Origin of the sequence: Streptomyces griseocarneus (genome assembly GCF_014655595.1) — a bacterium.
Lineage (GTDB): Bacteria > Actinomycetota > Actinomycetes > Streptomycetales > Streptomycetaceae > Streptomyces > Streptomyces griseocarneus.
Genome location: NZ_BNBL01000012.1, coordinates 111,672 through 166,193 on the forward strand (window position 1 = coordinate 111,672; position 54,522 = coordinate 166,193).

Annotated in this window: 67 protein-coding genes (2 of these 67 running past the window's edge); 44 read left to right on the plus strand and 23 right to left on the minus strand. The window is 68.6% G+C overall.

Features of this window, described 5'->3' with window-relative positions; all coding sequences use genetic code 11:
* The 7 genes from nusG to IE295_RS26810 form a co-directional block, all read left to right on the plus strand.
* A protein-coding gene (nusG, locus tag IE295_RS26780) for a transcription termination/antitermination protein NusG (protein ID WP_190066350.1) crosses the window boundary here: on the plus strand, positions 1–867 show its 3' portion. 21 nt of this gene lie to the left of the window's left edge; only the last 867 of its 888 coding nucleotides appear in the window; its start codon lies beyond the left edge, outside the window; its stop codon occupies positions 865–867.
* Positions 868–1,027: 160 nt separating this feature from the next.
* Complete coding sequence (gene rplK / locus IE295_RS26785) at positions 1,028–1,462, plus strand: 50S ribosomal protein L11 (RefSeq protein WP_190066351.1); 435 nt, start codon at positions 1,028–1,030, stop codon at positions 1,460–1,462.
* Positions 1,463–1,560: 98 nt separating this feature from the next.
* The gene (gene rplA, locus IE295_RS26790) at positions 1,561–2,277 is read left to right on the plus strand and encodes a 50S ribosomal protein L1 (RefSeq protein ID WP_086567315.1); all 717 of its coding nucleotides are present in this window, start codon (positions 1,561–1,563) and stop codon (positions 2,275–2,277) included.
* 404 nt (positions 2,278–2,681) lie between these two features.
* Positions 2,682–3,212, plus strand: a complete 531-nt coding sequence (gene rplJ / locus IE295_RS26795; protein WP_086567313.1) for a 50S ribosomal protein L10 — start codon at positions 2,682–2,684, stop codon at positions 3,210–3,212.
* Between the two features lie 106 nt (positions 3,213–3,318).
* On the plus strand, positions 3,319–3,705 hold the full coding sequence (rplL, locus tag IE295_RS26800) for a 50S ribosomal protein L7/L12 (RefSeq protein WP_190066352.1): 387 nt from the start codon (positions 3,319–3,321) through the stop codon (positions 3,703–3,705).
* A 626-nt stretch (positions 3,706–4,331) separates the two neighbouring features.
* Complete coding sequence (gene rpoB, locus IE295_RS26805) at positions 4,332–7,814, plus strand: DNA-directed RNA polymerase subunit beta (RefSeq protein WP_190066353.1); 3,483 nt, start codon at positions 4,332–4,334, stop codon at positions 7,812–7,814.
* A 123-nt stretch (positions 7,815–7,937) separates the two neighbouring features.
* Complete coding sequence (locus tag IE295_RS26810; protein ID WP_190066354.1) at positions 7,938–11,837, plus strand: DNA-directed RNA polymerase subunit beta'; 3,900 nt, start codon at positions 7,938–7,940, stop codon at positions 11,835–11,837.
* A gap of 96 nt (positions 11,838–11,933) precedes the next feature.
* Here the strand turns inward: IE295_RS26810 and IE295_RS26815 are convergent, their stop codons facing one another.
* The 16 genes from IE295_RS26815 to IE295_RS26890 form a co-directional block, all read right to left on the minus strand.
* Positions 11,934–12,203 (minus strand): hypothetical protein, encoded by a 270-nt coding sequence (locus IE295_RS26815; RefSeq protein ID WP_190066355.1) that lies wholly within the window; start codon positions 12,201–12,203, stop codon positions 11,934–11,936.
* Positions 12,200–12,475, minus strand: a complete 276-nt coding sequence (locus IE295_RS26820) for a hypothetical protein (protein ID WP_190066356.1) — start codon at positions 12,473–12,475, stop codon at positions 12,200–12,202. Before IE295_RS26820 ends, IE295_RS26815 begins: the two co-directional genes overlap by 4 nt.
* Positions 12,476–12,486: 11 nt before the next feature.
* Positions 12,487–13,536, minus strand: a complete 1,050-nt coding sequence (locus tag IE295_RS33815) for a peptidoglycan-binding protein (protein ID WP_224323509.1) — start codon at positions 13,534–13,536, stop codon at positions 12,487–12,489.
* Between the two features lie 105 nt (positions 13,537–13,641).
* Complete coding sequence (locus IE295_RS26830) at positions 13,642–15,111, minus strand: phage tail protein (RefSeq protein ID WP_190066357.1); 1,470 nt, start codon at positions 15,109–15,111, stop codon at positions 13,642–13,644.
* Positions 15,112–15,148: 37 nt separating this feature from the next.
* Positions 15,149–15,871, minus strand: a complete 723-nt coding sequence (locus tag IE295_RS26835) for a hypothetical protein (RefSeq protein WP_190066358.1) — start codon at positions 15,869–15,871, stop codon at positions 15,149–15,151.
* Complete coding sequence (locus tag IE295_RS26840; RefSeq protein WP_190066359.1) at positions 15,872–17,017, minus strand: hypothetical protein; 1,146 nt, start codon at positions 17,015–17,017, stop codon at positions 15,872–15,874. It lies immediately after the preceding gene.
* Complete coding sequence (locus tag IE295_RS26845) at positions 17,014–18,174, minus strand: hypothetical protein (RefSeq protein WP_190066360.1); 1,161 nt, start codon at positions 18,172–18,174, stop codon at positions 17,014–17,016. The genes IE295_RS26840 and IE295_RS26845 overlap by 4 nt, the downstream gene beginning before the upstream one ends.
* Before the next feature lie 58 nt (positions 18,175–18,232).
* Positions 18,233–19,159: a phage distal tail protein gene (locus IE295_RS26850; protein WP_224323508.1), complete on the minus strand. Its 927-nt coding sequence runs from the start codon at positions 19,157–19,159 to the stop codon at positions 18,233–18,235.
* A 13-nt stretch (positions 19,160–19,172) separates the two neighbouring features.
* Positions 19,173–20,336 carry a hypothetical protein gene (locus IE295_RS26855; RefSeq protein ID WP_190066361.1) on the minus strand — a complete coding sequence of 388 codons (1,164 nt, stop codon included), beginning with the start codon at positions 20,334–20,336 and terminating at the stop codon, positions 19,173–19,175.
* A gap of 17 nt (positions 20,337–20,353) precedes the next feature.
* Positions 20,354–21,421 carry a phage tail protein gene (locus tag IE295_RS26860; protein WP_190066362.1) on the minus strand — a complete coding sequence of 356 codons (1,068 nt, stop codon included), beginning with the start codon at positions 21,419–21,421 and terminating at the stop codon, positions 20,354–20,356.
* A gap of 29 nt (positions 21,422–21,450) precedes the next feature.
* Positions 21,451–22,167, minus strand: a complete 717-nt coding sequence (locus IE295_RS26865; RefSeq protein ID WP_190066363.1) for a hypothetical protein — start codon at positions 22,165–22,167, stop codon at positions 21,451–21,453.
* Between the two features lie 27 nt (positions 22,168–22,194).
* Positions 22,195–22,584, minus strand: a complete 390-nt coding sequence (locus tag IE295_RS26870; protein ID WP_190066364.1) for a DUF3592 domain-containing protein — start codon at positions 22,582–22,584, stop codon at positions 22,195–22,197.
* Between the two features lie 102 nt (positions 22,585–22,686).
* Positions 22,687–23,103 carry a hypothetical protein gene (locus IE295_RS26875; RefSeq protein WP_190066365.1) on the minus strand — a complete coding sequence of 139 codons (417 nt, stop codon included), beginning with the start codon at positions 23,101–23,103 and terminating at the stop codon, positions 22,687–22,689.
* 14 nt (positions 23,104–23,117) lie between these two features.
* Complete coding sequence (locus IE295_RS26880) at positions 23,118–23,408, minus strand: hypothetical protein (protein WP_190066366.1); 291 nt, start codon at positions 23,406–23,408, stop codon at positions 23,118–23,120.
* A 99-nt stretch (positions 23,409–23,507) separates the two neighbouring features.
* Positions 23,508–24,107, minus strand: a complete 600-nt coding sequence (locus tag IE295_RS26885) for a phage tail tube protein (protein ID WP_190066367.1) — start codon at positions 24,105–24,107, stop codon at positions 23,508–23,510.
* Positions 24,108–24,233: 126 nt separating this feature from the next.
* Positions 24,234–24,641 carry a hypothetical protein gene (locus IE295_RS26890; protein ID WP_190066368.1) on the minus strand — a complete coding sequence of 136 codons (408 nt, stop codon included), beginning with the start codon at positions 24,639–24,641 and terminating at the stop codon, positions 24,234–24,236.
* Positions 24,642–25,156: 515 nt separating this feature from the next.
* Here IE295_RS26890 and IE295_RS26895 point away from each other — a divergent pair.
* Complete coding sequence (locus IE295_RS26895; protein ID WP_190066369.1) at positions 25,157–25,450, plus strand: hypothetical protein; 294 nt, start codon at positions 25,157–25,159, stop codon at positions 25,448–25,450.
* 184 nt (positions 25,451–25,634) lie between these two features.
* Here the strand turns inward: IE295_RS26895 and IE295_RS26900 are convergent, their stop codons facing one another.
* From IE295_RS26900 to IE295_RS26910, 3 genes are read right to left on the minus strand one after another with little or no spacing between them, the layout of a single operon-like run.
* Positions 25,635–25,838: a hypothetical protein gene (locus IE295_RS26900; protein ID WP_190066370.1), complete on the minus strand. Its 204-nt coding sequence runs from the start codon at positions 25,836–25,838 to the stop codon at positions 25,635–25,637.
* A complete protein-coding gene (locus tag IE295_RS26905) occupies positions 25,835–26,479 on the minus strand; it encodes a hypothetical protein (RefSeq protein WP_190066371.1) in 645 nt (214 codons plus the stop codon). The genes IE295_RS26900 and IE295_RS26905 overlap by 4 nt, the downstream gene beginning before the upstream one ends.
* A complete protein-coding gene (locus IE295_RS26910) occupies positions 26,476–26,847 on the minus strand; it encodes a WhiB family transcriptional regulator (RefSeq protein ID WP_190066372.1) in 372 nt (123 codons plus the stop codon). The genes IE295_RS26905 and IE295_RS26910 overlap by 4 nt, the downstream gene beginning before the upstream one ends.
* A gap of 365 nt (positions 26,848–27,212) precedes the next feature.
* Here IE295_RS26910 and IE295_RS26915 point away from each other — a divergent pair, with 365 nt between their 5' ends.
* The 5 genes from IE295_RS26915 to tuf all read left to right on the plus strand — a co-directional run bounded on the left by IE295_RS26915 (position 27,213) and on the right by tuf (position 32,401).
* On the plus strand, positions 27,213–27,680 hold the full coding sequence (locus tag IE295_RS26915; protein WP_190066373.1) for a helix-turn-helix domain-containing protein: 468 nt from the start codon (positions 27,213–27,215) through the stop codon (positions 27,678–27,680).
* 349 nt (positions 27,681–28,029) lie between these two features.
* Positions 28,030–28,401, plus strand: coding sequence for a 30S ribosomal protein S12 (gene rpsL / locus IE295_RS26920; protein WP_003948652.1), 372 nt, complete (start codon positions 28,030–28,032; stop codon positions 28,399–28,401).
* 2 nt (positions 28,402–28,403) lie between these two features.
* Complete coding sequence (gene rpsG / locus IE295_RS26925) at positions 28,404–28,874, plus strand: 30S ribosomal protein S7 (RefSeq protein WP_004950419.1); 471 nt, start codon at positions 28,404–28,406, stop codon at positions 28,872–28,874.
* A gap of 39 nt (positions 28,875–28,913) precedes the next feature.
* Positions 28,914–31,034: an elongation factor G gene (gene fusA / locus IE295_RS26930; RefSeq protein ID WP_190066374.1), complete on the plus strand. Its 2,121-nt coding sequence runs from the start codon at positions 28,914–28,916 to the stop codon at positions 31,032–31,034.
* A gap of 173 nt (positions 31,035–31,207) precedes the next feature.
* Positions 31,208–32,401 carry an elongation factor Tu gene (tuf, locus tag IE295_RS26935; protein WP_190066375.1) on the plus strand — a complete coding sequence of 398 codons (1,194 nt, stop codon included), beginning with the start codon at positions 31,208–31,210 and terminating at the stop codon, positions 32,399–32,401.
* Between the two features lie 100 nt (positions 32,402–32,501).
* On the opposite strand, the gene IE295_RS26940 is transcribed toward tuf, so the two are convergent.
* From IE295_RS26940 to IE295_RS26950, 3 genes are all read right to left on the minus strand, one after another.
* Positions 32,502–33,368, minus strand: a complete 867-nt coding sequence (locus tag IE295_RS26940) for a metallophosphoesterase family protein (protein WP_190066376.1) — start codon at positions 33,366–33,368, stop codon at positions 32,502–32,504.
* Positions 33,369–33,450: 82 nt separating this feature from the next.
* Positions 33,451–34,455 (minus strand): ArsR/SmtB family transcription factor, encoded by a 1,005-nt coding sequence (locus IE295_RS26945; RefSeq protein WP_224323507.1) that lies wholly within the window; start codon positions 34,453–34,455, stop codon positions 33,451–33,453.
* A 98-nt stretch (positions 34,456–34,553) separates the two neighbouring features.
* Positions 34,554–36,680 carry a PIG-L family deacetylase gene (locus IE295_RS26950; RefSeq protein WP_190066377.1) on the minus strand — a complete coding sequence of 709 codons (2,127 nt, stop codon included), beginning with the start codon at positions 36,678–36,680 and terminating at the stop codon, positions 34,554–34,556.
* Positions 36,681–37,294: 614 nt separating this feature from the next.
* On the opposite strand from IE295_RS26950, the gene rpsJ reads away from it, so the two are divergent.
* From rpsJ to truA, 31 genes are all read left to right on the plus strand, one after another.
* Positions 37,295–37,603 carry a 30S ribosomal protein S10 gene (gene rpsJ / locus IE295_RS26955; protein ID WP_003948644.1) on the plus strand — a complete coding sequence of 103 codons (309 nt, stop codon included), beginning with the start codon at positions 37,295–37,297 and terminating at the stop codon, positions 37,601–37,603.
* A gap of 13 nt (positions 37,604–37,616) precedes the next feature.
* Positions 37,617–38,261 (plus strand): 50S ribosomal protein L3, encoded by a 645-nt coding sequence (rplC, locus tag IE295_RS26960; protein ID WP_086567349.1) that lies wholly within the window; start codon positions 37,617–37,619, stop codon positions 38,259–38,261.
* A gap of 8 nt (positions 38,262–38,269) precedes the next feature.
* On the plus strand, positions 38,270–38,920 hold the full coding sequence (rplD, locus tag IE295_RS26965) for a 50S ribosomal protein L4 (protein WP_190066378.1): 651 nt from the start codon (positions 38,270–38,272) through the stop codon (positions 38,918–38,920).
* Positions 38,920–39,243 (plus strand): 50S ribosomal protein L23, encoded by a 324-nt coding sequence (gene rplW, locus IE295_RS26970; RefSeq protein WP_030368414.1) that lies wholly within the window; start codon positions 38,920–38,922, stop codon positions 39,241–39,243. The genes rplD and rplW overlap by 1 nt, the downstream gene beginning before the upstream one ends.
* Positions 39,244–39,283: 40 nt before the next feature.
* On the plus strand, positions 39,284–40,120 hold the full coding sequence (gene rplB / locus IE295_RS26975) for a 50S ribosomal protein L2 (RefSeq protein ID WP_190066379.1): 837 nt from the start codon (positions 39,284–39,286) through the stop codon (positions 40,118–40,120).
* A 12-nt stretch (positions 40,121–40,132) separates the two neighbouring features.
* Positions 40,133–40,414, plus strand: coding sequence for a 30S ribosomal protein S19 (rpsS, locus tag IE295_RS26980; protein WP_030368412.1), 282 nt, complete (start codon positions 40,133–40,135; stop codon positions 40,412–40,414).
* A gap of 43 nt (positions 40,415–40,457) precedes the next feature.
* Entirely contained in the window at positions 40,458–40,805 is a 348-nt protein-coding gene (gene rplV, locus IE295_RS26985) for a 50S ribosomal protein L22 (RefSeq protein WP_031012097.1), read from the plus strand.
* Entirely contained in the window at positions 40,805–41,635 is an 831-nt protein-coding gene (rpsC, locus tag IE295_RS26990; RefSeq protein ID WP_095580665.1) for a 30S ribosomal protein S3, read from the plus strand. The genes rplV and rpsC overlap by 1 nt, the downstream gene beginning before the upstream one ends.
* Before the next feature lie 5 nt (positions 41,636–41,640).
* Positions 41,641–42,060 carry a 50S ribosomal protein L16 gene (gene rplP / locus IE295_RS26995; protein WP_030368409.1) on the plus strand — a complete coding sequence of 140 codons (420 nt, stop codon included), beginning with the start codon at positions 41,641–41,643 and terminating at the stop codon, positions 42,058–42,060.
* Complete coding sequence (rpmC, locus tag IE295_RS27000) at positions 42,060–42,284, plus strand: 50S ribosomal protein L29 (RefSeq protein ID WP_030368408.1); 225 nt, start codon at positions 42,060–42,062, stop codon at positions 42,282–42,284. Before rplP ends, rpmC begins: the two co-directional genes overlap by 1 nt.
* Positions 42,284–42,565, plus strand: coding sequence for a 30S ribosomal protein S17 (gene rpsQ / locus IE295_RS27005; protein ID WP_019888756.1), 282 nt, complete (start codon positions 42,284–42,286; stop codon positions 42,563–42,565). Before rpmC ends, rpsQ begins: the two co-directional genes overlap by 1 nt.
* A gap of 103 nt (positions 42,566–42,668) precedes the next feature.
* Entirely contained in the window at positions 42,669–43,037 is a 369-nt protein-coding gene (gene rplN, locus IE295_RS27010; protein ID WP_099199421.1) for a 50S ribosomal protein L14, read from the plus strand.
* 3 nt (positions 43,038–43,040) lie between these two features.
* Entirely contained in the window at positions 43,041–43,364 is a 324-nt protein-coding gene (rplX, locus tag IE295_RS27015) for a 50S ribosomal protein L24 (protein WP_030368405.1), read from the plus strand.
* Entirely contained in the window at positions 43,364–43,924 is a 561-nt protein-coding gene (gene rplE, locus IE295_RS27020; RefSeq protein ID WP_086567288.1) for a 50S ribosomal protein L5, read from the plus strand. Before rplX ends, rplE begins: the two co-directional genes overlap by 1 nt.
* Positions 43,925–43,929: 5 nt before the next feature.
* A complete protein-coding gene (locus IE295_RS27025; protein ID WP_071964550.1) occupies positions 43,930–44,115 on the plus strand; it encodes a type Z 30S ribosomal protein S14 in 186 nt (61 codons plus the stop codon).
* 209 nt (positions 44,116–44,324) lie between these two features.
* Positions 44,325–44,723 (plus strand): 30S ribosomal protein S8, encoded by a 399-nt coding sequence (gene rpsH, locus IE295_RS27030; RefSeq protein WP_071964540.1) that lies wholly within the window; start codon positions 44,325–44,327, stop codon positions 44,721–44,723.
* Between the two features lie 21 nt (positions 44,724–44,744).
* Positions 44,745–45,284 carry a 50S ribosomal protein L6 gene (rplF, locus tag IE295_RS27035; RefSeq protein ID WP_190066380.1) on the plus strand — a complete coding sequence of 180 codons (540 nt, stop codon included), beginning with the start codon at positions 44,745–44,747 and terminating at the stop codon, positions 45,282–45,284.
* 3 nt (positions 45,285–45,287) lie between these two features.
* A complete protein-coding gene (gene rplR / locus IE295_RS27040) occupies positions 45,288–45,671 on the plus strand; it encodes a 50S ribosomal protein L18 (protein ID WP_086567285.1) in 384 nt (127 codons plus the stop codon).
* 46 nt (positions 45,672–45,717) lie between these two features.
* Positions 45,718–46,320, plus strand: coding sequence for a 30S ribosomal protein S5 (rpsE, locus tag IE295_RS27045; protein ID WP_190066381.1), 603 nt, complete (start codon positions 45,718–45,720; stop codon positions 46,318–46,320).
* Entirely contained in the window at positions 46,320–46,502 is a 183-nt protein-coding gene (rpmD, locus tag IE295_RS27050; protein WP_086567281.1) for a 50S ribosomal protein L30, read from the plus strand. Before rpsE ends, rpmD begins: the two co-directional genes overlap by 1 nt.
* 1 nt (position 46,503) lies before the next feature.
* Complete coding sequence (gene rplO, locus IE295_RS27055) at positions 46,504–46,959, plus strand: 50S ribosomal protein L15 (protein WP_190066382.1); 456 nt, start codon at positions 46,504–46,506, stop codon at positions 46,957–46,959.
* A gap of 226 nt (positions 46,960–47,185) precedes the next feature.
* Positions 47,186–48,499 carry a preprotein translocase subunit SecY gene (secY, locus tag IE295_RS27060; protein ID WP_190066383.1) on the plus strand — a complete coding sequence of 438 codons (1,314 nt, stop codon included), beginning with the start codon at positions 47,186–47,188 and terminating at the stop codon, positions 48,497–48,499.
* Positions 48,499–49,152: an adenylate kinase gene (locus IE295_RS27065; RefSeq protein WP_190066384.1), complete on the plus strand. Its 654-nt coding sequence runs from the start codon at positions 48,499–48,501 to the stop codon at positions 49,150–49,152. Before secY ends, IE295_RS27065 begins: the two co-directional genes overlap by 1 nt.
* Positions 49,153–49,256: 104 nt before the next feature.
* Positions 49,257–50,093, plus strand: coding sequence for a type I methionyl aminopeptidase (gene map / locus IE295_RS27070; protein WP_190066385.1), 837 nt, complete (start codon positions 49,257–49,259; stop codon positions 50,091–50,093).
* Positions 50,094–50,278: 185 nt separating this feature from the next.
* Complete coding sequence (infA, locus tag IE295_RS27075) at positions 50,279–50,500, plus strand: translation initiation factor IF-1 (RefSeq protein ID WP_003956442.1); 222 nt, start codon at positions 50,279–50,281, stop codon at positions 50,498–50,500.
* Between the two features lie 59 nt (positions 50,501–50,559).
* Complete coding sequence (rpmJ, locus tag IE295_RS27080) at positions 50,560–50,673, plus strand: 50S ribosomal protein L36 (protein WP_003956441.1); 114 nt, start codon at positions 50,560–50,562, stop codon at positions 50,671–50,673.
* Between the two features lie 177 nt (positions 50,674–50,850).
* Positions 50,851–51,231: a 30S ribosomal protein S13 gene (rpsM, locus tag IE295_RS27085; RefSeq protein WP_030368393.1), complete on the plus strand. Its 381-nt coding sequence runs from the start codon at positions 50,851–50,853 to the stop codon at positions 51,229–51,231.
* A 68-nt stretch (positions 51,232–51,299) separates the two neighbouring features.
* Positions 51,300–51,704 carry a 30S ribosomal protein S11 gene (gene rpsK, locus IE295_RS27090; RefSeq protein ID WP_003948617.1) on the plus strand — a complete coding sequence of 135 codons (405 nt, stop codon included), beginning with the start codon at positions 51,300–51,302 and terminating at the stop codon, positions 51,702–51,704.
* A 118-nt stretch (positions 51,705–51,822) separates the two neighbouring features.
* The gene (locus IE295_RS27095) at positions 51,823–52,845 is read left to right on the plus strand and encodes a DNA-directed RNA polymerase subunit alpha (protein WP_004946635.1); all 1,023 of its coding nucleotides are present in this window, start codon (positions 51,823–51,825) and stop codon (positions 52,843–52,845) included.
* Positions 52,846–52,989: 144 nt separating this feature from the next.
* A complete protein-coding gene (gene rplQ / locus IE295_RS27100; RefSeq protein WP_086567272.1) occupies positions 52,990–53,454 on the plus strand; it encodes a 50S ribosomal protein L17 in 465 nt (154 codons plus the stop codon).
* 77 nt (positions 53,455–53,531) lie between these two features.
* On the plus strand, positions 53,532–54,386 hold the full coding sequence (gene truA / locus IE295_RS27105) for a tRNA pseudouridine(38-40) synthase TruA (RefSeq protein ID WP_190066386.1): 855 nt from the start codon (positions 53,532–53,534) through the stop codon (positions 54,384–54,386).
* Positions 54,387–54,411: 25 nt separating this feature from the next.
* Here truA and IE295_RS27110 read toward each other — a convergent pair whose 3' ends face one another.
* Positions 54,412–54,522, minus strand: the end of a protein-coding gene (locus IE295_RS27110) for a glycosyltransferase family 4 protein (protein ID WP_190066387.1). Its footprint extends 2,013 nt past the window's final position; only the last 111 of its 2,124 coding nucleotides appear in the window; the start codon falls outside the window, past its right edge; it ends in the stop codon at positions 54,412–54,414.

Below are 54,522 nucleotides of genomic sequence, written 5' to 3' on the forward strand. Positions count from 1 at the left end.
GACGCCGCCGAGCCCGTCGCGGCTGAGGCCAACGTTGACGAGGCTGTCTCGGCCGAGGTCGAGGGCGACGACACCGCGCAGGAGATCGTCGAGAACGCCGACGGCGCCGACGAGCTGGACGCCGAGGAAGCCGCCGCCGGCGAGCCCGCCGAGGAGGCCGCGCTGCGCGTCGAGTCCGGCGACGAGGCCGAGGCCGTAGAGGCCGACGAGACCGAGGCCGAGGCCGAGGAGGCCGAGGAAGAGGCTCCCGTCGACCCGGTCGCCGCGCTCCGCGACGAGCTGCGTGGCCTGCCCGGCGAGTGGTACGTCATCCACACCTACGCCGGTTACGAGAACCGCGTGAAGACCAACCTCGAGCAGCGCGCCGTCTCGCTGAACGTCGAGGACTACATCTTCCAGGCCGAGGTGCCGCAGGAAGAGGTCGTCCAGATCAAGAACGGCGACCGCCGCACCGTCCGCCAGAACAAGCTCCCCGGCTACGTGCTGGTGCGCATGGACCTGACGAACGAGTCCTGGGGCGTCGTCCGCAACACCCCGGGCGTCACCGGCTTCGTGGGCAACGCCTACGACCCGTACCCGCTGACCCTGGACGAGATCGTCAAGATGCTCGCCCCCGAGGCCGAGGCGAAGGCCGCCAAGGAGGCCGCCGAGGCCGAGGGCCGCCCGGCCCCCAGCCGCAAGGTCGAGGTCCAGGTGCTGGACTTCGAGGTGGGCGACTCGGTCACGGTCACCGACGGTCCGTTCGCGACGCTGCAGGCGACGATCAACGAGATCAACGCCGACTCGAAGAAGGTCAAGGGCCTCGTCGAGATCTTCGGCCGCGAGACCCCGGTCGAGCTCAGCTTCGACCAGATCCAGAAGAACTGACACCTCTCTGGCAAACGCTTCCGAACAGGTCAGACCGGCGCAGACAGCCGGTCTGACCTCTCGGTTTTTGGCCCGGCCACGTTACCCGTTATCGTGGTGCGGTATGCCTGCGCGCAGTGTGCGTGGGCAAAAAAACTCTCACTAGGACCCGGAGAGAGCAATGCCTCCCAAGAAGAAGAAGGTCACGGGGCTTATCAAGCTCCAGATCAACGCCGGTGCCGCGAACCCGGCTCCGCCGGTCGGCCCCGCGCTGGGTCAGCACGGCGTCAACATCATGGAGTTCTGCAAGGCCTACAACGCCGCGACCGAGTCGCAGCGTGGCATGGTCGTGCCGGTGGAGATCACGGTCTACGAGGACCGCTCCTTCACCTTCGTGACCAAGACTCCGCCGGCCGCCAAGCTGATCCTGAAGGCCGCGGGCGTGCAGAAGGGCTCTGGCGAGCCGCACAAGACCAAGGTGGGCAAGATCACCGAGGCTCAGATCCGCGAGATCGCCACGACCAAGATGCCCGACCTGAACGCCAACGACCTGGACGCCGCCGCGAAGATCGTCGCCGGCACCGCCCGTTCCATGGGCATCACGGTCGAGGGCTGAAGCTCGTAAGCGTGGGCTGACCCCCACACCCCGTAGCACCCCCGTGGAAGGGCCGGCGCGGCCCGCACCACGACTCCAATCACCACTGAGGAGTTTCAGTGAAGCGCAGCAAGACTCTTCGCAACGCGGACGCGAAGATCGACCGGGAGCGTCTGTACGCTCCGCTCGAGGCCGTCCGTCTGGCGAAGGACACGACCTCCGTCAAGTTCGACGCGACCGTCGAGGTCGCCATGCGTCTGGGTGTCGACCCGCGCAAGGCCGACCAGATGGTCCGCGGCACCGTGAACCTTCCGCACGGCACCGGTAAGACCGCCCGGGTCCTGGTCTTCGCGACCGGCGACCGTGCCGAGGCCGCGCGTGCCGCCGGCGCCGACATCGTCGGCGCCGACGAGCTGATCGACGAGGTCGCCAAGGGCCGCCTGGACTTCGACTCCGTCGTCGCCACCCCGGACCTCATGGGCAAGGTCGGCCGCCTGGGCCGCGTGCTCGGTCCCCGTGGTCTGATGCCGAACCCGAAGACCGGCACCGTCACCCCCGACGTGGCGAAGGCTGTCACGGAGATCAAGGGCGGCAAGATCGAGTTCCGCGTCGACAAGCACTCGAACCTGCACTTCATCATCGGCAAGGTCTCGTTCGACGAGGCCAAGCTGGTGGAGAACTACGCCGCGGCGCTCGAGGAGATCACCCGTCTCAAGCCGTCCGCCGCGAAGGGCCGCTACATCAAGAAGGCGACCCTGACCACCACGATGGGCCCCGGCATCGCGCTGGACCCGAACCGCACCCGCAACCTCCTGGTCGAGGACGAGACGGTCTGAGGACCTCCTCGTAGCGCGTGAAGCGTCGTGGGCCGGGCCCCGCACCCCTTTCGGGGGGTGCGGGGCCCGGCTCGTTGGCGGACCGCACGCGGGGCCCGTACGGGCCCGCAGGGCCGGTTTCCGCTCGATTTGCGTCTTCGTGACGCCATCACCTAAGGTATCGAAAGCCAAAGACCGCTGGTCGTTGCTGTGCCTCCTCCTGGAGGTGTGGTGACCGAAGGATCCGCTAGCTGCGGGCGACCTGCGCAGGTGTTGAGTGGTTGCACTCCCGTCGAGACGTAAGAGCATTACGTCCCCGCGGTCGAGTCACGCCCCGAGCGCCTGCGCCGGGGCGTTTCGTTTTGCCCAGGTCCCTTCTCGCGCCTATGCGGTCCGATGAATCACCCGGAAGGAGGCCGAGGCTCATGGCGACGTCCGCCAAGGCTTCTGCGGTTGCCGAGCTGACGGACAAGTTCCGCAGCTCGAACGCCGCAGTGCTGACTGAGTACCGCGGTCTCACCGTGGCGCAGCTCAAGACGCTGCGCCGTTCGCTCGGTGAGAACGCCCAGTACGCCGTGGTGAAGAACACGCTGACCCAGATCGCCGCCCGTGAGGCCGGGATCACGCTGGAGGACCAGCTCTTCGCTGGCCCGACGGCCGTTGCCTTCGTCACCGGTGACCCGGTGGAGTCGGCGAAGGGTCTTCGTGACTTCGCCAAGGAGAACCCCAACCTGATCATCAAGGGCGGTGTCCTTGACGGCAAGGCGCTGTCCGCCGATGAGATCAAGAAGCTTGCGGACCTCGAGTCCCGCGAGGTTCTGCTCAGCAAGCTGGCCGGTGCCATGAAGGGCAAGCAGTCCCAGGCTGCCTCGCTCTTCCAGGCGCTGCCGACGAAGCTCGTCCGCACTGCGGACGCGCTGCGCGCCAAGCTCGCCGAGCAGGGCGGTGCCGAGTAATTCGGCTCGCGCATTGACCGGTGCCACCCGGCACCGGTCGTAGCGGGCCGTACGCCCGCCGACATGTACATCCGGCACCTGCCGAATTAGTGGAAGGACCGCCATCATGGCGAAGCTCACCCAGGACGAGCTGCTCGCGCAGTTCGAGGAGATGACCCTCATCGAGCTCGCGGCCTTCGTGTCCGCGTTCGAGGAGAAGTTCGACGTCACCGCCGCCGCTGCCGCGCCGGTCATGGTCGCCGGTGTCGCCGGTGGCGACGCCGCCGCCGCCGTCGAGGAGCAGGACGAGTTCGACGTCATCCTCACCGCCGCCGGTGACAAGAAGATCCAGGTCATCAAGGTCGTGCGCGAGCTGACCTCCCTGGGTCTGAAGGAGGCCAAGGACCTCGTCGACGGCACCCCGAAGCCGGTCCTCGAGAAGGTCGCCAAGGACGCCGCGGAGAAGGCCGCCGAGGCCCTCAAGGGCGCCGGCGCCTCCGTCGAGGTCAAGTGACCTTCGGGAGTCCGCTGACTCTCCTCTGACTCACGTCAGTAACCTAAGGGCGATCACCCATGCGGGTGGTCGCCCTTGGGCGTTCCCGCAGGGGATGCGCGCGCGGGCTCGCGGGGACGAGTATGGTGATCTTCGTTGTCCTGTCGTGGCCGCGTCCACCGAGGGGCCGCCGTCGCAGGCCGTGCGGTCGCCGAGGAGGCCGGCCGGGGGCCGAGGGGCCTTGACGAACGGCACGCCGCGCGCGATTCTCAGGACGCGTCGCAGGACGCACCGCCACATCGGTCCTCCGTCCGAGGCATGGATCGAAGGCGGAGAGGGAAGTATGGTCATGCGCTCGTGGCGCATGGCATGCGTCGGGCAGGCGCCGGGCGAAGCGGAACAACAGAGGATCCCGGAGGGAGAGATTGGTATCGCACCGGTCTCCGGAAATCCGCTCTGGACATCAGTGGGCCAAGTGGCTACACTGACCCTTTGCGCTGCCTGTTAGCTGCTCCCTGCCCGTCACCAGGGGCATGCCCACTTCCGAGCACAGCTGATGGAAACCCCCTGAGCTGGGATTTCTCTCCTATGTACGGAGTGGGACCGGTACGCGCGTAGTGAGTCCGAGCCCTCGGAAGGACCCCCTCTTGGCCGCCTCGCGCAACGCCTCGACCGCCAATACGAACAACGGCGCCAGCACCGCCCCGCTGCGCATCTCTTTTGCGAAGATCAAGGAGCCCCTCGAGGTTCCGAACCTCCTTGCGCTGCAGACCGAGAGCTTCGACTGGCTGCTCGGCAACGCCGCCTGGAAGGCTCGCGTCGAGGCTGCGCTGGAGTCTGGTCAGGACGTCCCCACCAAGTCCGGTCTGGAGGAGATCTTCGAGGAGATCTCCCCGATCGAGGACTTCAGCGGGTCGATGTCGCTGACTTTCCGCGACCACCGTTTCGAGCCCCCGAAGAACTCGATCGACGAGTGCAAGGAGCGCGACTTCACGTACGCGGCCCCGCTCTTCGTCACGGCCGAGTTCACGAACAACGAGACCGGTGAGATCAAGTCCCAGACGGTCTTCATGGGCGACTTCCCGCTCATGACGCCCAAGGGCACCTTCTGCATCAACGGCACCGAGCGTGTCGTCGTCTCGCAGCTGGTCCGCTCGCCCGGTGTCTACTTCGACTCCTCCATCGACAAGACGTCCGACAAGGACATCTTCACCGCCAAGATCATCCCGTCCCGGGGTGCCTGGCTGGAGATGGAGGTCGACAAGCGCGACATGGTCGGTGTCCGCATCGACCGCAAGCGCAAGCAGTCCGTCACCGTCCTCCTGAAGGCTCTCGGCTGGACCACCGAGCAGATCCTCGAGGAGTTCGGCGAGTACGAGTCCATGCGCGCCACCCTGGAGAAGGACCACACCCAGGGCCAGGACGACGCGCTGCTCGACATCTACCGCAAGCTGCGTCCGGGCGAGCCGCCGACCCGTGAGGCCGCGCAGACGCTGCTCGAGAACCTCTACTTCAACCCCAAGCGCTACGACCTCGCGAAGGTCGGCCGCTACAAGGTCAACAAGAAGCTGGGCGCCGACGCCCCGCTCGACGCCGGTGTGCTGACCGTCGACGATGTCATCGCGACGATCAAGTACCTGGTCAAGCTGCACGCCGGTGAGGTCGAGACCCTCGGCGAGAACGGCACGTCGATCGTCGTCGAGACCGACGACATCGACCACTTCGGCAACCGTCGTCTGCGCAACGTCGGCGAGCTCATCCAGAACCAGGTCCGTACCGGCCTGGCCCGCATGGAGCGCGTCGTCCGCGAGCGGATGACCACCCAGGACGTCGAGGCGATCACGCCGCAGACCCTGATCAACATCCGGCCGGTCGTCGCCTCCATCAAGGAGTTCTTCGGCACCAGCCAGCTGTCCCAGTTCATGGACCAGACCAACCCGCTGTCGGGTCTGACCCACAAGCGTCGTCTGTCGGCGCTGGGCCCGGGTGGTCTCTCCCGTGAGCGGGCCGGCTTCGAGGTCCGAGACGTTCACCCGTCGCACTACGGCCGCATGTGCCCGATCGAGACGCCCGAAGGCCCGAACATCGGTCTGATCGGCTCGCTCGCCTCGTACGGCCGCGTCAACGCGTTCGGTTTCGTCGAGACCCCGTACCGCAAGGTCGTCGACGGCCAGGTCACCGACGAGGTGCACTACCTGACCGCCGACGAGGAGGACCGCTTCGTCATCGCCCAGGCGAACGCCGCCCTGGCCGACGACATGCGCTTCGCCGAGGCCCGCGTGCTGGTCCGCCGCCGTGGTGGCGAGATCGACTACATCGCGCCCGACGAGGTCGACTACATGGACGTCTCGCCGCGCCAGATGGTGTCGGTCGCGACCGCCATGATCCCGTTCCTCGAGCACGACGACGCCAACCGCGCGCTCATGGGATCGAACATGATGCGCCAGGCCGTCCCGCTGATCAAGGCCGAGGCGCCGCTGGTCGGCACCGGCATGGAGTACCGCTGTGCGGTCGACGCCGGCGACGTCATCAAGGCCGAGAAGGACGGTGTCGTCCAGGAGGTCTCCGCCGACTACGTGACGGTGGCCAACGACGACGGCACGTACAACACCTACCGGGTGGCCAAGTTCTCCCGCTCCAACCAGGGCACGTCCTTCAACCAGAAGGTCGTCGTGGACGAGGGCACCCGCGTCGTGGCCGGCCAGGTGCTCGCCGACGGCCCGTCCACCGAGAACGGTGAGATGGCGCTCGGCAAGAACCTGCTCGTGGCGTTCATGCCGTGGGAGGGCCACAACTACGAGGACGCGATCATCCTGTCGCAGCGCCTCGTGCAGGACGACGTCCTCTCCTCGATCCACATCGAGGAGCACGAGGTCGACGCCCGTGACACCAAGCTGGGCCCCGAGGAGATCACGCGGGACATCCCCAACGTCTCCGAGGAGGTCCTCGCCGACCTCGACGAGCGCGGCATCATCCGCATCGGTGCCGAGGTCGTCGCCGGCGACATCCTGGTCGGCAAGGTCACCCCGAAGGGTGAGACCGAGCTGACCCCGGAGGAGCGCCTGCTCCGCGCGATCTTCGGTGAGAAGGCCCGTGAGGTCCGCGACACCTCGCTGAAGGTGCCGCACGGTGAGATCGGCAAGGTCATCGGCGTCCGCGTCTTCGACCGCGAAGAGGGCGACGAGCTGCCGCCGGGCGTGAACCAGCTGGTCCGCGTCTACGTCGCGCAGAAGCGCAAGATCACCGACGGTGACAAGCTCGCCGGCCGTCACGGCAACAAGGGTGTCATCTCCAAGATCCTCCCGGTCGAGGACATGCCGTTCCTCGAGGACGGCACCCCGGTCGACATCATCCTCAACCCGCTCGGTGTCCCGTCCCGAATGAACCCGGGACAGGTCCTCGAGATCCACCTCGGCTGGCTCGCCAGCCGCGGCTGGAAGGTCGAGGGCGACGAGGAGTGGATGAAGCGCCTCCAGGCGATCGGCGCCGACGAGGTCGCCGCCGGCACCAACGTCGCGACCCCGGTCTTCGACGGCGCCCGCGAGGACGAGATCGCCGGTCTCTTCGAGTCCACGATCCCCAACCGCGACGGCGAGCGCCTGGTGCTCCCGTCCGGCAAGGCCCGGATGTTCGACGGCCGCTCCGGCGAGCCGTTCCCGGACCCGATCTCGGTCGGGTACATGTACATCCTCAAGCTGCACCACCTGGTCGACGACAAGCTGCACGCTCGCTCGACCGGCCCGTACTCCATGATCACCCAGCAGCCGCTGGGTGGTAAGGCTCAGTTCGGTGGCCAGCGCTTCGGTGAGATGGAGGTGTGGGCGCTGGAGGCTTATGGCGCCGCGTACGCCCTCCAGGAGCTGCTGACCATCAAGTCCGACGACGTCACCGGCCGCGTGAAGGTCTACGAGGCGATCGTCAAGGGCGAGAACATCCCCGAGCCCGGCATCCCCGAGTCCTTCAAGGTGCTCATCAAGGAGATGCAGTCCCTCTGCCTCAACGTGGAGGTGCTGTCCTCGGACGGCATGTCCATCGAGATGCGGGACACCGACGAGGACGTCTTCCGCGCGGCGGAGGAGCTCGGTATCGACCTGTCCCGGCGCGAGCCGAGCAGCGTCGAAGAGGTCTGACGGGTCTGGTGGGGGCTCTCGGCTGAGAGCCCCCACCGTCCCCGGACCCCCAGACCACTGATGTAGAGCCCATATCCCGCCACGGCGGGAGGGCACGAACCCTGAAAGAGGGATTGACGACAAGTGCTCGACGTCAACTTCTTCGACGAGCTGCGGATCGGCCTGGCGACCGCGGACGACATCCGAACCTGGTCCCACGGCGAGGTCAAGAAGCCGGAGACCATCAACTACCGCACCCTGAAGCCCGAAAAGGACGGACTCTTCTGCGAGAAGATCTTCGGTCCGACCCGGGACTGGGAGTGCTACTGCGGCAAGTACAAGCGTGTCCGCTTCAAGGGCATCATCTGTGAGCGCTGTGGCGTCGAGGTCACGCGCGCCAAGGTGCGTCGTGAGCGGATGGGCCACATCGAGCTTGCCGCTCCCGTCACCCACATCTGGTACTTCAAGGGCGTCCCGTCGCGCCTGGGCTACCTGCTGGACCTGGCCCCGAAGGACCTCGAGAAGGTCATCTACTTCGCCGCCTACATGATCACGTGGGTGGACGAGGAGCGCCGCACGCGCGACCTGCCCTCGCTGGAGGCCCACGTCTCCGTCGAGCGTCAGCAGATCGAGCAGCGTCGTGACGCCGACCTCGAGGCCCGCGCCAAGAAGCTCGAGTCCGACCTGGCCGAGCTCGAGGCCGAGGGTGCCAAGGCCGACGTGCGCCGCAAGGTGCGCGAGGGCGCCGAGCGTGAGATGAAGCAGCTGCGCGACCGTGCGCAGCGCGAGATCGACCGCCTCGACGAGGTGTGGAGCCGCTTCAAGAACCTCAAGGTCCAGGACCTCGAGGGCGACGAGCTGCTCTACCGCGAGCTGCGTGACCGCTTCGGCACGTACTTCATGGGTGCGATGGGCGCCGCCGCGCTGCAGAAGCGCCTGGAGTCCTTCGACCTCGACGAGGAGGCCGAGCGCCTCCGCGAGATCATCCGGACCGGCAAGGGCCAGAAGAAGACCCGTGCGCTCAAGCGCCTCAAGGTCGTCTCCGCCTTCCTGCAGACCCGCAACAGCCCCAGCGGCATGGTGCTGGACTGCATCCCCGTGATCCCGCCGGACCTGCGTCCGATGGTGCAGCTGGACGGTGGCCGCTTCGCGACCTCCGACCTGAACGACCTGTACCGCCGTGTGATCAACCGCAACAACCGTCTGAAGCGTCTGCTCGACCTCGGTGCCCCCGAGATCATCGTGAACAACGAGAAGCGGATGCTCCAGGAGGCGGTCGACGCCCTCTTCGACAACGGCCGTCGTGGTCGCCCGGTCACGGGCCCCGGCAACCGTCCGCTGAAGTCCCTCAGCGACATGCTGAAGGGTAAGCAGGGTCGATTCCGTCAGAACCTGCTCGGTAAGCGTGTCGACTACTCGGCCCGTTCCGTCATCGTCGTCGGTCCGCAGCTGAAGCTGCACCAGTGTGGTCTGCCCAAGGCCATGGCGCTGGAGCTCTTCAAGCCGTTCGTGATGAAGCGCCTGGTCGACCTGAACCACGCGCAGAACATCAAGTCGGCCAAGCGCATGGTCGAGCGCGGCCGCACCGTCGTGTACGACGTCCTCGAAGAGGTCATCGCCGAGCACCCGGTGCTGCTGAACCGTGCGCCCACGCTGCACCGCCTCGGCATCCAGGCCTTCGAGCCGCAGCTGGTCGAGGGCAAGGCCATCCAGATCCACCCGCTCGTCTGCACCGCGTTCAACGCGGACTTCGACGGTGACCAGATGGCCGTCCACCTGCCGCTCTCCGCGGAGGCGCAGGCCGAGGCCCGCATCCTGATGCTGTCCTCGAACAACATCCTCAAGCCGGCCGACGGCCGTCCGGTCACCATGCCGACCCAGGACATGGTGCTCGGTCTGTTCTTCCTCACCACCGACGAGGAAGAGCGCAAGGTCATCGGCGAGGGCCGGTCCTTCGGTTCGGTCGCCGAGGCGATCATGGCGTTCGACGCCCGTGAGCTCTCGCTCCAGGCGAAGGTCGACATCCGCTTCCCGATCGGCACCGTTCCCCCGCGCGGCTGGGTTCCCCCGGTCGCCGAGGAGGGCGAGCCGGAGTGGCAGCAGGGTGACTCGTTCCGCCTGCGCACCACCCTGGGCCGCGCGCTCTTCAACGAGCTGCTGCCCGAGGACTACCCGTTCGTCGACTACTCGGTGGGCAAGAAGCAGCTCTCCGAGATCGTCAACGACCTGGCCGAGCGCTACCCCAAGGTCATCGTGGCGGCGACGCTCGACAACCTGAAGGCGGCCGGCTTCCACTGGGCGACCCGTTCCGGCGTCACCGTGGCCATCTCCGACGTCGTCGTTCCCGAGGCGAAGAAGGAGATCGTCAAGGGCTACGAGGCGCAGGACGAGAAGGTCCAGAAGCAGTACGAGCGCGGTCTGATCACCAAGGACGAGCGCACGCAGGAGCTCATCGCGATCTGGACCAAGGCGACCAACGAGGTTGCCGAGGCGATGAACGCGAACTTCCCCAAGACGAACCCCATCTTCATGATGGTTGACTCGGGTGCCCGAGGAAACATGATGCAGATGAGGCAGATCGCCGGTATGCGTGGTCTGGTGTCGAACGCGAAGAACGAGACCATTCCGCGACCCATTAAGGCGTCGTTCCGTGAGGGTCTCTCCGTGCTGGAGTACTTCATCTCCACCCACGGTGCCCGTAAGGGTCTCGCGGACACCGCTCTGCGTACCGCCGACTCGGGTTACCTCACCCGTCGTCTGGTCGACGTCTCCCAGGACGTGATCATCCGCGAGGAGGACTGCGGCACCGACCGTGGCCTCAAGCTGGCGATCGCCGTCAAGGGCGAGGACGGCGTCCTGCGCAAGACGGACGACGTGGAGACCAGCGTCTACGCCCGCATGCTCGCCGAGGACGTCGTCGTCGACGGCAAGGTCATCGCGCCGGCCAACGTCGACCTCGGTGACGTGCTCATCGGCCAGCTCGTCGCCCACGGCGTCGAGACGGTCAAGACCCGCTCGGTCCTCACCTGCGAGTCCGCGGTCGGCACCTGTGCCTTCTGCTACGGCCGCTCGCTGGCGACCGGCAAGCTGGTGGACATCGGTGAGGCGGTCGGCATCATCGCCGCCCAGTCCATCGGTGAGCCCGGTACCCAGCTGACGATGCGTACCTTCCACACCGGTGGTGTGGCCGGTGACGACATCACCCAGGGTCTGCCCCGTGTCGTCGAGCTCTTCGAGGCCCGTACGCCCAAGGGTGTCGCCCCGATCTCGGAGGCGGCCGGCCGCGTCCGCATCGAGGAGACCGAGAAGACCAAGAAGCTCGTCGTCACTCCGGACGACGGCAGCGACGAGACGGCGTTCCCGATCTCGAAGCGTGCCCGTCTGCTGGTCAGCGAGGGTGAGCACGTCGAGGTGGGCCAGAAGCTCACCGTGGGTGCCACCAACCCGCACGACGTCCTGCGCATCCTCGGCCAGCGCGCCGTCCAGGTCCACCTGGTCGGCGAGGTCCAGAAGGTCTACAACTCGCAGGGTGTGTCGATCCACGACAAGCACATCGAGATCATCATCCGGCAGATGCTGCGCCGCGTGACGATCATCGAGTCCGGCGACGCGGAGCTGCTGCCGGGCGAGCTCGTGGAGCGCTCGCGCTTCGAGTCCGAGAACCGTCGTGTGGTCACCGAGGGCGGTCACCCCGCCTCCGGCCGTCCGCAGCTGATGGGTATCACCAAGGCCTCGCTCGCGACCGAGTCCTGGCTGTCGGCGGCGTCCTTCCAGGAGACGACCCGGGTTCTGACCGACGCGGCGATCAACGCCAAGTCGGACTCCCTGATCGGCCTCAAGGAGAACGTCATCATCGGTAAGCTCATCCCGGCCGGTACGGGCCTGTCCCGCTACCGCAACATCCGGGTGGAGCCCACCGAGGAGGCCAAGGCCGCGATGTACTCGGCCGTCGGTTACGACGACATCGACTACTCGCCCTTCGGCACCGGCTCCGGCCAGGCGGTCCCGCTGGAGGACTACGACTACGGTCCGTACAACCAGTGAGGCGGTAGCCGCTCCGGCTGTTCCGGCCGGTCCGGCTGATCCTGCTGATCGCGCACAGGGCGGTCACCCCTTCGGGGGTGGCCGCCCTGCGGCGTTTCAGCGGGCGGCGAGCTGGAGGGCCGCGAGGACCAGCCCGGCCAGGGCCGTCAGTGCGGCCACGCCGGCCATCGGCCAGCGGGCCCGCTCCAGGGCGTCGAGCCGGGCCTCGTGATCGGCCAGCTGCTTGTCGGTCTGATCACTGCGCTGCACCAGCAGCGCCAGCGACCCGTCGACCCGGGCGAAGCCGGCCTCCATCGTGCCGCGCAGCCGCTCCAGCTCCAGGGCGACGGTGGCGGGGGCGGTGCGGGAGGTTCCGGGCTCGTTCACGGGCGGCCCCGGTCGTCGCGGGCGAGCGCCACGAGCTCGGCGTCGCTGCCGGGCGGGGCCGGCCGGCCGGTGCGCAGCCAGGCGGGCAGCAGGGCCTGGACGCCGGGCACGGCCATCACCCGGGTCAGCCCGCCCGCGGCGGCCAGCGCCCCGGCGACCCAGGGCAGGGTCGCCGGGACGCCGGCCGCGTCCACGATCGCGGGCAGGACGATCGCGAGCGCGACGGCGGTCTGGAGGACGGTGCGCAGGGTGTGCTTGGCGGTGTCGGTCATGGGCGGGCCTTTCAGGAGGAGCGGGGGACCTTCAGCGCGTCCCAGGAGGTGCGGCCCGGCCAGCCGTCGGCGTCGGAGCCGGTGAAGCCGAGCTTGCGCTGCCAGGCGGCGTACGAGCGGCGGTCGGCCTCGCTCCAGCGCGGGCCGGGCCCCTCGGCGTAGGCGGAGCAGCCTTCCTCGACGAGGCGGCGGCCCATCGCGGTGACGACGGGGGAGTCGGGCGCGCCGCGGAAGAAGCCGGCGCCGGGGAAGGGCTCGTAGCCGTTGCCCGCGGCGGGGACCCGCAGCTCCTGGCCCGGGCGCAGGACGTCGGGCTGGTCGAGGTCGTTCAGGGACACGAGCCGGGCGGTGGTGGTCGCGTGGGACTCGGCGATGCCGTAGAGGGTGTCGCCGCGCCGGACGGTGTAGGCCGTCACGGCCGGTGCCGGGTCGTCCCCTTTCGCCGGCGGCTCGGCGGGGCCGCCGGGTGCGGCGCCCAGGCGGGAGGCGACGCGGCCGCGCATGTCGTCCATCTCGAAGCCCAGCGGGTCGATCTTGGTGCCGGTCCACTCCTTGTGCCCGATGACCGACGCCGAGCTCCAGCCGTGGGCCCGGCACAGTGCCGCCGAGGCGCGCTCGATGGCCTCCAGCTGGGCGGCGGGCCAGGGGTCGACGCCGTCGCCGAGGTTGACGCACTCGAAGCCGTAGAAGCGGGCGTTGCCGTCGGTGTCGTCGCTGCCCGGGCGCGGGGCGTCCACCTCGTGCACGACGGCGTCGAGCACGCGTCCGTCGCCGCTGCCGGCGTGATTGGCCCGGCCGCTGCTGATGAGGTGGACGGTGCCGTCCTTGTCGATGACGCCGTGGCAGAGCGGGCCGGGCAGCTCGTCGTCGCCTTCGTAGCAGATGTCGACGGAGTCCTTGGTGCCGCTGGTCACGGTGTGGTGGATGATCACGCCGTGAACGGGGCCCCAGGCGCCCTTGTGATTGCGGTTGTGCTCGCGCCAGTCGCCGACCTCGACGACGTCGAGGCCCTCGGCGCGGAGGGCGGCGAGCAGCTGGTCGGCGGTGAGGGGGTTTGCCATGGGTTCGCTCCAGGGTGGGTGGGTGCAGGCGAAAGCCCCGGGCCGCCGCCGCTGGGGGAGCGGTGGCGGCCCGGGGCTCGGGGTGGGTGGTCCTGCGGGGAGGGGTCAGGCGACGGCGGCCCAGATGGCGTTCGCGTCCTCGATGATCGTCGAGCTGGAGGGCTTGAACGAGGCGGGCAGCGAGGTCTGGCCCGTGGTGGCCAGGCGTCCGTAGCGGGTGAAGGCGCCGGGCATCCGGGCCGAGCTGGAGGGCTGCTTGCCCGCGTTCGCGCCGGCGGCGAAGCCGGGCCCGTCGTTCCGCTTGTCGTCCGAGGGGCCGTTGATCAGCAGTGCGATCCAGTAGGTGCCGGGCGCCGCGTCATAGGCCGTGGTCAGCGGGCAGACGACCGTGGTGCCGAAGGTCGCCCTGATGTGGTTGGTCAGCGGGGCGGTGTCGCCGACGCGGTTGCCGGCGGAGGTGTAGAGACCCGCGTAGGAGGCGGTGCTCAGCGAGGTGCCGTTGAAGCCCAGGACGTAGAAGACCAGGTTGCTGATCTTCGTGGCCACCGGGAGATTGATGCCGATGAGGTAGATGGTGCCCGGGACGCAGAACTGGGCGGCGTCGTACGCGGCCGCCGCGGGGTCGAACGTCCAGGCGCCGAAGCCCAGGTCGCGCGGGCCCCAGGTGCCGGGGGCGGCCAGGGAGTCGACGTATCCCTTCGTCGCCAGGTGGCCCGCGGCGGTGGGCTGCGCCGTGGAGGCGGGGGCGGTCGTGAACGTCTTGGCGCCGTCCACGCTCTGATCGCCCGCCAGCAGAAGGGCCGTCCCCGCCGGAACGGCGCCGAGGGCGGCGGCGTCGAGCACGACCTGGCCGGTCCTGCCGTTGACGGACTTCACCGGCACGGCCGCCTGCTGGACGTAGCGCAGGTCGGCGGCCGCCTGGTCGAGGGCGCCCACGTCCGCCGCCGTCAGCACGACCGCGCCCTTCTTGGTGTTGACGCTCGAGACGGCCGAGACCGCGCCCGGCGGCAGCTGGGCGGCCGGCACCTTGCCGGAGGCGTCGAGCCCGGCCACGCCGTTCGCCGCGCCGACGGACGCGGCCGGTACGGCCCTGACGTCGTCGGCGGTCAGCGTGATGTCCGCGACGCTCCGGCCGTTGACCGACCGGACGAGGCCCGGCGCGCCGGGCGTGCCCGCGGGGCCGGGAGCGCCGGCCGGGCCCGGCGGGCCCGCCACGGCGACGTAGTGCGGGGCCTCGGGGTCGACCGGGGCGATGTCGGCGAGGTCGACGGTGGGCTGGGCGGCCGGCACCGCGATCTCGTAGGTGCGGTTCACCGGAATGCCGGAGAGCCGCTCGGTGACGTTGTACGTCCACTTGGCCGGGTTCATGCCCGGGGTGTCCGTGGCGGGCAGCGTGGCCTTGATGCGGCCCTCCGCGTCGAGCACGGCGACGATCGGGCCGCCCAGGATGACGTCGCTGCCGGTGTGCGTGAGCAGCGACGGGGCGCGGAAGGTGACGGTGCCGCTGAGGGCCTCGCCGGTGGGCGTGAGATAGCGACCGGTGACGGTCACCGTGGGAATGCCGTTGGGCAGCACGTGGGATGCCTCCTTGGGGTGGGACGTCGCGAAGGGGTCAGGACTTGACGCCGTAGAGGGCGCGGGGGGAGCAGCGGACGGTGCTGCCGGGCCGGGCGGCGCGGGCCTGCACCTCGAAGGTGACCTCGGCGTCGAAGCCGGCCTTGACGGGCGCGGTGAACGCGAGGTCGCCCGAGCCGCTCGGGCCGACCGGGACCTTGTCGACGCGCAGCCGGACCTCTCCGTCCCCGCCGGCGGCGATCCGGCAGTGCAGGTACGGGTGCTGGACGATCGCGTACCCGGTGTAGAGCGTGGTCCACTCGGTGGAGCCGGTGGACTCCCAGTGGCTCTCGTCCGCCGGCGTGGGCAGCGGATACGGGATGTAGGGACGGGCGAGGCCCTCTCCGGCGGGGTCGTCGGAGAGGATGACGTTGCTCTTGTGGTCGAAGATCTTCAGCGACTGCTGGTCCTCGATGTCGGGCGCGTTGGTCCGTACCGCCAGTGCGACGGACCCGTCCTCGCGCCGCAGCAGGAAGCCGCTCTGCGGGCGGCCGCCGGGCCGGGTGGGGAAGACGTCGGGGCTCTGCCCGATGTAGAGGAGCTCGGCTCCCTTCTCGTCCTCGCTGTTGCGCACGGACAGCTGTCCGCCGTCGGTGATGACGACGTTGCCGCCCTTGACCCGGTCCATCGCGGGGCGGGTGTTGGCGCTGCCCATCAGGGCCCGCACCTGCCGCTCGAGGGAGCGGATGCGGTCGAGGAGGTCGGTGGGGATGGCTGCCATCTAGGCCTCCTCCAGGTAGAGCTTGGCGGTCTCGCCCTTGCCGCGCGCGGGCGGCGTGACGGTCAGGCCGACGACGCGGTAGCGGACGTCCGGGCCCTCGCGGTGCCAGCCGTCGCGGATGCGCAGCAGCACGGTGGCGCCGATGAGGGCGGGCGTGATGCGGCCGTCCACCCGGATGGTGACCTCGGGGATCACCTGGGGGCTGCGCGCCCGCTGCAGCTCGGCGGCGGCCGAGCCGTCGAGGAGCCGCTTGTCCGAGATGCCGCTGAGGTCCGACGAGCCCTCCAGCCGGGGCCAGCCGGCCCGCAGGTCCGCCGTCGCGACCTGCACGGCGGACAGCTGCGGCCGGCTCTCGCTGGCCTGGTCGCGGTTGTCCGACTCGCCGCGGGCGACCCAGACGTTGGCCTGCACGGTCGAGTCGGCGGGCAGGCTGTAGGCGAGCACCTGGCCGGGCCGGTCGAGCACGATGTCGGCCAGGGCGCTGGTCGTGATCCTCGGGTGGCCGAGCTGGAGCCGCTTGACGCGGGCCCCGGAGGCGGGGTCGCGGTAGCAGTGGACCCGCCACTCGAATCCGTTCTCCATGGCGGCCAGCTGGTCGATGAGCTCCCGCACGCGGGCCAGGTCGCTCCAGGCGTAGGAGCGCCTGGCGGTGACGCCGGAGACCTCCTTGCCGAAGGTGATCCCGATGTCGCCGCCGGGCTGCTCCTGGGCGTGCCGGACGAGGCCGCGGACGATCTCGAACTGGTCGACGGGCGGCAGAGCCGGCTTGGCGTCCGGCGGGAAGTGCACGTCCTGGGAGAGGATGCGGTGCTCGAGGTACGAATCGAAGGTGCCGGCCTGGATCTGCACGCTCAGCCGGCCCCGCTCGTCGCCGGCGGGCGTGCTGGTCCACAGGATGCCGCCCCACCAGATGTCGGAGCCGCGCTCCAGCCAGACCGCGGTGCGGCCGGGCCGGAGCGCGGCACGGGCCCGCCGGGCGAGGGCCTCGTCGGGCAGCGGGACGGTGGCGCGCAGCTGCCCCGGCTTGCCGATGAAGTCGTCGAACTCGACGTCGGTGAGCGGGAGGGCGTCGATGACGCGGTCGGTGAGCAGGTCGCAGAACAGGGCGCGGTAGGTGACGTCGGTCATCGGCGTCAGGGCCCTCATGCGGTGACCTCGTAGGTGCCCCACACCTCGTACCAGTTGGAGACGCTCGCGGGGGCGGGGCCGCCGGGCCTGCCGACGGCGGGCACGCTGCCCAGCGGCGGCATCGGGTCGTCGGCGTCGACCCAGGCGGTGGTGGGCGCTCCCGAGGCCTTGGTGCTGGTCCAGTTGCGTGCCGAGCCGCCGAGGGTGGGGCTGATCTCGCAGGCGCCGTGGAAGTAGCCGCCGTTCTCGTCGCCGAGCCGGGCCCGGAAGCCGCCCGTGCTGCTCCTGGCCGGCTTGACGGGCAGGGTGAGGTACCAGTTGCCGTTGGTGCCCGGGCCGCCCCAGCTGTCGAAGAGGCCGATCTTCAAGAAGGCGCGGAAGTGCACGACCGGGCCCGTCTTGATGTACCGGCCCTCGACGGACCCGCCCCGCAGGACCGGGTCGGGCGCGCCGTCGGTGGCCGAGCCCCACTTGGGGGTGTAGTCCTGCCACACCGGCTGCTCCGGGTACGGCTTCCAGTCCTTGCCGTTCCAGCGCTCCAGGCCGCTGCCCGTGTCGCGGTACTGGCCCGGGTACGCGCCGTTGAAGGCCGCGCCCCTGGCGAGCGGGACGATGCCGCCGACCGCCACCGTCGCCCGTCGCCGGTCCACGACGGCGGACTTCCAGTCGAGCCCGCCGGTGCCGGCGGAGGCGCCCGCGGGGACGGTGACCTGGGCCAGGGCCAGGGCGCCGGGGGGCACCGGCGGCGGCGTGGGGGAGGCGGCCGGGCGGCCGGGCACGATCTCGATCGTGGCGGCGGTCTGCCCGGAGGCGTCCTGGTCGTTGTCGTACACGCGCAGGACGACCAGGTCCACGCGCGGATTGCCCGGGTCGCCGTCGGCGAAGGTGATGCTGGTGACCTCCGGTACGTAGACCGGGTAGGCGCCCGCCGCCTCGCTGCCCTGGACGACGGCGCGGCCCGGGGCGACCTTGGCGCTCAGGCCGGCGGTGTCCCCGTAGACGCGCAGGCCGGAGATCGTCGTGGTGCCGTTCGCCGAGCCCGGCAGCACGCCGTCCAGCGAGGTCATGGCGCCGCCGGGGGTCATGGCGCCGAGCGGGGCGAGGCGGGTGTCGATGCGGGACTGGCCACCGGCTGCGTCGGTGGTGTTGAGCAGCCAAGCACTGCGGATGTTCATGCCGTTCTCCATGAGGTGTGCGGGTGGGGGTGGGCGGCGGGGGTCGCGCGGGGGCCGGTCACCAGTTGGCGTCGCGCCAGGTGACGGAGACCGACGCCTCGGCGTTGACCGCGTCGGGATCGCAGCGGAAGGCCAGCGACGACTCCCCGGGCTCCAGCTGGAAGAGCTGCTCGGGCGACGACTGGGCGGTGGCGGTGTGGATGCGGGACGCGGTGCCGTTGAGGATGACCGTGCCCGTGCCGGTGTCGACGGTCAGCACGTCCTGGGGGCCGAGCGCGATGTCGTACTCCAGGCGCAGGTCGTCGCCGAGCCGGGTCAGCGACGGCCGCCGGACCGGGCCGTGGAACTCGATCACCGGGGTGGCCGGGGCGTCACCGGCGTTGACCGCGGTGAGCACGCCGTTGGCGGACGAACCTCCCCAGGCCAGCGGCCACTTCAGGCCGCCGCTCCAGTCCAGGCCGGCCTCCCGGCGCGGCAGCCCGGTCGTCGCGGTCCGCTCCTCGACGGAGAAGCGGCGCGGGTCGGCGCACACCCACTGCACGGTGGCCTTGGCCGTGCCGTGCGTGACGAACATGCGGTCGTGCGGGATGGAGCGCTGGTTGACCCGGGCCCGCACGGCCAGGGTCTCGCCGTGCAGCCGTACGGCCAGCCACTGCTCGCCGGAGTGCACGGCGGTGGCCGCGCGGAACCGCCGCGCCACGGCGGCAGCCTGTTCCGGCCGCTCCGGCAGCAGCCAGACCGGCGCGGTGACCGTACGGGCCTGGGACCACTGGGCCCCGGGCCAGGCGCCGTGCTGGTCGGGGCGCAGGACGTCGCCGCTGTCGAGGGCGGGCAGGTCGGCCCAGCCGGTGAGACCGCTGTCCGCGATCCCGTACTCCGTGCCGGGCCCGAAAAGAAGCCCGGCCCACTGGATCTGCCCGTCGAGGGTGATCAGTGAGCCGGGGGGTTCGGTGCCGGTGTTCATCTGTGTCGGGTCCGGTGCCATGGGCGGGTGGCCCTCACCTTCTTGTCTGTCTTGTCTGTGCGCTTGTCTGGGCGAGGAACAGCAGGTCCTCGGCGATGCCGTGGGAGCCGCGGCCCTCGGGCTCGTAGTAGTGCTCGACGCGCGGCCCACGACCCCACGGCCCCGCGCCGCGGGCCGCCTCGGCGGTGCGGGCGAGGAGCGCGTCGAGCCGGGACAGCGGCAGGACGACCTCGGTCTCGCCGGCCTCGGCGAGGATCACGGGGACGCCGCCGTCGCGAGGGGTGACGATGCCGCCCAGGGCGAGCATGGGGACCTTGGAAATGTTGACGCCGGGGAGGACGTTGACGGCGGAGATGACCAGATTGCCGATGGCGATCAGGCAGTTGACCGGGAACTTGAGGACGGCCGCGACGACATCGACGATGTTTCTCAGGGTGCCGCCCGAGCCACCGAGGAAGCGGTCCATCGCATCGCGGAAGTGCTGGAAACCCCGGGGCAGATCGTCGCGCAGGAACCCCACCGGGTCGCTGACGATGCGCCTCATCCCCTCGAAGACGGTCGCGGCGGCCGCCAGACCGGTGATCACCGGCATCACCCCCGTGAACGCGGGGCCCATGATCGTCTCGAAGCCCGAGAAGCACTTCTCCATGAACGCCTTGCCGGCGTCGGACTCCATCGCGAAGTCGATGAGCTGGGTGGCCACCGGCATGATCACCGTGGCCAGGAGGACGAGGGGATTGCCCTTCATCACCAGGTTGACCGCCTCCCAGACCTGGGTGACGATGCCGAGCTTGCCGCCGAGGACGCCGGACAGGCGGCCCGCGGTACCCGCCAGCTTCGACTGTGCGCGGACGGTGCGCGCGGTGGCATCGGACTCCCGGTGGGTGTCCTTCACCAGGCGGGCGGCCTGCCGGTGCGCCGTACGCCCCTTGGCCACACCGACGGTCGCGGTGCCCGCGGTTCTTCCGAGCCTGTCGATGGCCCGCCCGGTGGCGGTCGCGTCGGTGCCGAACCGCTTGACGGACGCGCCGGCCGGACCGCCGCCCCGGGCGAGCCGGTCGAGGGTGCGCGCGGCGGCCGTGACGGCCCTCGCGTTCGCCCGGACGGCCTGGGTGCCCTGCCGGAGCAGTGAACCGAAGGTGGCGAAGGAACCGGCTGTGTTGGCGAGCGGGTCGGCGAACGCCGCTGTTGCGGCCATGCGTTACCTCCTCGCCCTCACCCGCGGGCCTTGGCGAGGAACATCAGCGCCATGGCGGTCTGCTGGGGGTCGCTCGCCTGGGTGGCGTAGTAGTTCTCGATGTGCAGCGCCTCGCCGCCCGGGCCGGGGCGGGCACGGCCGGTCCTCGCCTCGGTGGCCGTGCGCGAGAGCAGCCGGTCCAGCCGCGAGAGCGGCATGACGGCCTCGGACTCGCCGGCCTCCGCGACCACCGCGGGCACGCCACCGCTGCGCGGGGCGACGATGCCGCCCTCGGCGAGCATGGGAACGTGGCTCATGTGGGGGAGCCGGTAGTCCTTGCCACCGATGCCGGGGACCCAGCCGGGGATCGGGATGTGAATGAGGTTGAGGACGTCGATGGCCTTGTTGATCAGCCAGATGATGCCGTTGACCGGCGCCTTGGCGTAGTCCAGGATCGGCCGGAAGATCATCTTGGCCGACTCCGGCAGCGAGTCCCAGGCCCGGTGAAGACCGTCCCTGACGGTCCTGAAGGCGCCGACCACATCGCCGGCGAAGAACAGCACCACGCCGCCGACCACGGCCAGGATGCCCTTGAAGACCCCCGAGATGATCTTCCCGGTGAGCTGGATGAGCGGCCCGATGAACTTCATCGCGACGTCGACGGACTTGCTGATGACGTCGAAGGCGGTCTTCATGATGCGCTGCATCGCCTTCGACTTGGACGCCATGGCGACGACCTTCTCGATGAGCGGTGCGAAGAGCTCGACCAGCATCCCGAGGACGTTGCCCCGCATGGACTTGTTGAGGCCCTTGACCTCGCCGGAGGCCTTCTTGGCACCACCCCCGAACCTGCCCATCTCCCGGTTGCCGGTGCCGGCGGCCTTGCCGAGCCTGCCGACCGACTTCTCGGCCTGGTCCGAGCTGGTCCTGAGGCCCTTGACCTCGCGGGCGGCCTGCTGGGCGGTGCCCCTGATCCTGCCGATGCCGGTACTGGCGGTGCCGGCCTGTCTGCCGAGGGCGCCGGCGGCCCGGCCGGCTCCCTCGGCGTTGGTCTTGAAGCCCCGAAGGGGCGCGGAGGTCCGGCCCAGGGCTTGAACTAGAGACATGTCCTATCCAATTCGCTGGCTGCGCAGCACTACAACTGGCGTTCCAATTCTTTGAGTGCGCGCTTGAAGCTGTCGATGTTCTTGGTGCTTCCTCCCGCCTGGACATCCAGGTGCTGCATGGCCCGCAGGAATTCCTTGGCCACTTTTCGGGTCTGCTCGGAGCTCTGCTTGGCCAGCTTGGCGCTCTCTCTCGCCTCGCGGGAGCCGGTCGCCGCGAGCTCGGTATTCCTTCGCGCCGAGCTCGCCAGATTCCTTGCCGTGTCGGCGTCGTGCTTGGCCCTCGAGGCATCCGTGACCGACTGCTGGGCATTCCGGTGAGCCGTCTCGGCGTTCCGCTTCGCGTCCCTGGCATCTCGGCCTGCCGCGAGCGCACTGTCCTTGATGGCCTGGAGTTCGGCCTTCGCCGCCTCTTCTTTTTGTCGCTCTTTTTGCTTGCCCTGTTCGGCCTTCTCCCGGTTCTTCTTCCCGTGGATCACGTTCTGCAGGCTCAGCTTTTTGGCCCACTGGACTTCCTTGCCGGCGAAGGTGAGGCCTTTTTCGTCCCACTTCCACAGGGATTGGTCGAACTTGAAGATCTGGGCACCGAATGCAGCCCCGCTGAAGTCCCCCTTGGCGCCCTGTAGCGTCGCGTCCTTCAGGATTTCGGTTTTGAGTTTCGGGAGCTCGATGGCCAGCTCGGCCCGTGCGGCATCCTTGGCTGCCTGTGTCGTCAGGGAAAGATCTTCGGCTGGTCTGGGGTCCGGCATTATTCCTTCCTCCGGTCTGTGACGAAGTCAGAGGACGAGCATCGCCAATAGCACGAATATCGGCACTGCGGTTACGGCGAAGGCGCTCATCCATAGTGTGCGCAGTTCGCCGGCGAGATGTGCGGTGACTGCGGAACGTGACGGCTTTGCCGGGTCGTAGACGATGTCGGTTCTTGCGGACATCTCGAACGGGAGGGTTTGTTCCTTCCCTGACGAGACGGTGAAGGTCCGGCCGTCCGGAGTTGCGTACTCGAATACTGCGCCGACCGAATCCTCTCCCCACTCGTGATGGGTGCAACGCCCTTCGGTGATGACTCCACTTTTCCGCAGGCGGGAAAGAACGAAAACCCCGTGCCACAGCTTCGCTGCGAGGGCAAGGAAAAGCCCGGCTATGCAGAGATAGATGATACCGCCCATTGTCCGTCCTCGGTGTAGACTGCAAAGGTTTCAGTCCAGCACATCTGGATCACGCCGTCAATGAGTTCGGTGGGCCCCGGAGAAGTGCGTGTGGTGGAGGGGTCAGGCGAAGAAGCGGGCGAGCTGGTCGGCCGTCGGCGATGCGTCGTCATTTGTTTTCCGGTCCGCGAGGAAAACATCGGAGAAATCTTCGGATGATTCCTCGGATGCCTCCGGGGCTCCCGGTCGCGGCACCGGTTCCGGGTACTCCAGCTGCTCGGAGTCCTCATTGCTGTGCAGCATCGTCGTCATCCAGTTGGCGACGGCCAGGTGGTCGGTGACCGCCGCCAGGAGATGGGTGGACGCGTCCCATTCCATGGCCTCTCCGTAGAGGTCACGGTTCACGGCGCTGTCGCGTGGCATGTGCTCGACCAGCACCGAGAGGCGTCGCGACGACAGTTCCCCCCGGTGCCAGTCCAGCAGGTCCACGCCGTAGTGCCGCAGCAGATCGGCTTCCAGAGCCTCGGCGTGTTCTTCCACGAACGCGTCGAGGCTCAGTCTTCCCCCAGGCCGAGCCCGGTCTCCTTGCCGTAGGCCTCGAGGATCGCGGCGATGTCCTGCATCGTCACCTCGTGGCCGAGGAAGCGCTCGAACTGCTTCTCGCCCAGCAGCAGGCCCAGCAGGCCGTCGACGTCGTTGTCGTCGAGCTCGCGCAGGGCGCGGGCCGTGCGGTGGCCGATCTCGGTGGGGAGTTCGAAGGCGTCGCCGTCGAGCCGGAAGGTCCAGGTCCTGCCGAGGGCCTCCAGGCGCTGGGCGCGGGCCGCGTTGACGTCGAATCCGGGCATGGTGCTGCTCCTTGAGCGAAGTGGAGAAGTGCGGAAGAGGGGGGAGGGTGCCNNNTCGCCGCGGCCGCGGCGACGGCACCTCGAGGACCGGGCCGGTCCTTACTTGGCCGGGGCGGGGGCCGACGCGGCGTAGGCCGCGTCCTTCATCAGCCACGTGGCCAGCGGGTCGTCCTGCTTCTGCGGCGCCAGGGCGGTGAACGTGACGCCCAGCTTGATGGCGCCCTTGCGGTTGAGGTCCATGTCGTCCTGAACGGTGACCAGGCCGCGCGGGATGATGATGCGGTACTTGATGTCCGCGCCGTCGCTGAACTCCACGCCCAGGGCGCGCTCGTCCTCGCCCTGGTCGGTCTTGATGTCGTACTTGTAGACGCTGGTCTTCGGGTCGCTCTCGGCGACCGTGCCGCCGCCGAAGAAGAACGGCAGGGTGTCCTCGTTGAGCTGCAGCATGCCGAACTTCACGGTGAGCTCGCGCTCGGTGTAGATCGTGCGCGCCGGGGTCAGCGACTGCCAGGTGTCGACGTTGGCGGTCTTGCCCTTGCGGCCGAACTTCACGCCGTCGGTGCTGGTGTAGCCCAGGTCGCGCCAGCCGGCGCCCCACTCGGCGGTGCTGAGGTCGGTCGGGGCACTGGTGCCGGGCTTCGCGATGAGGATGCGGCCGGTGCCGGCGACGCGGATCTCGCTCGGGTTCATACCGGGCATGTGGTTCTCCTTGAAGAGAGTGATGAAGACAGGGATGAAAAGCGGGTCGTGGTGCATGACGAAGGCCCCGCCGGGAGCCGGCGGGGCCTTCGTCATGCGTACGGTGCGGGGTGCCGCGGTCCGGCTCTACGCCGGGCGGAGCGAGAGGCGCACCGTGGTGAGGTAGCGGTTGCCGGCGGGCCGGTTGTAGTCCGGCAGCCAGCGCACGGCCTCGGTCTCGACGACGTCGGTGACGACCGCGGTGCCGTAGCGGCTGCCGCGGAGCTGGAGGAGTGCGGCGCGGACGGCGAGCGACACGGTGTGTGCCGTCCTCTTGTCCGGTCCGTAGACCTCCAACTCGACGAGGGGCTGGTCGAGATGGAGATCGTCGACCCAGGCGCCGCCGGTCCGGGAGACCAGCACCACCTTCTGCGTACCGTCGAAGTCGTTCGGCGGACGGTTGTCGACGACCACACCGGCCAGCTCCGGCCGGTACTTGAGGTTGTCGACGATGAGGCGTTCCACGTCGGGGAACGAGAGCAGGGCTTCGTTCACGAGCGCTCCTTGGCGTGCGGTGCCGCGTGCGCGGCGTGCGGAAGAGGAAGGGTGGGCCGCCGTTCGGCCCGTACGCGTCGGACCGCTCAACGCGAAGCGGCGGAGGCCGCGCCCTTGTCGTGGGCACAGCTCCGCCGCTGCATCTATTGTGAACGAGAACGCGCGAGCGCGCAACAAGAAGTTTCGAGCTCGCAATCAGGGTCGGTGGGCAGGGTCCCTGAGTGGACGTCAGCAGTCGCCCCGGAGCCGCTCCCTGACCTCTTTCTCCGTCCCTCACGCCACATGGGTAAAGGGTTCTAGGATTAAGTACCGGTCATCCGGTTTTCACTGCGGAGAGTTCGGACTGATGAGACGGAGTGTCAGAGTGGCGGGATAGATTAAGGGGCGATCGCGCACACTCCCGGGTATCTCACGACAGATGCGCTGGAGGTGTCACGGAGGGGCCAAATGAGTCGGCGAACAGCACCTGGGGGTGGCATGAGCGAGCAGGTCGTGATGTGCGGGGGACCCGCGCGATGAGTGTGCACAGCGAGCGGATCACGGAGGTCGTGGCGGCCACCGTCGAGGTCGCCGCCGAGTCCGGGCAGGCCGGGATGTTCACCGACGAGGTCGCCCAGGCGCTCACGTCCGTCGTGGGAAAGCTCGCCGCCAAGGCCTTCGACGCCGCCGAGGTCCGGGGATTCGTCAGCGGCTGGCAGGAGGCCGTCGGGGCCGTCGAGGACGGGAAGCAGCGGACCGCGGCCGGCGCCCAGGTGTACCGCATGCCGTCATGGAGCGCCGCCGACTCCGGCGGACCGTCCAAGGCCTAGCCGGCCCAACGCCTAGCCGGCCCAACGCCTAGCCGGCCCAACGCCTAGCCGGCCCAACGCCTAGCCGGCCCAACGTCCAGTCGGCCCAACGCCCCGTCGGTGCGCGCCCGGCCGGTGCGCGCGGAAGTGCCCCGGGGCCTGTGGGCCCCGGGGCACTGATACGTCTCGTATATATAGGGGACTCCTACGGGCCCGCCGGTGGCCGGCCCCGCTCGTGCGCCCGCCTCGTCGCGCGCTCCGCCGCGAAGACGTCCTCCAGGCGGAAGAGGTGGCCGCGGCCGCGCCGGCCGGCCGGGGCCAGGTGCCCCAGCTGGACCCACTTGCGGATCGTGTCGGGCACGACCGCCGTCTCCTGGGCCGCGATCGCCGTCGTCACCAGGGTCGTCACGGCGTGCTCCCCTCGAGGATCCCGTCAAGGCTCCCCTCGAGGTTCCCCTCGAAGCCTTCGCCGAGGCTCTCCCCGAGCCGGTCCCAGTCCGCCCGGACCCACTCATGGCGGTACCGGTCGTCCGTACGGCAGCCGCAGGCCGGGTCCTGGCAGCGGCAGCCGGGGTTGACGCACAGGATCGTCTCGCGCCGGGGGAAGACGCGCAGCGATACGGAGTCGCAGTGGACGCAGCGGCCCCGCACCCGGACCGGGGTCTCCGCGTCGCCGAGGGCGAGGGAGCAGCGGTGGGCCATCCGGCGGGTCTCGCCGCGCACGTGGTCGGCGAGGGCGGGGTCCGGGTGGGCGGCGACGCGGTCCAGCAGGGAGATCAGCCGGAGCAGGCGCTCGGGGACGGTGCCGCGCCGCGGGCGCGGCAGGCCCAGCTTCTCGGCGACGGCCTCCTCCAGCTCCACCACGCCGTCGGTGACGTCGCGGATGGTGTCGGAGACGAAGAGCCGGATGGGCGCGGAGGGGCCGGCCGGGGGCCGGGCGCCGGTGGGGGAGGGGCGGGCGGTGCGGCTGGGGGCGAGCTCGCGGCCCAGCTCCGGGAACTGACGGAGCAGGACCCTCAGCCAGACGCCGGGGCTGTCCTTCGCGGTCATGACGGCTCCTCCAGGTGATCCGGGCGATGCGGGTGGTCCATGTGGTCCAAGCGATCCGAGTGGTCGGCCGGACGGTCGGCGGCGAGCGCTTCGGGGACGGGCACTTCTCTGCCGTTGCGCCACAGGCGTCCTCCGCTCACCCCGTCGAACCAGCTCTCCCGGGGCGCGACGGCCTCCAGGCAGTAGCGGCGTACGGGGCAGACGGCGCAGGCCCGCAGGGCGGGGAGCGCGGCCTGGGGGCGGCGGGCGAAGACGGCGCCGTCCGGCAGGCCGGCGCAGGCGGCGTGGGTGCGCCAGTCGGCGGGGCGGCGGGCGGGGCCGGGGTGCGGGTAGCCGGAGACGGGTGCGCGGAGCGCGGATGCGGGCATGGCGGGTCGGTCCCCCTCGGGCGCGGGTGGTGCGTGGGTGCGGGTGGTGCCGGGCGGTGTGCGGGTGCGTACGGCGGGCGTCCGGGATGCGGGTGCGTGCGGGCGTGCGGAGACGAACGGACCGGCCGGTTTGTTGCGACTACGCAATGAACCGTACCCAGCTTGCGTGCGAGAGCGCAACAAAGGTCACGGGAGTGCCCTTCCGTATCTCCCGTCGTGGCGGCAACCCGGCAGTTGAACGACCGGTCCCCGGCCCTTTGGCGTGAATTTCCCCCTCCGAGGTAGCCAGTTGCGCGCGCGCACTCCATCCTGGTCATTGCGTGCGCGATCGGACGGTAGGGTTCTGGGTGCGGAGGGAGCGTGTTATGGGCGAAAAGGGCTCGGACATGGAGCGGTTCGCGGGCTGGGTCGAGCATCTGATGCGGGAGCGCGGATACGACATCGACAGCCCGCGGGGCGGTGGCAGGTCACGGCTGGCGGAGGACGCCGGGGTGCACCGCGCGGCGGTGACCCGGTTGCTGCAGCGCCAGAGCCTGCCGGACCTGGAGACCATGCGTGCCCTGGCACGGGTCCTGGGCGTCGGGCTGCGCGACATGCTGATCGAGTCCGGCAAGGTCTCGGCGGAGGACCTCCCGCTGCCGGGCGGGACGCCGGCCGGCGCGGGCGAGCGGGCCGGCGGGCGCGTGACGCCGCCGGAGGCCGCCGAGCTGCTGGGCATCCCGGACAGTCACCGCCGGCAGTTCGTGGAGATGACGGAGATGATCCTCGCGGTCAGCGGGGCCCGTCCGGGGGACGCGCGGCCCGCCCCGAGGGGCGTGTCGGCCGGCCGCTGAATGTGGTCGCCGTCACCCGTTCGGCGACCCACGGCGCGCCCCGCGAGGCCCCTTTGATCTGCGACGTGCGCAGGCCGCGGGGGTGTCCTCCGTGTGTGCATTTGTTTTGACCCCAGCCCATGCGGTAGGTACGCTCTGACCTTGTGCCTGGGGTGTCCCTGGGCTCTCGTGCGTGCCTTCAAACCGTGCGAGAGGCCCGGAACCGGGCGGTCCTGAACCGTTCGGAGACACCGAAATCTGCATCGGTCCACCATTCGGTGGAGTCTGCAGCCTTCGACACACCCGACCGCGTGGGTCGGTGGTTCCAGGTTAGTTTTATCGTGATCGGCACACAGAAACCGGAGAAACGGTGCCTACGATCCAGCAGCTGGTCCGGAAGGGCCGGCAGGACAAGGTCGAGAAGAACAAGACGCCCGCACTCGAGGGTTCGCCCCAGCGCCGCGGCGTCTGCACGCGTGTTTTCACGACCACCCCGAAGAAGCCGAACTCGGCGCTCCGTAAGGTCGCGCGTGTGCGTCTGACCTCCGGCATCGAGGTCACCGCTTACATTCCGGGTGAGGGCCACAACCTGCAGGAGCACTCCATCGTGCTCGTGCGCGGTGGCCGTGTGAAGGACCTGCCGGGTGTTCGCTACAAGATCATCCGCGGTTCCCTCGACACGCAGGGCGTCAAGAACCGTAAGCAGGCTCGCAGCCGCTACGGCGCCAAGAAGGAGAAGTAAGAATGCCTCGTAAGGGCCCCGCCCCGAAGCGCCCGGTCATCATCGACCCGGTTTACGGCTCCCCCCTGGTGACGTCGCTCATCAACAAGATCCTCCTGCACGGCAAGCGCTCCACCGCCGAGCGCATCGTGTACGGCGCCATGGAGGGTCTGCGCGAGAAGACCGGCAACGACCCGGTCATCACCCTCAAGCGCGCTCTCGAGAACGTGAAGCCGGCTCTCGAGGTCAAGTCCCGCCGCGTCGGTGGCGCCACCTACCAGGTGCCGGTCGAGGTCCGTCCGGGCCGCGCCTCCACCCTGGCGCTGCGCTGGCTGGTCGGTTACTCCCGCGCCCGTCGCGAGAAGACCATGACCGAGCGCCTCATGAACGAGCTGCTGGACGCCTCGAACGGTCTCGGCGCCTCGGTCAAGAAGCGTGAGGACACGCACAAGATGGCCGAGTCCAACAAGGCCTTCGCGCACTACCGCTGGTAGTCGCTACCCCCATCGAGAACCGAGAGAAGACTGAGCCATATGGCCACCACTTCGCTTGACCTGGCCAAGGTCCGCAACATCGGGATCATGGCCCACATCGACGCGGGCAAGACGACCACCACCGAGCGGATCCTGTTCTACACCGGCGTTTCGTACAAGATCGGTGAAGTCCACGACGGCGCTGCCACGATGGACTGGATGGAGCAGGAGCAGGAGCGCGGCATCACGATCACGTCTGCCGCGACGACCTGCCACTGGCCGCTTGAGGGCGTCGACCACACCATCAACATCATCGACACCCCGGGCCACGTCGACTTCACCGTCGAGGTGGAGCGTTCGCTGCGCGTGCTCGACGGTGCCGTGACGGTGTTCGACGGCGTCGCCGGTGTCGAGCCGCAGTCCGAGACGGTCTGGCGTCAGGCCGACCGTTACGGCGTGCCGCGCATCTGCTTCGTGAACAAGCTGGACCGTACCGGTGCCGAGTTCCACCGCTGTGTCGACATGATCGTCGACCGCCTGGGCGCGGTTCCGCTGGTCATGCAGCTGCCGATCGGCACCGAGGCCGACTTCAAGGGCGTGGTCGACCTCGTCCAGATGAAGGCGCTGGTCTGGTCCGCCGAGGCCGCCAAGGGCGAGATGTACGACGTCGTCGACATCCCGGACACCCACATCGAGGCTGCCGAGGAATGGCGCGGCAAGCTCCTCGAGGGCGTTGCCGAGAACGACGAAGAGATGATGGAGCTCTTCCTGGAGGGCCAGGAGCCCACCCAGGAGCAGCTGATGGCGGCCATCCGCCGCATCACTCTCGCCTCCAAGGGTGGCGGCGACGTCACCGTCACCCCGGTGTTCTGTGGCACCGCGTTCAAGAACAAGGGCGTTCAGCCCCTGCTCGACGCGGTCGTGCGCTACCTGCCGTCGCCGCTGGACATCGAGGCCGTCGAGGGCCACGCGGTCAACGACGCCGACGAGGTCGTCAAGCGCAAGCCGTCCGACGACGAGCCGTTCGCTGGTCTTGCCTTCAAGATCATGAGCGACCCGCACCTCGGCAAGCTCACCTTCGTCCGGGTTTACTCGGGCCGCATGGAGGCCGGCACTCAGGTGCAGAACTCCGTGAAGGGCAAGAAGGAGCGCATCGGCAAGATCTACCGGATGCACGCGAACAAGCGTGAGGAGATCGACTCGGTGGGTGCCGGCGACATCGTCGCCGTCATGGGTCTGAAGCAGACCACCACCGGTGAGACCCTCTGCGACGCCGCGAAGCCGGTCATCCTCGAGTCCATGGACTTCCCGGCGCCGGTGATCCAGGTCGCCATCGAGCCGAAGTCCAAGGGCGACCAGGAGAAGCTGGGTGTCGCCATCCAGCGCCTGGCCGAGGAGGACCCGTCCTTCCAGGTCCACACGGACGAGGAGACGGGCCAGACCATCATCGCGGGTATGGGCGAGCTGCACCTCGACGTGCTGGTCGACCGTATGCGCCGTGAGTTCCGCGTCGAGGCCAACGTCGGCAAGCCGCAGGTCGCGTACCGCGAGACGATCCGCAAGGCCGTCGAGCGCATCGACTACACGCACAAGAAGCAGACTGGTGGTTCCGGCCAGTTCGCGAAGGTGCAGATCGCGATCGAGCCCCTCGAGGGCGACGGTTACGAGTTCGAGAACAAGGTCACCGGTGGCCGCATCCCGCGGGAGTACATCCCGTCCGTGGACGCGGGTTGCCAGGAGGCCATGGAGTTCGGTGTTCTGGCCGGCTACCCGCTGACCGGCGTCAAGGTGACGCTGCTCGACGGTGCCTACCACGACGTCGACTCCTCCGAGCTCGCGTTCAAGATCGCCGGTTCCATGGCGTTCAAGGAAGGTGCCCGCAAGGCGTCGCCGGCTCTGCTCGAGCCGATGATGTCCGTCGAGGTCACCACCCCCGAGGACTACATGGGCGACGTCATCGGTGACATCAACTCCCGCCGTGGCCAGATCGAGGCCATGGAGGACCGTCACGGCGCCAAGCTCGTCAAGGGCCTGGTTCCGCTGTCGGAGATGTTCGGCTACGTCGGCGACCTCCGCAGCAAGACCTCGGGTCGCGCAAGCTACTCGATGCAGTTCCACTCCTACGCCGAGGTTCCGCGGAACGTCGCCGAGGAGATCATCGCGAAGGCCAAGGGCGAGTAACGAGCTCCGTCTCCATAGACGAGGCTCACGCCGTAGGCTTGACACCGACCGCTGGGGCATACCACGGCAAACCGTAAGGTTTCGCCGCGGTTGCCCCGGCGGCCGGCACCCCAGCAAAGATCCCTGGCGCCGATCGAAGTAAGGCGTACAGAACCACTCCCAGGAGGACCCCAGTGGCGAAGGCGAAGTTCGAGCGGACTAAGCCGCACGTCAACATCGGCACCATCGGTCACGTCGACCACGGTAAGACCACTCTTACCGCGGCGATCACCAAGGTGCTGCACGACGCGTACCCGGACCTGAACCCCTTCACGCCTTTCGACGAGATCGACAAGGCCCCGGAGGAGCGTCAGCGCGGTATCACCATCTCGATCGCGCACGTCGAGTACCAGACCGAGTCGCGTCACTACGCCCACGTTGACTGCCCGGGTCACGCGGACTACATCAAGAACATGATCACCGGTGCCGCCCAGATGGACGGCGCGATCCTCGTGGTCGCCGCGACCGACGGTCCGATGCCGCAGACCAAGGAGCACGTGCTCCTGGCCCGTCAGTCGGGTGTTCCGTACATCGTCGTCGCCCTGAACAAGGCCGACATGGTGGACGACGAGGAGATCCTGGAGCTCGTCGAGCTCGAGGTCCGTGAGCTCCTCAACGAGTACGAGTTCGCCGGTGACGACGCTCCGGTCGTCCGCGTCTCCGCGCTGAAGGCGCTGGAGGGCGACAAGGAGTGGGGCGAGAAGCTCCTCGGCCTGATGAAGGCCGTCGACGAGAACATCCCGCAGCCCGAGCGTGACGTCGACAAGCCGTTCCTGATGCCGATCGAGGACGTCTTCACGATCACCGGTCGTGGCACCGTCGTCACCGGTCGTATCGAGCGTGGTGTCCTGAAGGTCAACGAGACCGTCGACATCATCGGCATCAAGACCGAGAAGACCACCACCACGGTCACCGGCATCGAGATGTTCCGCAAGCTGCTCGACGAGGGCCAGGCCGGTGAGAACGTCGGTCTGCTCCTCCGTGGCATCAAGCGCGAGGACGTCGAGCGCGGCCAGTGCATCATCAAGCCGGGTTCGGTCACCCCGCACACCGAGTTCGAGGCCACGGCGTACATCCTCTCCAAGGACGAGGGCGGCCGCCACACCCCGTTCTTCAACAACTACCGTCCGCAGTTCTACTTCCGTACGACTGACGTGACCGGTGTTGTGACCCTCAAGGAGGGCACGGAGATGGTCATGCCCGGCGACAACGCCGAGATGACCGTGTCCCTGATCCAGCCCGTCGCGATGGAGGAGGGCCTGCGCTTCACCATCCGTGAGGGCGGCCGCACCGTCGGCGCCGGCCAGGTCACCAAGATCAACAAGTAAGTTCTCTCTTACTTGACGGTCTGAGAGGGCCCGCACACCTTCGGGTGTGCGGGCCCTCTCGCCTTTTCCCGGACAGGTCCGTTCAGTCCGCTCGGTCCGCTCAGTCCGCTTCCGGGACGTACGGCAGGATCTGCCGCAGCAGCCCCTTGGGGTGCCCCCGGCGCCGCCATTCCCTCGGATAGCCGATCGAGACCTCCTCGAACCGGACCCCGTCGTACCAGGTGGTGCGCGGGATGTGCAGATGGCCGTACACCACCGCCGCGGTGCTGAACCGGGTGTGCCAGTCCCTGGTCAGGACGGTGCCGCACCACTGGGTGAACTCCTGGTACGTCATGACCTCCGTGGGCTCGCGCACCAGTGGCCAGTGGTTGACGAGCACCAGCGGCAGGGACGGGTCGTGCGCCGCCAGCCGCTCCTCGGTGGCCGCCACCCGCGCCCGGCACCAGTCGTCGGCGCCCTCGTACGGCTCGGTGTGCAGCATGTACTCGTCCGTGCACACGATGCCCGCCGCGCGGGCCTGGGCCAGCGACTCCTCCTTGGTGGCGGCCGTGGGGGTGCGGAAGGTGTAGTCGTACAGCGTGAACAGCGGCGCCACCGCCACCGGCCCGCCCTCGCCCTCCCACACCGGCCAGGGGTCCTCCGGCGTCACCACGCCCATGCCCCGGCACAGCTCCACCAGCCGCTCGTAGCGGGCCGGGCCGCGCAGGGTGACCGGGTCCGTCCGCGGCGTCCACAGCTCGTGGTTCCCCGGGGTCCAGACGACCTTGGCGAAGCGGCCGGCGAGCAGCTTGAGCGTGCGCTCGACGTCCGCGAACTTCTCGGCGACGTCGCCGGCCACGATCAGCCAGTCGTCGTCGGTGGTGGGGCGCAGGGATTCGGCGATGGGCACGTTGTCGGTCATGCCGGTGTGCAGGTCGCTGACGGCCAAGAGCCGTCGGCCTGGGCTGGGCGAATTCGGCTGCTGCATGGGCCTACGGTAGGGGGTGTGATCCGACGGCCCGTCAGCAGCCGTCCTCGAAGGCCCCGGGCACCGCGGGCGGCCGCACGGCTCAGACCGCGCCGTCCCGCGCGAGCGGCCCCCGTCCGTTGAGCAGGTCCCGGCCCAGGACGCTGAGGGTGTGGTACGCCCGGCCGTTCGTACGGTGCGTGGTGATCAGCCCGGCGTCCCGCAGGACGGTGGCGTGGTGGCTGGCCGTGGCCATGGCGATGCGCACCTTGCGGGCCAGTTCGCTGGTGGTGCAGCCGCGCGCGGTGGCCTCCAGGACCTCGGCCCGGGTGCGGCCCAGCAGGGCGGCCAGCGGCGGCTCCCCGCGGGGCTCGCGCGGGCCGTGGACGCCCGCCAGCCAGCCGGGGTCGTGGACCACCGGGTAGACGAGCACGGGCGGCAGCTCCGGATCCCGCAGCACGGTGGGGGCGCGCCAGCAGAAGAAGGAGGGCACGAGCCTGAGCCCGCGCCCTTCCAGATACACGTCCTCGTTGGTGCCGGGGATGGCCACCTCCAGCACGGGCGGGTTCCAGCGCACGGCGGGGTGCAGGGTGGACAGCAGGTGCTCGCCGCCGCTGTGCAGCATGGACTGCGAGCGGGCGGCCCGGTCGGCCGAAATGTGCTCCCGCAGCTTGCCGAGGTAGGGGCGGACCGCGAGGTCGTGGAAGGCGGTGATGCCGTCGCCCAGGGCGTGCAGGGCGGCGCTCTCGCCGTCGGCGAGGGCGCGCACGAAGTGCAGGTCCTGGCGCTCGGGGGCCAGGAGCTCCAGGTCGCGGCGCAGAGTCCGGCGGGGCAGGGACAGCATGGCGTCGAGGCCGTCGCGCAGGCCGTCGGCGGATTCCGGCGGGGTGAGGAAGTCGGGGGAGTAGCCCCGGGGCGGGGCCAGGGCCAGCAGCCGGCGCATGGGGTCCGTCAGCCGGCCGCGGATCCGCTCGCGCCATTGCCCGAAGACCAGGGGGCCCTGGCCCGTCTGGACCATGTGGGCGGCCAACAGCGTTTCCCACATGATGTCGGGCTCCGCCGCCACCCTGATCCGGCCGAGGTCGACGCCCGTGAAGTGAATGCGCACGCCCTTGCCACTGCCCCTGTGGGGGGCGGCTTGAACGTGGCGGGGGCCGAGGAGGGGGACTCCTCGGCCATTCGGGTGAAACCGGCGCGTACGACGCCTCAGGCGCCGGAGCCGGGCGCCGGACGCCACACCCAGGGGGTGGCGTCCGGGCTCAGGCCCACGGCGCACGGCCGGTGGCTCGCGTCGGTGAGCAGCGCCGGGGAGCCCACGGGGACGTAGGCGGTGGGCGGGAGCAGCGGGGAGTCCCCGGACTCGGCGTCGGTGAGCTGTATCCCGCCGCTCATGGCGCGGCCGAGCACCATCATCGAGTCCGTGCGGCCGCGCCGGGGGACGGTGGCCGCGGAGAGCTCCCCGTATCCGGCGAAGGAGCGCAGGCCGCCTCCCGTGGTCCGGTCGGCGCCGGTGCCGTCCTCGGCGAGGCGGTAGGCGGCGGGCTCGGCGGCGGCCGGCGTGCGGTAGACGACGGTGAGCGCGCCGTCCGGGCCGAGGGCGGCACCCACCCGGTCGCCGCCGGGGCCCGGCAGCCCCTTGAGCGGCATGTGGCGCACCGGCTTGCCGGGGGCCTCCTGGCTCCAGTGGTGCACGGTGTCGCGGCCGACGCCGAAGACGTGGACGCGGTTCTGCCGGTCCAGGGCGGCCGTCAGCCCCTCCTGGACCTCCTGGCCGTGCAGGCTCTGCCACTTGCCCCACGTGCCGTCGGGCTCGCGGACGCGGCTGGAGAGGCCCTTGCCGGCGTTGCGGACGAAGAGGTGGACCCGGCCGTCGGGGGTGGCGACGGCGGCGGGCATGCCCACCCGGCGGCCGCGCTCGGCCTTGCGCTCGGGGTTGCCCAGGCCCGTCCAGGCCTTGAAGGAGCCGCCGGGGGTGCGCTGCTCCAGGACGACGATCTCGCGGCTGTTGGACCGGCCCTGGCCCTCCAGCCCCGAGAAGCGCAGGGCGAACAGCAGGCGCCGGCCCTTGGCGTCCTTGACGGCGGCCAGGGAGGGCGCCAGCGGCCCGCCGCCCAGGTTCTGCGGCGCGCCCCAGCGGCCGCTTCCGGGGGCGGACTCCTGCCAGCGCACGGCCTGCAGGCCGAGGACGCCGTAGGCCTCCAGGCGGCCGGAGCGGTCGCTGTCCGCGACGACGGTGGCGCCGGGGTAGCGGTAGTGGGTGGAGCGGATCCAGCCCTTGCGGTTCTTCAGCGGGCGGTCGCCGCCCTGGCCGTAGTCGCCGCAGCCGGCGGTGTTGCCGCACTCCCAGGAGGGCGAGCCGCCGTAGGCCTCGACCAGGCGGTGCTTGCCGGTGACGATCTCGGTGGGGAGGTTGTGCGGCCAGCGCTGGTTGTAGTAGCCGCGGAAGGAGTTCACCGAGAAGCGCGGCGGGTGCCCGGCCCGCCGGGTGGTCTCGCCGACCCACTGGGAGAGCGCCTTCCAGGTGAACAGCGCCGTCGGGGTGTGGTCGCGGTGGTCCGAGCACGCTCCGTAGTCGTTGTCCTTGGGGTGGGTGGCGTCGTGGACCTGGTAGTCGGGGTCGGGGTCCATGGTGTGCACGACCGTCGGCTCGAACTTCGCCATGATCCCGGCGAGCGCGTCCACCAGGGTCTTGTGGCGGTAGGTGCTGACGGTGGTGCACGGCGAGCCGGCGGCCACCATGCTCTGCATCACGGCGTACGGGCGCTCCCACAGCTGGGGCAGCCGGGTGTTGCCCGTGGAGAGCATGGCGATGTTGAGGAAGATCAGCCGGGCCGCGCGCCTGCCGTTGGTCAGCTCGTTGGTCTCGGCCCGGACACCACCCGGAAGGTCGATCACGGACTTCTTCCAGGGGGTGAACCTGTCCTTGCCGATCATCTCGGCGTAGGCCTGGCGCAGGCCCTGGTGGCGGGCGGAGGAGTAGGCGGCCTTGTCGGCCCGGGGCGGGGGCATGCCCGGGATCCAGTTCTGCCCGACGGCCTCGCCGGCGGTGACGTAGACGGAGACGACGGGGACGCCAGCGGTGACCAGGTGCTGGGCGTCGGGGTTCATGAAGAACAGGTCGTCGTCCGGGTGCGCCATGATCTGCAGCAGCAGGGGGCCCTTGGCGTTGTTGAACGACTGCGTAGCGCTGGGGTCGACGGACTCCATGGCGTCGGGGGAGGTCACCCGGGCCGAGCTCCCGCCGCTGCAGCCGGCCGCCGTCAGCGCCGTCGCGGCGGTGATGCCCGCGAGTACGGCCCGGCGCGAGACGCCCCTGCGCTGTGAGATGTTCAACTAAGTGTCTCCGTCCCGTCGTGCAGCGCGCGCAGCCCCCGGCTGCCCCAGCGTGTTAGGGGACGATGGAGGCGGGACATGGGTTGCCCAAGCCACGACAAAGCCTTCTCGTTCCTGCGCCGGACCGGTCCGGCCGTGCCCGCCGGACGGGTGACGGCCGCGGTGCCGGGCTCTTCGGGACCATAGTGTCCCGTATGTCGGCGGGGTGGTTTGACAAGTGCGCCGCTCGGGGTACGGTCTTCTGCTTCGATTGGCGCCTCTTCGGGACCGTATGGCACACTGTTCAGGTTGCTCGGTTGAGTGCCGATGCTGCGCGCCTCCCGCCGGGAGGACTGGAAGCGAGTCCCGCAGTACTCGTCGTCCCTTATGAGGGGCGGAAGTACGGGAATCTTCCGGGAAGTGTCAGCGGGGCCCCAGCCAGGCACTCGGTGGGTGTCTTTCCCCCACAACCCCCTTCATCAGGGAATTTCCTTAGGGAAATCTGCTGGAAGGGGCGCGACACGCCCGACCGCGTGGGTCGGAGGTGGAGTGGGGAAGGACCGCGTTCGGAAGCGATTCCGGGCGCAGCCGGCCGAGTCCCAGAGCGTTACGAGAGACAGGACTACTGAGTAGCCATGGCGGGACAGAAGATCCGCATCCGGCTCAAGGCCTACGACCACGAGGTCATCGACTCCTCGGCGAAGAAGATCGTCGAGACGGTGACGCGCACTGGTGCGTCGGTCGCGGGCCCGGTGCCGCTGCCCACTGAGAAGAACGTGTACTGCGTCATCAAGTCGCCGCACAAGTACAAGGACTCGCGCGAGCACTTCGAGATGCGCACGCACAAGCGCCTCATCGACATCCTCGACCCCACGCCGAAGACGGTTGACTCGCTCATGCGTCTCGACCTGCCGGCCGGCGTCGACATCGAGATCAAGCTCTGAGGTGACGCGCGAGATGGCTAAGAACATTAAGGGCGTCCTGGGCGAGAAGCTCGGCATGACCCAGGTCTGGGACGAGAACAACCGGGTCGTTCCGGTGACCGTCGTCAAGGCCGGGCCCTGTGTCGTCACCCAGGTCCGCACCAACGACAGCGACGGCTACGAGTCGGTCCAGATCGCCTTCGGCGAGATCGACCCGCGCAAGGTGAACAAGCCCCTCAAGGGTCACTTCGCCAAGGCCGACGTCACCCCGCGCCGCCACCTGGTGGAGCTGCGTACCGCTGACGCCAGCGAGTACACGCTCGGCCAGGAGATCACCGCTGCCGTGTTCGAGTCCGGCGTCAAGGTTGACGTCACGGGCAAGAGCAAGGGCAAGGGCTTCGCCGGTGTCATGAAGCGTCACAACTTCAAGGGCCTCGGCGCCGGTCACGGCACCCAGCGCAAGCACCGCTCCCCCGGTTCCATCGGTGGCTGCGCCACCCCGGGCCGCGTGTTCAAGGGCCTCCGCATGGCGGGCCGCATGGGCAACGAGCGGGTCACCACCCAGAACCTGACCGTCCACGCCGTTGACGCGGAGAAGGGCCTGCTCCTGATCAAGGGTGCGGTTCCTGGTCCGAACGGCGGCCTCGTCCTGGTCCGTACCGCGGCCAAGGGGGCCTGAGGTAACCGATGAGCACCATTGACATCCTTTCGCCGGCAGGCGACAAGGCCGGGACCGTCGAGCTCCCCTCGGAGATCTTCGACGCGAAGGTCAGCATCCCGCTGATCCACCAGGTCGTCGTCGCGCAGCTGGCCGCTGCCCGTCAGGGCACGCACAAGACCAAGACCCGTGGCGAGGTCCGCGGCGGTGGCCGCAAGCCTTACCGCCAGAAGGGCACCGGTCGCGCCCGTCAGGGTTCGACCCGCGCGCCGCAGTTCGCCGGTGGTGGCGTCGTGCACGGTCCCGTGCCGCGTGACTACTCGCAGCGCACGCCCAAGAAGATGAAGGCCGCCGCCCTGCGCGGTGCCCTCACCGACCGGGCGCGCCACAGCCGCATCCACGTCGTGTCCGGCGTGGTCGACGGCGCGGTGTCCACCAAGGCTGCCAAGGCCCTCCTCGGCAAGGTCAGCGAGCGCAAGAACGTGCTCCTGGTCGTCGAGCGTGCCGACGAGGCCGCGTGGCTGTCCGCCCGCAACCTGCCCCAGGTTCACATCCTGGAGCCGGGCCAGCTGAACACGTACGACGTGCTCGTCTCCGACGACGTGGTCTTCACCCAGGCCGCCTTCGAGTCCTTCGTGTCTGGCCCCAAGGCCGTTGAGACCGAAGGGAGCGAGGCCTGATGACTGAGGCCGTCGTCACCAGCAAGACGTTCTCGGACCCGCGCGACCTGCTGGTCAAGCCGGTTGTCTCCGAGAAGAGCTACGCGCTGCTGGACGAGAACAAGTACACGTTCATCGTCGACCCGCGCGCCAACAAGACCCAGATCAAGCAGGCCGTCGAGGCGGTCTTCTCGGTCAAGGTCACCGGGGTCAACACGATCAACCGTCAGGGTAAGCGCAAGCGCACCAAGACCGGTTTCGGCAAGCGCGCCAACACCAAGCGCGCCATCGTGACCCTCGCCGAGGGCGACCGTATCGACATCTTCGGCGGTCCGACCGCCTAACGGCGGTCTGGATCGTCCGAAATCGGACGAGGACTGAGAAATGGGTATCCGCAAGTACAAGCCGACGACCCCGGGCCGTCGTGGCTCCAGCGTCGCCGACTTCGTCGAGATCACGCGGTCCACGCCGGAGAAGTCGCTGGTCCGCCCGCTGCACAGCAAGGGTGGCCGTAACAACACCGGTCGCGTGACCGTCCGCCACCAGGGTGGCGGCCACAAGCGCGCCTACCGCGTGATCGACTTCCGTCGTCACGACAAGGACGGCGTGCCGGCGAAGGTCGCTCACATCGAGTACGACCCCAACCGCACCGCGCGCATCGCGCTCCTGCACTACGCGGACGGCGAGAAGCGCTACATCATCGCCCCGGCGAAGCTGAGCCAGGGTGACCGGGTTGAGAACGGCCCCACGGCCGACATCAAGCCGGGCAACAACCTCCCGCTCCGCAACATCCCGGTCGGTACCACGATCCACGCGATCGAGCTCCGTCCCGGTGGTGGCGCCAAGTTCGCCCGCTCCGCCGGTTCCTCCGTGCAGCTGCTGGCGAAGGAGGGCACCTACGCCCACCTGCGCATGCCGTCCGGTGAGGTCCGCCTGGTCGACGTCCGCTGCCGCGCCACTGTCGGCGAGGTCGGCAACGCCGAGCAGTCGAACATCAACTGGGGCAAGGCCGGCCGCATGCGCTGGAAGGGCGTTCGCCCGACCGTCCGCGGTGTCGCGATGAACCCGGTTGACCACCCGCACGGTGGTGGTGAGGGCAAGACCTCCGGTGGTCGCCACCCGGTCTCCCCGTGGGGTCAGAAGGAGGGTCGTACTCGTTCTCCCAAGAAGGCGAGCAACAAGTACATCGTCCGCCGCCGCAAGACGAACAAGAAGCGCTAGGAGCGGGTTTAGATGCCGCGTAGTCTCAAGAAGGGGCCCTTCGTCGACGACCACCTCATCAAGAAGGTGGACGCCCAGAACGAAGCCGGCACCAAGAACGTCATCAAGACCTGGTCCCGTCGCTCCATGATCGTGCCGGCCATGCTCGGCCACACGCTCGCGGTGCACAACGGCAAGACGCACGTCCCGGTGTTCGTCACCGAGTCGATGGTCGGCCACAAGCTCGGCGAGTTCTCGCCGACCCGCACCTTCCGCGGCCACGTCAAGGACGACCGCAAGTCGAAGCGCCGCTAAAGGCGGGGTGTGAACGACTATGACTGACACCGAAGGGACAACCATGGAAGCCAGGGCCCAGGCGCGGTACATCCGCGTCACGCCCATGAAGGCCCGCCGCGTGGTGGACCTCATCCGTGGCATGGATGCCACGGAGGCTCAGGCGGTCCTGCGTTTCGCCCCGCAGGCCGCGAGCGTGCCGGTGGGCAAGGTGCTGGACAGCGCCATTGCCAACGCCGCGCACAACTACGACCACACGGACGCTTCGTCGCTGTACATCAGCGAGGCGTTCGTGGACGAGGGCCCGACCCTGAAGCGGTTCCGTCCGCGTGCCCAGGGCCGTGCCTACCGGATCCGCAAGCGGACCAGCCACATCACCGTGGTCGTCAGCAGCAAGGAAGGAACCCGGTAATGGGCCAGAAGGTTAACCCGCACGGGTTCCGACTCGGCATTACCACCGACTTCAAGTCGCGTTGGTACGCCGACAAGCTGTACAAGGACTACGTCAAGGAAGACGTTGCCATTCGTCGCATGATGACGAAGGGCATGGAGCGCGCCGGCATCTCGAAGGTTGAGATCGAGCGCACCCGCGACCGCGTCCGCGTTGACATCCACACCGCCCGCCCGGGCATCGTCATCGGCCGCCGTGGCGCCGAGGCCGACCGCATCCGTGGCGAGCTGGAGAAGCTGACCGGCAAGCAGGTCCAGCTGAACATCCTCGAGGTCAAGAACCCCGAGGTCGACGCTCAGCTGGTGGCCCAGGCCGTCGCCGAGCAGCTGTCCTCCCGCGTCTCCTTCCGTCGCGCCATGCGCAAGAGCATGCAGTCGACGATGAAGGCCGGCGCCAAGGGCATCAAGATCCAGTGCGGTGGCCGTCTCGGCGGCGCCGAGATGTCCCGCTCGGAGTTCTACCGCGAGGGCCGTGTGCCCCTGCACACGCTCCGCGCGAACGTCGACTACGGCTTCTTCGAGGCCAAGACGACCTTCGGTCGCATCGGCGTCAAGGTCTGGATCTACAAGGGCGACGTCAAGAACATCGCCGAGGTCCGTGCCGAGAACGCCGCCGCCCGTGCGGGCAACCGCCCGTCGCGTGGTGGCGCCCAGGACCGCCCGGCCCGTGGTGGCCGTGGTGGCGAGCGTGGCGGCCGCGGCCGCAAGCCGCAGCAGAACGCCGCTGCCGAGGCCCCCAAGGCCGAGGCCGCTGCCGCTGCTCCGGCTGAGTCCACCGGAACGGAGGCCTGACCGACATGCTGATCCCTCGCAGGGTCAAGCACCGCAAGCAGCACCACCCCAAGCGGAACGGCATGGCCAAGGGTGGCACCGAGCTCGCCTTCGGTGAGTACGGCATCCAGGCCCTGACCCCGGCCTACGTGACGAACCGGCAGATCGAGTCCGCTCGTATCGCCATGACCCGTCACATCAAGCGCGGCGGCAAGGTGTGGATCAACATCTACCCGGACCGTCCGCTGACGAAGAAGCCGGCCGAAACCCGCATGGGTTCCGGTAAGGGTTCTCCGGAGTGGTGGATCGCGAACGTCAAGCCCGGTCGGGTGATGTTCGAGCTGTCCTTCCCGAACGAAAAGGTCGCTAAGGAGGCGCTCACCCGCGCCGCCCACAAGCTTCCGATGAAGTGCCGCATTGTTCGGCGCGAGGCAGGTGAGTCGTGATGGCCGCTGGTATCAAGGCGACCGAGCTGCGTGAGCTGAACGACGAGGACCTCGTCGCGAAGCTCCGTGAGGCCAAGGAAGAGCTGTTCAACCTCCGCTTCCAGGCGGCGACCGGGCAGCTTGAGAACCACGGTCGGCTCAAGTCCGTCCGTAAGGACATCGCCCGGATCTACACCCTGATGCGCGAGCGCGAGCTGGGCATCGAGACGGTGGAGAGCGCCTGATGAGCGAGAAGAATGTGACTGAGACGAACGAGCGCGGTTTCCGCAAGACCCGTGAGGGTCTCGTCGTCAGCGACAAGATGGACAAGACCGTCGTCGTCGCCGTCGAGGACCGTGTCAAGCACGCGCTGTACGGCAAGGTCATCCGCCGTACGAACAAGCTCAAGGCGCACGACGAGCAGAACGCCGCCGGTGTCGGCGACCGCGTCCTCCTGATGGAGACCCGGCCGCTGTCCGCCACCAAGCGCTGGCGCGTCGTCGAGATCCTCGAGAAGGCCAAGTAATTTCTGAGGGGGTTTCCCCTCGGATAAGTTCCGCCAGGCTCGGCGTGGGGCCTCAATCCGTTGAGGCCCCCGCCGGGAACCGGCAGACGATCAGGAGATAGACGTGATCCAGCAGGAGTCGCGACTTCGGGTCGCCGACAACACTGGTGCCAAGGAGATCCTTTGCATCCGTGTTCTCGGTGGTTCGGGTCGCCGCTACGCGGGCATCGGTGACGTCATCGTCGCCACCGTCAAGGACGCGATCCCCGGCGGCAACGTGAAGAAGGGTGACGTCGTCAAGGCCGTCATCGTTCGCACCGTCAAGGAGCGCCGCCGTCCGGATGGCTCGTACATCCGCTTCGACGAGAACGCCGCTGTCGTTCTCAAGAACGACGGTGACCCCCGCGGCACCCGTATCTTCGGCCCCGTGGGCCGAGAGCTGCGCGAGAAGAAGTTCATGAAGATCGTCTCGCTCGCGCCGGAGGTGCTGTAACCGATGAAGATCAAGAAGGGCGACCTGGTCCAGGTCATCACCGGTAAGGACAAGGGCAAGCAGGGCAAGGTCATCGTGGCCATGCCCAGCGAGAACCGCGTCCTCGTCGAGGGTGTCAACCGGGTCAAGAAGCACACCAAGGCCGGCCAGACCGCTCGCGGTTCGCAGACCGGCGGCATCGTGACGACCGAGGCCCCCATCCACGTGAGCAACGTTCAGCTCGTCGTGGAGAAGGACGGCAAGAAGGTCGTCACGCGTGTCGGTTACCGCTTCGACGAGAACGGCAACAAGATCCGCGTTGCCAAGCGCACCGGTGAGGACATCTGATGACTGCCACCACCAACGCGCCGCGTCTCAAGCTGCGCTACCGCGAAGAGATCGTCGGCAAGCTGCGTGAGGAGTTCTCCTACGAGAACATCATGCAGGTTCCCGGCCTGACCAAGATCGTGGTCAACATGGGTGTGGGCGACGCCGCCCGCGACTCCAAGCTGATCGAGGGCGCCATCCGCGACCTCACCACGATCACCGGCCAGAAGCCCGCCGTCACCAAGGCTCGCAAGTCCATCGCGCAGTTCAAGCTGCGTGAGGGCCAGCCGATCGGCGCCCACGTCACCCTCCGTGGTGACCGCATGTGGGAGTTCCTGGACCGCACCCTGTCGCTCGCGCTCCCGCGCATCCGCGACTTCCGTGGTCTGTCCCCGAAGCAGTTCGACGGTCGGGGCAACTACACCTTCGGTCTCACGGAGCAGGTCATGTTCCACGAGATCGACCAGGACAAGATCGACCGTGTCCGGGGTATGGACATCACCGTGGTGACCACGGCGACCAACGACGACGAGGGCCGTGCCCTCCTTCGTCACCTCGGCTTCCCCTTCAAGGAGGCGTGACCGAGATGGCGAAGAAGTCTCTGATCGCGAAGGCTGCGCGCAAGCCCAAGTTCGCGGTCCGTGCGTACACCCGCTGCAACCGCTGCGGCCGTCCGCACTCCGTGTACCGCAAGTTCGGCCTCTGCCGCGTGTGCCTTCGTGAGATGGCTCACCGTGGCGAGCTGCCGGGCGTGACCAAGAGCTCCTGGTAACAACCCACTTGGGTTGACCAGGGCTCTCGGTAAGCATCAAGGACGGTGGGGCCCGGCTCTTCACTCGCGTAGAGTTGAAGGGTTGGGCGCCCGCCGCCCATGACCGTCTTACTACGCCGTAGGTCCCCGCGCCGCACCCGCTCCGACTCAGTTCGGGGAGAGGGATGGCGCACATAGGAAACCCCGGCGAGAGAGGCCGAAGGCCAAACATGACCATGACCGATCCGATCGCAGACATGCTGACCCGTCTGCGGAACGCGAACTCGGCTTACCACGACTCCGTGGCGATGCCCCACAGCAAGATCAAGGCGCACATCGCCGAGATCCTGCAGCAGGAGGGCTACATCGCCGGCTGGAAGGTCGAGGACGCCGAGGTCGGCAAGAAGCTCGTCGTCGACCTCAAGTTCGGCCCGAACCGTGAGCGCTCCATCGCGGGCATCAAGCGGATCTCGAAGCCGGGCCTCCGGGTCTACGCAAAGTCCACCAACCTGCCGAAGGTCCTCGGCGGCCTGGGCGTGGCGATCATCTCCACGTCCCACGGTCTCCTGACCGGCCAGCAGGCCAGCAAGAAGGGCGTGGGTGGGGAAGTCCTCGCCTACGTCTGGTAATCGGGAACGGAGGAATAGCTAATGTCGCGTATTGGCAAGCTGCCCATCCAGGTTCCCGCTGGTGTGGACGTCACCATCGATGGCCGCACGGTCGTGGTGAAGGGCCCCAAGGGCTCCCTGACCCACGAGATCGCCGCGCCCATCGCGATCGCCAAGGGCGAGGACGGCGTTCTGAACGTCACCCGTCCCAACGACGAGCGTCAGAACAAGGCCCTGCACGGCCTGTCCCGCACGCTGGTGGCGAACATGATCACCGGCGTGACCCAGGGCTACAGCAAGGCTCTTGAGATCAGCGGTGTCGGTTACCGCGTCCAGGCGAAGGGCTCCAACCTGGAGTTCGCCCTGGGCTACAGCCACCCGATCCTGGTCGAGGCCCCCGAGGGCATCACCTTCAAGGTCGAGTCGCCCACCAAGCTCAGCGTCGAGGGCATCGACAAGCAGAAGGTCGGCGAGGTTGCCGCCAACATCCGCAAGCTTCGCAAGCCCGACCCCTACAAGGCCAAGGGCGTGAAGTATGCGGGTGAGGTCATCCGCCGCAAGGTCGGAAAGGCTGGTAAGTAAGCCATGGCATACGGTGTGAAGATCGCCAAGGGTGACGCGTACAAGCGCGCCGCCAAGGCCCGCCGCCACATCCGCATCCGCAAGAACCTGTCGGGTACGGCCGAGCGTCCGCGTCTCGTCGTGACGCGCTCCAACCGTGGCATCACCGCCCAGGTGATCGACGACCTCAAGGGTCACACCCTGGCGTCGGCGTCCCACCTGGACGCGTCCATCCGCGGAGGCGAGGGCGACAAGAGCGCCCAGGCCAAGAAGGTCGGCGCCCTGGTTGCCGAGCGTGCCAAGGCCGCCGGCGTCGAGGCTGTCGTGTTCGACCGCGGTGGCAACCAGTACGCCGGGCGCATTGCCGCTCTGGCGGACGCCGCCCGCGAAGCCGGGCTGAAGTTCTAAGCCCCGGTTCCGGAGCTAGCGGACGTAACAGAGAGAGGTAAATCCAATGGCTGGACCCCAGCGCCGCGGAAGCGGTGCCGGTGGCGGCGAGCGGCGGGACCGGAAGGGTCGCGACGGTGGCGCTGCCGCCGAGAAGACCGCGTACGTTGAGCGCGTAGTCGCGATCAACCGCGTCGCCAAGGTTGTCAAGGGTGGTCGCCGCTTCAGCTTCACCGCGCTGGTCGTGGTGGGCGACGGTGACGGCACGGTCGGTGTCGGTTACGGCAAGGCCAAGGAAGTTCCGGCTGCCATCGCCAAGGGCGTGGAAGAGGCCAAGAAGAACTTCTTCAAGGTCCCCCGTATCCAGGGCACCGTTCCTCACCCGATCACGGGCGAGAAGGCGGCCGGTGTCGTGCTGCTCAAGCCTGCTTCCCCCGGTACCGGTGTTATCGCCGGTGGCCCGGTGCGAGCGGTGCTCGAGTGCGCCGGCATCCACGACATCCTGTCGAAGTCGCTCGGTTCGTCGAACCCGATCAACATCGTGCACGCCACGGTGGAGGCCCTCAAGGGACTGCAGCGTCCCGAGGAGATCGCCGCCCGTCGTGGTCTGCCGCTGGAGGACGTCGCCCCCGCCGCACTGCTGCGGGCGCGTGCAGGGGCGGGTGCGTAATGGCTCGCCTCAAGGTCACGCAGGTCAAGTCCTACATCGGTAGCAAGCAGAACCACCGCGACACCCTTCGTTCGCTTGGTCTCAAGCGCATGAACGACGTGGTGGTCAAGGAGGACCGTCCCGAGATCCGCGGCATGGTGCACACCGTCCGCCACCTCGTGACGGTTGAGGAGGTCGACTGACATGGCGGAGAACAACCCGCTGAAGGTCCACAACCTCCGGCCCGCCCCGGGCGCCAAGACCGCCAAGACCCGTGTCGGTCGTGGTGAGGCGTCCAAGGGTAAGACCGCCGGTCGTGGTACCAAGGGCACCAAGGCCCGTTACCAGGTTCCGGAGCGCTTCGAGGGTGGGCAGATGCCCCTCCACATGCGCCTCCCGAAGCTGAAGGGCTTCAAGAACCCCGCCCACAAGCAGTTCCAGGTCGTGAACCTGGACAAGCTGGCCGCGCTCTACCCGCAGGGTGGCGAGGTCACGGTGGCCGATCTGGTCGCCAAGGGCGCGGTGCGCAAGAACGAGCTCGTCAAGGTCCTGGGCCAGGGCGAGATCTCCGTGGCGCTGCAGGTGACGGTGGACGCCGTCTCCAGCTCCGCCAAGGAGAAGATCGCTGCCGCCGGCGGCAGCGTCTCCGAGCTCATCTGAGTTCGTTGATCTGACAACCGGGGATGTCCCAAAAGGGGCATCCCCGGTTGGTCGTTCCAAGGGGGGCACGGTCGCCGGTAAGGTGGCGTGCACTGTTGCTGTATCAGTGGGGGCCCATGCCTCCGGGCCGCCCGGCCTGTGTCCGGGCGGACTTGACAGTCAAGTATTCGTCGAACCACAACACCGTCACCTCTCACGTGGCTGCGTGAGAGGCGCAGGAGGCACCGTGCTCACCGCGTTCGCCCGGGCGTTCAAGACGCCCGACCTGCGCAAGAAGCTGCTGTTCACGTTGGGCATCATGGTGCTCTTCCGGCTCGGTGCCCATGTGCCCGTGCCCGGTGTCGACTACCGCAATGTCCAGACCTGCATGGACCAGGCCAAGAGCGGGATGGGCCTCTTCGGCCTCGTGAACATGTTCAGCGGTGGTGCGCTGCTGCAGATCACGATCTTCGCGCTCGGCATCATGCCCTACATCACGGCGAGCATCATCCTTCAGCTGCTCACCGTCGTGATCCCGCGTCTGGAGGCCCTCAAGAAGGAGGGCCAGGCGGGCCAGGCCAAGATCACGCAGTACACGCGCTATCTGACCGTCGCCCTGGCGATCCTGCAGGGCACCGGACTCGTCGCGACCGCCAGCAACGGCGCGCTGTTCGGCAACTGCACGGTCGGAAACCAGATCGTCCCGGACAAGTCCGTCTTCGCCACTGCCGTCATGGTCATCACCATGACCGCCGGCACGGCGCTGATCATGTGGCTCGGTGAGCTCATCACCGACCGCGGCATCGGCAACGGCATGTCCATCCTGATGTTCACGTCCATCGCCGCCGGCTTCCCGGGCGCCCTCTGGGCGATCAAGATGCAGGGCAAGCTGATGGGCGGCTGGCTGGAATTCGGCCTGGTGATCCTCTGCGGTCTGGCCATGGTCGCGCTGGTGGTCTTCGTGGAGCAGGCTCAGCGCCGCATCCCCGTGCAGTACGCCAAGCGCATGATCGGCCGCCGTTCCTACGGCGGTACGTCCACCTACATCCCGCTCAAGGTGAACCAGGCCGGTGTGATCCCGGTCATCTTCGCCTCGTCGCTGCTCTACATCCCGGCCCTGCTGGTGCAGTTCACCGGCTCGAAGGCGGACTGGGCGAACTGGGTGCAGGCCAACCTGGTCAAGGGTGACCACCCGATCTACATGGTCACGTACTTCCTGCTGATCGTTTTCTTCGCGTTCTTCTACGTCGCCATCTCCTTCAACCCCGAAGAAGTTGCCGACAATATGAAGAAGTATGGTGGATTCATCCCGGGCATCCGGGCCGGCCGTCCCACGGCCGAGTACCTGAGCTACGTGCTGAACCGCATCACGTGGCCGGGTTCGCTCTACCTGGGTCTGATCGCCCTTGTGCCCACCGTGGCACTGGTCACACTCAACGCGAATCAGAACTTTCCGTTCGGTGGAACCAGCATCCTGATCATCGTGGGTGTCGGTCTTGAGACTGTGAAGCAGATCGAGAGCCAGCTTCAGCAGCGCAACTACGAAGGGTTCCTCCGCTGATGCGAATCGTCCTCGTCGGGCCGCCCGGCGCCGGCAAGGGTACGCAGGCCGCGTACCTCGCCAAGAACCTCGCCATCCCGCACATCTCCACGGGCGACCTTTTCCGGGCGAACATCAGCCAGGGCACGCCCCTGGGTCAGAAGGCCCAGGAGTACATGCGCGCCGGCCAGCTCGTGCCGGACGAGGTCACCATCGGGATGGCCAAGGACCGCATGCACCAGCCGGACGCCGAGAACGGCTTCCTGCTGGACGGTTTCCCGCGCAACCTGGCCCAGGCCGAGGCGCTGGACGAGATCCTCAAGGCCGACGGCCTCAAGCTGGATGCGGTGCTGGACCTCGAGGTCCCCGAGGACGAGGTGGTCAAGCGGATCGCCGGTCGCCGGATCTGCCGCAAGGACAGCAGCCACGTCTTCCACGCGATCTACAACCAGCCGGCCGCGGAGGGTGTCTGCGACACCTGCGGCGGCGAGCTGTACCAGCGCGAGGACGACAGCGAGGAGACCGTCCGCAAGCGGCTGGAGGTCTACCACAGCGAGACCGAGCCGATCATCGACTACTACAAGGCCCAGGGCCTCGTGGTGACGATCTCGGCGCTCGGCAAGGTCGCCGAGGTCACCCAGCGGGCCATGGACGCCCTGCCCGCGCGCGACTGACGCACGGCTGAACACGGCCGCGATGCCCCCCCGGGCATCGCGGCCGTAGTGTTGTTCCCACGCGCCCGAGGGCGCCCCCACCGCAGAACCGAGGAAGGCAGTCCATGGTCGAGATCAAGACCCCCGAGCAGATCGCGAAGATGCGCGAGGCGGGACTGGTCGTCGCCGCCATCCACGCGGCCACCCGGGAGGCGGCCGTGCCCGGTGCCACCACCAAGGACCTGGACGAGGTCGCCCGCAAGGTGCTGGCCGAGCACGGGGCCAAGTCGAACTTCCTCGGCTACGGCGGCTTCCCCGCCACCATCTGCACCTCGGTGAACGAGGTCGTCGTCCACGGCATCCCGGACACCAAGACCGTCCTGAAGGACGGCGACATCATCTCCATCGACGCCGGCGCCATCGTGGACGGCTGGCACGGCGACGCGGCCTTCACGGCCTTCGTGGGAACCGGTCACGCTCCGGAGCTGGTCGAGCTCTCCCGGGTGACCGAGGAGTCCATGTGGGCGGGCATCGCGGCCGTGAAGAACGGCAACCGCCTGGTGGACATCTCCAAGGCCATCGAGGGCTACATCCGCCGCCAGCCCCGCCCGGCCTCCGGGAAGTACGGGATCATCGAGGACTACGGCGGCCACGGCATCGGCTCCGAGATGCACATGGACCCCCACCTGCTGAACTACGTCTCCCGCAAGCGCGGCAAGGGCCCCAAGCTGGTGCCGGGCTTCTGCATCGCCATCGAGCCCATGGTCAGCCTCGGCACGGCGAAGACGCACGTCCTGGCGGACGACTGGACGGTCCTCACGGACGACAAGAGCTGGTCCTCCCACTGGGAGCACTCCGTCGCCCTGACGGAGGACGGCCCGCTGGTCCTCACGGCCGTGGACGGCGGCCGGGCGAAGCTGGCCCAGTACGGCGTGACCGCGGCGCCGGACCCGCTGGCGTAGGGCGCCCGGTGCCCCCGGCGCGAGCCGTCCGGGGCACCGGCTTAAGGATCTCTTCGGCTGGGCACGAGACCTGGATTAGTCTTTCCGGTTGCCCTGACGTAGACTGATGCGTCGGCTCTCGTGTATCCGCATGCCTGCGTGCATACGGGGGAGTCGATCAAGGTAGCCGATTCGAAAGGCGAAGCGTGGCCAAGAAGCAAGGTGCCATCGAGATCGAGGGCACCGTGATCGAGTCTCTGCCGAACGCCATGTTCAAGGTGGAGCTCCAGAACGGTCACAAGGTCCTCGCGCACATCAGCGGCAAGATGCGTATGCACTACATCCGCATCCTCCCGGATGACCGGGTCGTCGTGGAGCTGTCTCCCTACGACCTGACGCGTGGCCGGATCGTCTACCGCTACAAGTAGATCTTGTCGGCGCCCCACCGCTGTGGGGTGACGGCACTGACCCGGAGAACCTCACACCCATGAAGGTCAAGCCGAGCGTCAAGAAGATCTGCGACAAGTGCAAGGTGATCCGCCGCCACGGCCGGGTCATGGTCATCTGCGACAACCTGCGCCACAAGCAGCGCCAGGGCTGACGCAGAACCTGCACTCCGCAGTTTCTTCGCGCGACGCACAGCAATACGTACATACGCAGAGCCCGTCCAGCCCAGGCTGGCGACACCTCCGGTGGGGGCCGGGGACCCGGAACGTACCTAGTACGGCGGCCGGGAGCGGCACTGTGTCAGACCCCCGAGAACATCTGGAGCCATTGAATGGCACGCGTTTCCGGTGTTGACATCCCGCGCGACAAGCGCGTGGAGGTTGCACTCACCTACGTCTTCGGCATCGGCCGCACCCAGTCGCAGGCGACTCTCGCCGCCACTGGCGTGAACCCGAACACCCGCGTTCGTGACCTTCCCGAAGAGGACCTGGTCAAGATCCGCGAGTACGTGGACGCCAACCTCAAGACCGAGGGTGACCTCCGTCGCGAGATCCAGGCCGACATCCGCCGCAAGGTCGAGATCGGCTGCTACCAGGGTCTGCGTCACCGTCGTGGCCTGCCGGTCCACGGTCAGCGCACCAGCACGAACGCTCGTACCCGCAAGGGCCCGCGTCGCGCGATCGCCGGCAAGAAGAAGCCGGGCAAGAAGTAGTCCTCAGCGGACGCTCACCAGCGGTCTTCGCTGTAGGACCGATCACCTCCACTCCACAGGAGTAAGACATGCCCCCCAAGGGTCGTCAGGGCGCAGCCAAGAAGGTGCGTCGCAAGGAAAAGAAGAACGTCGCTCACGGCCACGCGCACATCAAGAGCACGTTCAACAACACCATCGTCTCGATCACCGACCCCACGGGCAACGTGATCTCCTGGGCCTCCGCCGGCCACGTCGGCTTCAAGGGCTCGCGCAAGTCCACCCCGTTCGCCGCGCAGATGGCCGCCGAGTCGGCCGCTCGCCGCGCGCAGGAGCACGGCATGCGCAAGGTTGACGTCTTCGTCAAGGGCCCGGGCTCCGGTCGCGAGACCGCCATCCGTTCGCTCCAGGCGACCGGCCTCGAGGTTGGCTCCATCCAGGACGTCACCCCGACCCCGCACAACGGCTGCCGTCCGCCGAAGCGCCGCCGCGTCTGACGCACGGCTGCTGCCTTGAGAGTGTGGGCGGTACGGCTCCTCGGAGCCGTGCCGCCCGTACCCTTGTAGTACCTCAGGACATCAAATAGTGGGTGTCCATGACTGAAGGATTCATCGCATGCTGATCGCTCAGCGCCCCTCGCTGACCGAAGAGGTCGTCGACGAGTTCCGCTCGCGGTTCGTGATCGAGCCGCTCGAGCCGGGCTTCGGCTACACCCTCGGCAACTCCCTGCGTCGTACGCTCCTCTCCTCGATCCCGGGTGCGGCGGTCACGTCCATCCGCATCGACGGTGTCCTGCACGAGTTCACCACCGTGCCGGGCGTCAAGGAGGACGTCACCGACCTCATCCTGAACATCAAGCAGCTGGTCGTCTCCTCGGAGCACGACGAGCCGGTCGTGATGTACCTGCGCAAGCAGGGTCCGGGTCTGGTCACCGCCGCCGACATCGCCCCGCCGGCCGGCGTCGAGGTGCACAACCCCGACCTGGTCCTGGCGACCCTGAACGCCAAGGGCAAGCTGGAGATGGAGCTGACCGTCGAGCGCGGTCGCGGCTACGTCTCCGCCGTCCAGAACAAGCAGGTGGGCCAGGAGATCGGCCGCATCCCGGTCGACTCCATCTACTCGCCGGTTCTCAAGGTCACCTACAAGGTCGAGGCGACCCGTGTCGAGCAGCGCACCGACTTCGACAAGCTGATCGTCGACGTCGAGACCAAGCAGGCCATGCGCCCGCGCGACGCCATGGCGTCCGCCGGTAAGACCCTGGTCGAGCTGTTCGGTCTGGCCCGCGAGCTCAACATCGACGCCGAGGGCATCGACATGGGCCCGTCCCCCACGGACGCCGCCCTGGCCGCCGACCTGGCGCTGCCGATCGAGGAGCTCGAGCTCACCGTTCGGTCGTACAACTGCCTCAAGCGCGAGGGCATCCACTCCGTGGGTGAGCTCGTCGCCCGCTCCGAGGCCGACCTGCTCGACATCCGCAACTTCGGTGCGAAGTCGATCGACGAGGTCAAGGCGAAGCTGGCTGGCATGGGCCTGGCCCTCAAGGACAGCCCGCCCGGATTCGACCCGACCGCCGCCGCGGACGCCTTTGGCGCCGACGACGACGCGGATGCCGGGTTCGTGGAGACCGAGCAGTACTGACGGTCTTCGGCTGCGGGTCCGCTTCGGTTGATCGCGCAGTTCCCCGCGCCCCTTACGGGGCGCGGGTCTCCGACAGGCGACCGCCTGCTCGGATACTGACTCCGGTACCTGATACGGCCGGGGCAGACACCTAGGAGAAACACCATGCCGCGTCCCACCAAGGGTGCCCGTCTGGGCGGCGGTGCCGCGCACGAGAAGCTGATGCTGGCGAACCTCGCCAAGTCGCTCTTCGAGCACGGCCGCATCACGACGACCGAGGCCAAGGCCCGCCGCCTGCGTCCGGTCGCCGAGCGCCTGATCACCAAGGCGAAGAAGGGCGACATCCACAACCGTCGCCAGGTGCTGCAGACGATCACCGACAAGGGCATCGTCCACACCCTCTTCACCGAGATCGCCCCGCGCTTCGCCGAGCGTCCGGGTGGCTACACCCGCATCACCAAGATCGGTAACCGTCGTGGCGACAACGCCCCGATGGCCGTTATCGAGCTGGTCGAGGGCGAGATCGCGAAGAAGGCGACCGTCGCCGAGGCCGAGGCCGCCACCAAGCGTGCGGTCAAGGAGTCCGAGGCTGCTGCCGAGGCTCCGGCCGAGGAGTCGAAGGACGCCTGACAACGCTGATGCGTGTCAGTGACGGGCCCGCCCCTTCCGGGGGCGGGCCCGTCCCGCATTTCTGAGAGGAACACTCGGTGAGTGACGAGGTGGCGCCCGGTTTCGTCCGGGTGCGGCTGGACCTGTCGTACGACGGCAAGGACTTCTCCGGCTGGGCGAAGCAGCGCCAGGGGCAGCGCACGGTCCAGGGCGAGATCGAGAGCGCGATCCGGACCGTGACCCGGTCCGAGCAGACGTACGAGCTGACGGTCGCCGGCCGTACGGACGCCGGGGTGCACGCGCGCGGCCAGGTCGCGCACGTCGACCTGCCGGCCGAGGTGTGGGCCGAGCACGAGGACAAGCTGCTGCGCCGGCTCGCCGGCCGGCTGTCGCACGACGTCCGCGTGTGGCGCGCCGCAGAGGCGCCGGCCGGTTTCAACGCGCGCTTCTCCGCGATCTGGCGGCGCTACGCCTACCGGGTCGTCGACCACCCGGGCGGGGTGGACCCGCTGTTGCGGGGTCATGTCCTGTGGCACGACTGGCCGTTGGACGTCGACGCGATGAATGCCGCTGCGCAGAAGCTCGTCGGCGAGCACGACTTCGCGGCGTACTGCAAGAAGCGCGAGGGTGCGACGACCATCCGCACGCTGCAGCAGCTGAGTTGGGAGCGGGACGCGTCCGGCATCATCACGGCGACCGTGCGCGCGGACGCCTTCTGCCACAACATGGTGCGCTCGCTGGTCGGCGCGATGCTGTTCGTCGGCGACGGCCACCGTCCGGTGGACTGGCCGGGCAAGGTGCTGGCCGCCGGGGTGCGGGACTCGGCGGTGCACGTCGTGCGGCCGCACGGGCTGACGCTGGAGGAGGTCGGTTACCCGGCCGACTCCGAGCTGGCCGCCCGCAACCGGGAAGCGCGCAACAAGCGGACGCTTCCCGGCGCGGGCTGCTGCTGATCCGTCAGGGGGGCCTGGCGGTGCGTCAGGCCCCTTCGGCGGCGGGCAGGTTCACGGCCAGGTCGCTGGACATGGTGAAGTACGGGCGGACGCCCGAGACCGTGGGGTAGAGGTCGGTCTTGTTGCGGTCGACGAT

Coding starts and splice junctions, on each gene's coding strand:
- rpsC (WP_095580665.1), top strand. CDS start 40,805: ATGGGCCAGAAGGTTAACCCGCACGGGTTCCGACTCGGCATTACCACC.
- IE295_RS26820 (WP_190066356.1), bottom strand. CDS start 12,475: ATGACCGACACCGCCAAGCACACCCTGCGCACCGTCCTCCAGACCGCC.
- IE295_RS26865 (WP_190066363.1), bottom strand. CDS start 22,167: ATGCCGGACCCCAGACCAGCCGAAGATCTTTCCCTGACGACACAGGCA.
- IE295_RS26855 (WP_190066361.1), bottom strand. CDS start 20,336: ATGGCCGCAACAGCGGCGTTCGCCGACCCGCTCGCCAACACAGCCGGT.
- IE295_RS27095 (WP_004946635.1), top strand. CDS start 51,823: ATGCTGATCGCTCAGCGCCCCTCGCTGACCGAAGAGGTCGTCGACGAG.
- rpmJ (WP_003956441.1), top strand. CDS start 50,560: ATGAAGGTCAAGCCGAGCGTCAAGAAGATCTGCGACAAGTGCAAGGTG.
- IE295_RS26860 (WP_190066362.1), bottom strand. CDS start 21,421: ATGTCTCTAGTTCAAGCCCTGGGCCGGACCTCCGCGCCCCTTCGGGGC.
- rpmD (WP_086567281.1), top strand. CDS start 46,320: ATGGCTCGCCTCAAGGTCACGCAGGTCAAGTCCTACATCGGTAGCAAG.
- rpsS (WP_030368412.1), top strand. CDS start 40,133: ATGCCGCGTAGTCTCAAGAAGGGGCCCTTCGTCGACGACCACCTCATC.
- rpsE (WP_190066381.1), top strand. CDS start 45,718: ATGGCTGGACCCCAGCGCCGCGGAAGCGGTGCCGGTGGCGGCGAGCGG.
- rpsQ (WP_019888756.1), top strand. CDS start 42,284: ATGAGCGAGAAGAATGTGACTGAGACGAACGAGCGCGGTTTCCGCAAG.
- IE295_RS26895 (WP_190066369.1), top strand. CDS start 25,157: ATGAGTGTGCACAGCGAGCGGATCACGGAGGTCGTGGCGGCCACCGTC.
- rpsK (WP_003948617.1), top strand. CDS start 51,300: ATGCCCCCCAAGGGTCGTCAGGGCGCAGCCAAGAAGGTGCGTCGCAAG.
- IE295_RS26905 (WP_190066371.1), bottom strand. CDS start 26,479: ATGACCGCGAAGGACAGCCCCGGCGTCTGGCTGAGGGTCCTGCTCCGT.
- IE295_RS26915 (WP_190066373.1), top strand. CDS start 27,213: ATGGGCGAAAAGGGCTCGGACATGGAGCGGTTCGCGGGCTGGGTCGAG.
- IE295_RS26870 (WP_190066364.1), bottom strand. CDS start 22,584: ATGGGCGGTATCATCTATCTCTGCATAGCCGGGCTTTTCCTTGCCCTC.
- rplP (WP_030368409.1), top strand. CDS start 41,641: ATGCTGATCCCTCGCAGGGTCAAGCACCGCAAGCAGCACCACCCCAAG.
- rplQ (WP_086567272.1), top strand. CDS start 52,990: ATGCCGCGTCCCACCAAGGGTGCCCGTCTGGGCGGCGGTGCCGCGCAC.
- rplV (WP_031012097.1), top strand. CDS start 40,458: ATGGAAGCCAGGGCCCAGGCGCGGTACATCCGCGTCACGCCCATGAAG.
- IE295_RS27065 (WP_190066384.1), top strand. CDS start 48,499: ATGCGAATCGTCCTCGTCGGGCCGCCCGGCGCCGGCAAGGGTACGCAG.
- rplD (WP_190066378.1), top strand. CDS start 38,270: ATGAGCACCATTGACATCCTTTCGCCGGCAGGCGACAAGGCCGGGACC.
- rplF (WP_190066380.1), top strand. CDS start 44,745: ATGTCGCGTATTGGCAAGCTGCCCATCCAGGTTCCCGCTGGTGTGGAC.
- rplK (WP_190066351.1), top strand. CDS start 1,028: ATGCCTCCCAAGAAGAAGAAGGTCACGGGGCTTATCAAGCTCCAGATC.
- rplW (WP_030368414.1), top strand. CDS start 38,920: ATGACTGAGGCCGTCGTCACCAGCAAGACGTTCTCGGACCCGCGCGAC.
- rpmC (WP_030368408.1), top strand. CDS start 42,060: ATGGCCGCTGGTATCAAGGCGACCGAGCTGCGTGAGCTGAACGACGAG.
- IE295_RS26845 (WP_190066360.1), bottom strand. CDS start 18,174: ATGAACATCCGCAGTGCTTGGCTGCTCAACACCACCGACGCAGCCGGT.
- rpsH (WP_071964540.1), top strand. CDS start 44,325: ATGACCATGACCGATCCGATCGCAGACATGCTGACCCGTCTGCGGAAC.
- map (WP_190066385.1), top strand. CDS start 49,257: ATGGTCGAGATCAAGACCCCCGAGCAGATCGCGAAGATGCGCGAGGCG.
- rplO (WP_190066382.1), top strand. CDS start 46,504: ATGGCGGAGAACAACCCGCTGAAGGTCCACAACCTCCGGCCCGCCCCG.
- IE295_RS26850 (WP_224323508.1), bottom strand. CDS start 19,159: ATGGCACCGGACCCGACACAGATGAACACCGGCACCGAACCCCCCGGC.
- IE295_RS27025 (WP_071964550.1), top strand. CDS start 43,930: ATGGCGAAGAAGTCTCTGATCGCGAAGGCTGCGCGCAAGCCCAAGTTC.
- IE295_RS33815 (WP_224323509.1), bottom strand. CDS start 13,536: ATGGCAAACCCCCTCACCGCCGACCAGCTGCTCGCCGCCCTCCGCGCC.
- rpsM (WP_030368393.1), top strand. CDS start 50,851: ATGGCACGCGTTTCCGGTGTTGACATCCCGCGCGACAAGCGCGTGGAG.
- rpsJ (WP_003948644.1), top strand. CDS start 37,295: ATGGCGGGACAGAAGATCCGCATCCGGCTCAAGGCCTACGACCACGAG.
- rpsG (WP_004950419.1), top strand. CDS start 28,404: ATGCCTCGTAAGGGCCCCGCCCCGAAGCGCCCGGTCATCATCGACCCG.
- rplX (WP_030368405.1), top strand. CDS start 43,041: ATGAAGATCAAGAAGGGCGACCTGGTCCAGGTCATCACCGGTAAGGAC.
- IE295_RS26835 (WP_190066358.1), bottom strand. CDS start 15,871: ATGGCAGCCATCCCCACCGACCTCCTCGACCGCATCCGCTCCCTCGAG.
- rplL (WP_190066352.1), top strand. CDS start 3,319: ATGGCGAAGCTCACCCAGGACGAGCTGCTCGCGCAGTTCGAGGAGATG.
- IE295_RS26880 (WP_190066366.1), bottom strand. CDS start 23,408: ATGCCCGGATTCGACGTCAACGCGGCCCGCGCCCAGCGCCTGGAGGCC.
- IE295_RS26840 (WP_190066359.1), bottom strand. CDS start 17,017: ATGAGGGCCCTGACGCCGATGACCGACGTCACCTACCGCGCCCTGTTC.
- rplE (WP_086567288.1), top strand. CDS start 43,364: ATGACTGCCACCACCAACGCGCCGCGTCTCAAGCTGCGCTACCGCGAA.
- rplB (WP_190066379.1), top strand. CDS start 39,284: ATGGGTATCCGCAAGTACAAGCCGACGACCCCGGGCCGTCGTGGCTCC.
- rplC (WP_086567349.1), top strand. CDS start 37,617: ATGGCTAAGAACATTAAGGGCGTCCTGGGCGAGAAGCTCGGCATGACC.
- fusA (WP_190066374.1), top strand. CDS start 28,914: ATGGCCACCACTTCGCTTGACCTGGCCAAGGTCCGCAACATCGGGATC.
- IE295_RS26885 (WP_190066367.1), bottom strand. CDS start 24,107: ATGCCCGGTATGAACCCGAGCGAGATCCGCGTCGCCGGCACCGGCCGC.
- rplR (WP_086567285.1), top strand. CDS start 45,288: ATGGCATACGGTGTGAAGATCGCCAAGGGTGACGCGTACAAGCGCGCC.
- rplJ (WP_086567313.1), top strand. CDS start 2,682: ATGGCGACGTCCGCCAAGGCTTCTGCGGTTGCCGAGCTGACGGACAAG.
- IE295_RS26940 (WP_190066376.1), bottom strand. CDS start 33,368: ATGCAGCAGCCGAATTCGCCCAGCCCAGGCCGACGGCTCTTGGCCGTC.
- IE295_RS26910 (WP_190066372.1), bottom strand. CDS start 26,847: ATGCCCGCATCCGCGCTCCGCGCACCCGTCTCCGGCTACCCGCACCCC.